Origin of the sequence: Nocardia sp. NPDC051756 (assembly GCF_040681495.1) — a bacterium.
Lineage (GTDB): Bacteria > Actinomycetota > Actinomycetes > Mycobacteriales > Mycobacteriaceae > Nocardia.
In genome coordinates this window covers 283,774-340,667 of the sequence record NZ_JBFAYV010000004.1, presented here as the reverse complement: position 1 = coordinate 340,667, position 56,894 = coordinate 283,774, and the positions used below count along the sequence as shown (strand labels likewise).

52 protein-coding genes, 3 tRNA genes and 1 pseudogene (2 of these 56 only partly in view) are annotated in these 56,894 nt (G+C 67.4%); 24 read left to right on the top strand and 32 right to left on the bottom strand.

Features of this window, described 5'->3' with window-relative positions; all coding sequences use genetic code 11:
• On the top strand, positions 1-1,079 hold the 3' portion of the coding sequence (locus tag AB0M22_RS18585) for a serine hydrolase domain-containing protein (RefSeq protein WP_364727855.1). It extends 157 nt beyond the left edge of the window; 1,079 of the gene's 1,236 nt are visible here — the last part of the coding sequence; its start codon lies beyond the left edge, outside the window; its stop codon occupies positions 1,077-1,079.
• A gap of 3 nt (positions 1,080-1,082) precedes the next feature.
• Here the strand turns inward: AB0M22_RS18585 and AB0M22_RS18580 are convergent, their stop codons facing one another.
• The gene (locus AB0M22_RS18580; protein WP_364727852.1) at positions 1,083-1,478 is read right to left on the bottom strand and encodes a DUF1801 domain-containing protein; all 396 of its coding nucleotides are present in this window, start codon (positions 1,476-1,478) and stop codon (positions 1,083-1,085) included.
• A gap of 68 nt (positions 1,479-1,546) precedes the next feature.
• Here AB0M22_RS18580 and AB0M22_RS18575 point away from each other — a divergent pair, with 68 nt between their 5' ends.
• Positions 1,547-2,191, top strand: a complete 645-nt coding sequence (locus tag AB0M22_RS18575) for a TetR/AcrR family transcriptional regulator (protein ID WP_364727849.1) — start codon at positions 1,547-1,549, stop codon at positions 2,189-2,191.
• Here AB0M22_RS18575 and AB0M22_RS18570 read toward each other — a convergent pair.
• Together AB0M22_RS18570 and AB0M22_RS18565 are read right to left on the bottom strand one after the other, a co-directional pair.
• Positions 2,178-3,614, bottom strand: a complete 1,437-nt coding sequence (locus AB0M22_RS18570; RefSeq protein WP_364727847.1) for an MFS transporter — start codon at positions 3,612-3,614, stop codon at positions 2,178-2,180. The two genes, AB0M22_RS18575 and AB0M22_RS18570, sit on opposite strands and share 14 nt — an antisense overlap.
• A 63-nt stretch (positions 3,615-3,677) precedes the next feature.
• Entirely contained in the window at positions 3,678-4,448 is a 771-nt protein-coding gene (locus tag AB0M22_RS18565; RefSeq protein WP_364727845.1) for a trans-aconitate 2-methyltransferase, read from the bottom strand.
• 292 nt (positions 4,449-4,740) lie between these two features.
• On the opposite strand from AB0M22_RS18565, the gene hspQ reads away from it, so the two are divergent.
• The gene (gene hspQ / locus AB0M22_RS18560; RefSeq protein WP_364727843.1) at positions 4,741-4,968 is read left to right on the top strand and encodes a heat shock protein HspQ; all 228 of its coding nucleotides are present in this window, start codon (positions 4,741-4,743) and stop codon (positions 4,966-4,968) included.
• Positions 4,969-4,972: 4 nt separating this feature from the next.
• On the opposite strand, the gene AB0M22_RS18555 is transcribed toward hspQ, so the two are convergent.
• Positions 4,973-5,407: an ester cyclase gene (locus AB0M22_RS18555; protein ID WP_364727841.1), complete on the bottom strand. Its 435-nt coding sequence runs from the start codon at positions 5,405-5,407 to the stop codon at positions 4,973-4,975.
• Positions 5,408-5,551: 144 nt separating this feature from the next.
• Here AB0M22_RS18555 and AB0M22_RS18550 point away from each other — a divergent pair, with 144 nt between their 5' ends.
• Complete coding sequence (locus AB0M22_RS18550; protein ID WP_364727839.1) at positions 5,552-6,616, top strand: serine hydrolase domain-containing protein; 1,065 nt, start codon at positions 5,552-5,554, stop codon at positions 6,614-6,616.
• 6 nt (positions 6,617-6,622) lie between these two features.
• On the opposite strand, the gene AB0M22_RS18545 is transcribed toward AB0M22_RS18550, so the two are convergent.
• The 5 genes from AB0M22_RS18545 to AB0M22_RS18525 form a co-directional block, all read right to left on the bottom strand.
• Complete coding sequence (locus AB0M22_RS18545; protein WP_364727836.1) at positions 6,623-7,090, bottom strand: flavodoxin family protein; 468 nt, start codon at positions 7,088-7,090, stop codon at positions 6,623-6,625.
• A gap of 96 nt (positions 7,091-7,186) precedes the next feature.
• Positions 7,187-8,092, bottom strand: a complete 906-nt coding sequence (locus AB0M22_RS18540) for an RNA polymerase sigma-70 factor (RefSeq protein ID WP_364727834.1) — start codon at positions 8,090-8,092, stop codon at positions 7,187-7,189.
• Complete coding sequence (locus AB0M22_RS18535) at positions 8,089-9,231, bottom strand: FAD-dependent oxidoreductase (protein WP_364727832.1); 1,143 nt, start codon at positions 9,229-9,231, stop codon at positions 8,089-8,091. The genes AB0M22_RS18540 and AB0M22_RS18535 overlap by 4 nt, the downstream gene beginning before the upstream one ends.
• Positions 9,232-9,394: 163 nt before the next feature.
• Positions 9,395-9,468: transfer RNA gene (locus AB0M22_RS18530), tRNA-Pro, on the bottom strand.
• Between the two features lie 47 nt (positions 9,469-9,515).
• Positions 9,516-9,589 (bottom strand) — tRNA-Gly (locus AB0M22_RS18525).
• A gap of 915 nt (positions 9,590-10,504) precedes the next feature.
• Between AB0M22_RS18525 and AB0M22_RS18520 the strand changes: the two genes are divergently transcribed.
• Complete coding sequence (locus AB0M22_RS18520) at positions 10,505-11,455, top strand: GGDEF domain-containing protein (RefSeq protein ID WP_150403145.1); 951 nt, start codon at positions 10,505-10,507, stop codon at positions 11,453-11,455.
• Positions 11,456-11,468: 13 nt separating this feature from the next.
• Here the strand turns inward: AB0M22_RS18520 and AB0M22_RS18515 are convergent, their stop codons facing one another.
• Both AB0M22_RS18515 and AB0M22_RS18510 read right to left on the bottom strand, forming a co-directional pair.
• Positions 11,469-12,281: a DNA-formamidopyrimidine glycosylase family protein gene (locus AB0M22_RS18515; protein ID WP_364727829.1), complete on the bottom strand. Its 813-nt coding sequence runs from the start codon at positions 12,279-12,281 to the stop codon at positions 11,469-11,471.
• Positions 12,282-12,294: 13 nt separating this feature from the next.
• Complete coding sequence (locus AB0M22_RS18510; protein WP_150403147.1) at positions 12,295-12,768, bottom strand: ribose-5-phosphate isomerase; 474 nt, start codon at positions 12,766-12,768, stop codon at positions 12,295-12,297.
• A 143-nt stretch (positions 12,769-12,911) separates the two neighbouring features.
• Between AB0M22_RS18510 and AB0M22_RS18505 the strand changes: the two genes are divergently transcribed.
• The gene (locus tag AB0M22_RS18505; RefSeq protein ID WP_364727825.1) at positions 12,912-13,976 is read left to right on the top strand and encodes a M48 family metallopeptidase; all 1,065 of its coding nucleotides are present in this window, start codon (positions 12,912-12,914) and stop codon (positions 13,974-13,976) included.
• Between the two features lie 50 nt (positions 13,977-14,026).
• Here AB0M22_RS18505 and AB0M22_RS18500 read toward each other — a convergent pair whose 3' ends face one another.
• Positions 14,027-14,674, bottom strand: a complete 648-nt coding sequence (locus AB0M22_RS18500; protein WP_364727822.1) for a DsbA family protein — start codon at positions 14,672-14,674, stop codon at positions 14,027-14,029.
• A 180-nt stretch (positions 14,675-14,854) separates the two neighbouring features.
• Here AB0M22_RS18500 and AB0M22_RS18495 point away from each other — a divergent pair, with 180 nt between their 5' ends.
• From AB0M22_RS18495 to AB0M22_RS18480, 4 genes are read left to right on the top strand one after another with little or no spacing between them, the layout of a single operon-like run.
• A complete protein-coding gene (locus AB0M22_RS18495) occupies positions 14,855-16,090 on the top strand; it encodes an FAD-dependent oxidoreductase (RefSeq protein ID WP_364727819.1) in 1,236 nt (411 codons plus the stop codon).
• Positions 16,091-16,096: 6 nt separating this feature from the next.
• The gene (locus AB0M22_RS18490; protein ID WP_364727816.1) at positions 16,097-16,498 is read left to right on the top strand and encodes a YciI family protein; all 402 of its coding nucleotides are present in this window, start codon (positions 16,097-16,099) and stop codon (positions 16,496-16,498) included.
• On the top strand, positions 16,495-17,739 hold the full coding sequence (locus tag AB0M22_RS18485) for a DUF6596 domain-containing protein (protein ID WP_364727813.1): 1,245 nt from the start codon (positions 16,495-16,497) through the stop codon (positions 17,737-17,739). Before AB0M22_RS18490 ends, AB0M22_RS18485 begins: the two co-directional genes overlap by 4 nt.
• 48 nt (positions 17,740-17,787) lie before the next feature.
• Positions 17,788-18,273, top strand: coding sequence for an NUDIX domain-containing protein (locus tag AB0M22_RS18480; RefSeq protein ID WP_364727810.1), 486 nt, complete (start codon positions 17,788-17,790; stop codon positions 18,271-18,273).
• Here the strand turns inward: AB0M22_RS18480 and AB0M22_RS18475 are convergent, their stop codons facing one another.
• Positions 18,274-19,113: a phosphoribosylaminoimidazolesuccinocarboxamide synthase gene (locus tag AB0M22_RS18475; protein WP_364727808.1), complete on the bottom strand. Its 840-nt coding sequence runs from the start codon at positions 19,111-19,113 to the stop codon at positions 18,274-18,276. It abuts the gene before it with no gap.
• Positions 19,114-19,243: 130 nt separating this feature from the next.
• Between AB0M22_RS18475 and pepN the strand changes: the two genes are divergently transcribed.
• Complete coding sequence (gene pepN, locus AB0M22_RS18470; RefSeq protein ID WP_364727806.1) at positions 19,244-21,823, top strand: aminopeptidase N; 2,580 nt, start codon at positions 19,244-19,246, stop codon at positions 21,821-21,823.
• Positions 21,824-21,885: 62 nt separating this feature from the next.
• Here the strand turns inward: pepN and AB0M22_RS18465 are convergent, their stop codons facing one another.
• From AB0M22_RS18465 to AB0M22_RS18435, 7 genes are all read right to left on the bottom strand, one after another.
• Complete coding sequence (locus AB0M22_RS18465; protein WP_364727803.1) at positions 21,886-22,680, bottom strand: NAD(P)H-binding protein; 795 nt, start codon at positions 22,678-22,680, stop codon at positions 21,886-21,888.
• 134 nt (positions 22,681-22,814) lie between these two features.
• The gene (locus AB0M22_RS18460; protein WP_150403156.1) at positions 22,815-23,279 is read right to left on the bottom strand and encodes a DUF5130 domain-containing protein; all 465 of its coding nucleotides are present in this window, start codon (positions 23,277-23,279) and stop codon (positions 22,815-22,817) included.
• Positions 23,266-23,547, bottom strand: a complete 282-nt coding sequence (locus tag AB0M22_RS18455) for a hypothetical protein (protein WP_150403157.1) — start codon at positions 23,545-23,547, stop codon at positions 23,266-23,268. The genes AB0M22_RS18460 and AB0M22_RS18455 overlap by 14 nt, the downstream gene beginning before the upstream one ends.
• A gap of 81 nt (positions 23,548-23,628) precedes the next feature.
• The gene (locus tag AB0M22_RS18450; RefSeq protein ID WP_364727799.1) at positions 23,629-24,000 is read right to left on the bottom strand and encodes a hypothetical protein; all 372 of its coding nucleotides are present in this window, start codon (positions 23,998-24,000) and stop codon (positions 23,629-23,631) included.
• A 794-nt stretch (positions 24,001-24,794) separates the two neighbouring features.
• Positions 24,795-27,350: a hypothetical protein gene (locus AB0M22_RS18445; RefSeq protein ID WP_364727796.1), complete on the bottom strand. Its 2,556-nt coding sequence runs from the start codon at positions 27,348-27,350 to the stop codon at positions 24,795-24,797.
• 1,194 nt (positions 27,351-28,544) lie between these two features.
• Positions 28,545-30,146 carry an alpha-amylase family glycosyl hydrolase gene (locus AB0M22_RS18440; RefSeq protein ID WP_364727794.1) on the bottom strand — a complete coding sequence of 534 codons (1,602 nt, stop codon included), beginning with the start codon at positions 30,144-30,146 and terminating at the stop codon, positions 28,545-28,547.
• A 134-nt stretch (positions 30,147-30,280) separates the two neighbouring features.
• Positions 30,281-30,709, bottom strand: coding sequence for a globin (locus AB0M22_RS18435; protein ID WP_364727791.1), 429 nt, complete (start codon positions 30,707-30,709; stop codon positions 30,281-30,283).
• 232 nt (positions 30,710-30,941) lie between these two features.
• Here AB0M22_RS18435 and AB0M22_RS18430 point away from each other — a divergent pair, with 232 nt between their 5' ends.
• Complete coding sequence (locus AB0M22_RS18430; RefSeq protein WP_364727788.1) at positions 30,942-31,646, top strand: HNH endonuclease; 705 nt, start codon at positions 30,942-30,944, stop codon at positions 31,644-31,646.
• Between the two features lie 7 nt (positions 31,647-31,653).
• Here AB0M22_RS18430 and AB0M22_RS18425 read toward each other — a convergent pair whose 3' ends face one another.
• Positions 31,654-32,223, bottom strand: coding sequence for an XRE family transcriptional regulator (locus tag AB0M22_RS18425; protein WP_364727785.1), 570 nt, complete (start codon positions 32,221-32,223; stop codon positions 31,654-31,656).
• A gap of 78 nt (positions 32,224-32,301) precedes the next feature.
• Between AB0M22_RS18425 and AB0M22_RS18420 the strand changes: the two genes are divergently transcribed.
• Together AB0M22_RS18420 and AB0M22_RS18415 are read left to right on the top strand one after the other, a co-directional pair.
• Positions 32,302-33,045, top strand: coding sequence for an AzlC family ABC transporter permease (locus tag AB0M22_RS18420; protein ID WP_364729787.1), 744 nt, complete (start codon positions 32,302-32,304; stop codon positions 33,043-33,045).
• Positions 33,046-33,059: 14 nt separating this feature from the next.
• Complete coding sequence (locus AB0M22_RS18415; RefSeq protein WP_364727783.1) at positions 33,060-33,353, top strand: AzlD domain-containing protein; 294 nt, start codon at positions 33,060-33,062, stop codon at positions 33,351-33,353.
• Between the two features lie 18 nt (positions 33,354-33,371).
• Here the strand turns inward: AB0M22_RS18415 and AB0M22_RS18410 are convergent, their stop codons facing one another.
• The 7 genes from AB0M22_RS18410 to AB0M22_RS18380 form a co-directional block, all read right to left on the bottom strand.
• Positions 33,372-34,037, bottom strand: a complete 666-nt coding sequence (locus AB0M22_RS18410) for a hypothetical protein (RefSeq protein WP_364727780.1) — start codon at positions 34,035-34,037, stop codon at positions 33,372-33,374.
• A 43-nt stretch (positions 34,038-34,080) separates the two neighbouring features.
• Positions 34,081-34,500, bottom strand: a complete 420-nt coding sequence (locus tag AB0M22_RS18405) for a thioesterase family protein (RefSeq protein WP_364729785.1) — start codon at positions 34,498-34,500, stop codon at positions 34,081-34,083.
• A 62-nt stretch (positions 34,501-34,562) separates the two neighbouring features.
• Entirely contained in the window at positions 34,563-39,515 is a 4,953-nt protein-coding gene (locus tag AB0M22_RS18400) for an NAD-glutamate dehydrogenase (protein WP_364727778.1), read from the bottom strand.
• A gap of 461 nt (positions 39,516-39,976) precedes the next feature.
• Positions 39,977-41,653: an energy-dependent translational throttle protein EttA gene (gene ettA / locus AB0M22_RS18395; RefSeq protein WP_364727776.1), complete on the bottom strand. Its 1,677-nt coding sequence runs from the start codon at positions 41,651-41,653 to the stop codon at positions 39,977-39,979.
• Between the two features lie 86 nt (positions 41,654-41,739).
• Positions 41,740-42,231 (bottom strand): single-stranded DNA-binding protein, encoded by a 492-nt coding sequence (locus AB0M22_RS18390; protein WP_364727773.1) that lies wholly within the window; start codon positions 42,229-42,231, stop codon positions 41,740-41,742.
• Positions 42,232-42,429: 198 nt separating this feature from the next.
• Complete coding sequence (locus AB0M22_RS18385; RefSeq protein WP_364727770.1) at positions 42,430-43,395, bottom strand: serine/threonine dehydratase; 966 nt, start codon at positions 43,393-43,395, stop codon at positions 42,430-42,432.
• Between the two features lie 78 nt (positions 43,396-43,473).
• The gene (locus AB0M22_RS18380; RefSeq protein ID WP_364727768.1) at positions 43,474-45,507 is read right to left on the bottom strand and encodes a cytochrome c oxidase assembly protein; all 2,034 of its coding nucleotides are present in this window, start codon (positions 45,505-45,507) and stop codon (positions 43,474-43,476) included.
• Positions 45,508-45,589: 82 nt separating this feature from the next.
• Between AB0M22_RS18380 and AB0M22_RS18375 the strand changes: the two genes are divergently transcribed.
• Both AB0M22_RS18375 and AB0M22_RS18370 read left to right on the top strand, forming a co-directional pair.
• Positions 45,590-45,976, top strand: a complete 387-nt coding sequence (locus tag AB0M22_RS18375; protein WP_364727766.1) for a DUF4345 family protein — start codon at positions 45,590-45,592, stop codon at positions 45,974-45,976.
• Positions 45,977-46,045: 69 nt separating this feature from the next.
• Positions 46,046-46,122 (top strand) — tRNA-Arg (locus AB0M22_RS18370).
• Positions 46,123-46,855: 733 nt separating this feature from the next.
• On the opposite strand, the gene AB0M22_RS18365 is transcribed toward AB0M22_RS18370, so the two are convergent.
• Together AB0M22_RS18365 and AB0M22_RS18360 are read right to left on the bottom strand one after the other, a co-directional pair.
• Positions 46,856-47,227 (bottom strand): peptidase inhibitor family I36 protein, encoded by a 372-nt coding sequence (locus AB0M22_RS18365; RefSeq protein ID WP_364727763.1) that lies wholly within the window; start codon positions 47,225-47,227, stop codon positions 46,856-46,858.
• A 165-nt stretch (positions 47,228-47,392) separates the two neighbouring features.
• On the bottom strand, positions 47,393-48,784 hold the full coding sequence (locus AB0M22_RS18360) for a 5'-methylthioadenosine/S-adenosylhomocysteine nucleosidase (protein ID WP_364729782.1): 1,392 nt from the start codon (positions 48,782-48,784) through the stop codon (positions 47,393-47,395).
• A gap of 174 nt (positions 48,785-48,958) precedes the next feature.
• Here AB0M22_RS18360 and AB0M22_RS18355 point away from each other — a divergent pair, with 174 nt between their 5' ends.
• Complete coding sequence (locus AB0M22_RS18355) at positions 48,959-49,666, top strand: NUDIX domain-containing protein (RefSeq protein ID WP_364727761.1); 708 nt, start codon at positions 48,959-48,961, stop codon at positions 49,664-49,666.
• Between the two features lie 210 nt (positions 49,667-49,876).
• On the opposite strand, the gene AB0M22_RS18350 is transcribed toward AB0M22_RS18355, so the two are convergent.
• A complete protein-coding gene (locus AB0M22_RS18350; RefSeq protein ID WP_364727758.1) occupies positions 49,877-50,614 on the bottom strand; it encodes a helix-turn-helix domain-containing protein in 738 nt (245 codons plus the stop codon).
• A gap of 280 nt (positions 50,615-50,894) precedes the next feature.
• On the opposite strand from AB0M22_RS18350, the gene AB0M22_RS18345 reads away from it, so the two are divergent.
• From AB0M22_RS18345 to AB0M22_RS18325, 5 genes and pseudogenes are all read left to right on the top strand, one after another.
• On the top strand, positions 50,895-51,704 hold the full coding sequence (locus AB0M22_RS18345) for an alpha/beta hydrolase (protein WP_364727756.1): 810 nt from the start codon (positions 50,895-50,897) through the stop codon (positions 51,702-51,704).
• A 400-nt stretch (positions 51,705-52,104) separates the two neighbouring features.
• Positions 52,105-53,001 (top strand): LysR family transcriptional regulator, encoded by an 897-nt coding sequence (locus AB0M22_RS18340; protein ID WP_364727753.1) that lies wholly within the window; start codon positions 52,105-52,107, stop codon positions 52,999-53,001.
• Between the two features lie 170 nt (positions 53,002-53,171).
• Positions 53,172-54,089 (top strand): alpha/beta hydrolase, encoded by a 918-nt coding sequence (locus AB0M22_RS18335; RefSeq protein ID WP_364727751.1) that lies wholly within the window; start codon positions 53,172-53,174, stop codon positions 54,087-54,089.
• A 72-nt stretch (positions 54,090-54,161) separates the two neighbouring features.
• Positions 54,162-54,589, top strand: a pseudogene (locus AB0M22_RS18330) (hypothetical protein); the annotation flags it as partial.
• A 106-nt stretch (positions 54,590-54,695) separates the two neighbouring features.
• Positions 54,696-55,355, top strand: coding sequence for a DUF998 domain-containing protein (locus tag AB0M22_RS18325; protein ID WP_364727748.1), 660 nt, complete (start codon positions 54,696-54,698; stop codon positions 55,353-55,355).
• A gap of 239 nt (positions 55,356-55,594) precedes the next feature.
• On the opposite strand, the gene AB0M22_RS18320 is transcribed toward AB0M22_RS18325, so the two are convergent.
• Positions 55,595-56,005: a hypothetical protein gene (locus tag AB0M22_RS18320; RefSeq protein ID WP_364727745.1), complete on the bottom strand. Its 411-nt coding sequence runs from the start codon at positions 56,003-56,005 to the stop codon at positions 55,595-55,597.
• Between the two features lie 125 nt (positions 56,006-56,130).
• Here AB0M22_RS18320 and AB0M22_RS18315 point away from each other — a divergent pair, with 125 nt between their 5' ends.
• Both AB0M22_RS18315 and AB0M22_RS18310 read left to right on the top strand, forming a co-directional pair.
• The gene (locus AB0M22_RS18315) at positions 56,131-56,259 is read left to right on the top strand and encodes a hypothetical protein (protein ID WP_364727742.1); all 129 of its coding nucleotides are present in this window, start codon (positions 56,131-56,133) and stop codon (positions 56,257-56,259) included.
• Positions 56,260-56,280: 21 nt separating this feature from the next.
• Positions 56,281-56,894: the 5' portion of a MarR family transcriptional regulator gene (locus AB0M22_RS18310; protein ID WP_364727739.1), read on the top strand. The gene runs 58 nt beyond the window's last position; 614 of the gene's 672 nt are visible here — the first part of the coding sequence; its start codon is at positions 56,281-56,283; its stop codon lies off the right edge, out of view.

Here is a 56,894-nt window from a genome sequence, read left to right as displayed (position 1 = left end):
ACATCTGGGCCGGCTGGGCGGACAGCGACCGGCGCTGGCATGCCGACACGATGGCGCTGTCGTACTCGACCGGCAAGGGTGTCGCGGCCACGGTCATCAATCGGCTGGCCGAACGCGGCGTGCTCGACTACGACGCACCGGTGGCGACCTACTGGCCGGAGTTCGCGGTGAACGGCAAGGAGGCCATCACCATTCGCGACGTGCTGAGCCATCGCGCCGGATTGCAGCGCACCCGCGGGCTGGTCGAGGACCCGGCGGACCTCCTCGACCACGACGCCATGGCCGCCGCCATCGCCGCCTCCGCGCCGGATCCGTTGCGGCTGCGCGCGTCCGGCTATCACGGACTCACCTTCGGCACCATCGTCGCGGAGATCGCTCAGCGGGCCACCGGGCGGCCGTTCCCCGAACTGATCCGCACCGAACTGGCGGAACCGCTGGGCGACAACGACTTCTACTTCGGCGTCCCACAGCAGCAGCGGCATCGGCTGGCCAAGCTGTCGCCGCGACTCGGTATCGCGCGGGTGCCGTTCGACCGGATGATCGCCCCGTTCGCCTCGATGCGCGCGGTGCATTCGGCGCGCAGCGCGGTGTACGACGGCTGGGCGGACATGACGCTCGGCGAGCAGCCCTACGACACGATGATGCCCGGCTGGAGCGGGGTTTTCACGGCCCGCGCGCTGGCCAAGATGTACGGCGCGATCGCCAACGACGGCATGGTCGGCCACCGGCGGCTGCTGCGGCCGGAGACCACCCGGCTGATCGCGCAGATGCCGCCGAACGGGCGGTTCGACTATGTACTCGGCGCCGCACCGCATTTCGCGCTCGGCTATCACCGCGGCATCGTCGGCACCAAGCTGACCCGGCAGGCGTTGGGGCACTTCGGGATCGGCGGCTCGGGCGGCATCGCCATGCCCGGGCTCGGCCTGTCGGTCGCGTTCGTCACCAATCACCTCGGCAACCATGCGATGTCGCTCGGTGACGCGCGGCTGCCGGTGCTCGCCGCACTCTCGCAGCGGGCCGCCCGCGGGCTGGAAGACACCGGTGAACTGCCGGACAGTCTCGACGTCGCGGTCGGTTGAGCGTCAGCCGTCGCGTTTGAGTTTGCGCCAGCCACCCGCCCGATTGTTCGCGATGATCTGCTCGAACATCGCGAGCAGCGGTGCGGCAGGCAGCTTTTCGCCTTCGCGGACGGCGACGGTGCGCGCGGTCTTGTTGTCGTGCCCCGCGGTGATGATGCCGTCGGGGTCCGGCACGATCGCTCCGTCGTAGAGGAAGACGTTGACGTGCGTCTTCGCCGCGAGCAGGGCGCAGATATTACCGTCGAGCACGAAGTACGGCTGCACCGTGCGCTTGATGGTCTCGACGACCGCCGGGTCGGCGGCGTGCACCAGCTCGCGCACCTCCCGGCAGATCGCTTGCTGCCAGGCGGGCAAGGCGTCGATGTAGGTGTCGACGCGCGGGTCGGCCTCGTAGGACATGGGCCGATCCAAACACAAACTCGGCGCTCCGATGACCGTTTCTCGCCAGCATGAGTACGATCGACCGTATGGAAAGCGGCCCCGACGCTGCGGTCCTCGCCCGCAGCGAGCCCGCCGAGATCACCGACAAGCGCCTGCTCCGCGGGGCGAAGACGCGGCACACGGTGCTGCGCTACGCGGTGGACATCGCCTCGCTGGACGGGCTGGACGGGCTGAGCTTCGGCCGGCTGGCGACCGACTCCGGGCTGAGCAAAGCGGGCATCCAGACGCTGTTCAAAACCAAGGAGGCGCTGCAACTGGCCGCCATCGACTACGCGCGCGACATGTTCGCCGACGCGGTGGTCGAGCCGACCCGGTCCGAACCGCACGGCGTCGCCCGGTTCCGGGCGCTGGTGGCGAGCTGGCTGGCCTACGCCGAGACCCCGCTGTTCGCGGGCGGCTGCTTCTGGGTCGCGAACGTGCCGGAGCAGGACAGCAGGCCGGGACCTTTGCGGGACGCGCTGATGCGGGACCGGCAGGCGTGGATGCGCATCCTCGAGCGCGAGTTGCGGCACGCGGTCACCGAGGGCGAGATCGCCGAGGTCGACCCGGAACTCACCGCCTTCCAGATCGACGCCGTGCTCTGGGCGACCAACACCGCGCTGCGCATCGGCGACGACAACGCCATGCCGAGGGCATGGCGCGTCGTCGACAGCTTCCTTACTTCGCCCTGACCCCGGCCGGCAGCCGGAAGATCAGCACGGTTACCCCGATCGCGAGTACGCAGGTCGCGATCGAGGCCATCGCGAAGGCGTGCCCGGCCGCCGCCGCCCCGCCGTCCACATCGGGCCGGAACGCGGCGAAGAAAACCGCGCCGATCACCGCGACGCCGAGTGCGCCGCCGACCTGTTGCGCGGTCGACAGCGCGCCCGAGGCCGTGCCGACGGAGTCCGGACTGATCCCGGACAGCACCGTGCCGAGCAGCGGCGTGATGAGCAGTCCGCCGCCGAGGCTCTGGCACATCAGCGTCGGAATGATCAGTGCCGGAGTGAGTTCGGGGCCGTAGAGCAGTACGAGGGCGGTGATCAGATAGCCGGTCGCCACCACGATCGCGCCGACTTCCAGTACGCGCCTACCGTATTTCGGCATCAGCCGGCCGGCGATCATGCTGAACACGAAGAAGGTGGTCGCGGCGGGCGCGTACACCAGGCCCGAGCCGAGCGCCGACAGACCGAGACCCTCCTGCATCGAAATCGACAGTGCCAGATAGTAAGACGTCAGGAATGCGTACACGCACAGGACCAGCACGATGCCCACCGCGAACGAGCGCTGCGTGAACAACGCCAGCCGCACGAGCGGGTCACCACCCGCGCGATCGACCCCTCGTTCGATCGCGACGAACAGCCGGAACGCGGCGGCGCTGGCCACGAAGCAGGCCCAGGTCCACCACGGCCAACCCGCCTCGCGGCCCTGAATCAGCGGGAAGGTGAGCAGGACCAGCGCGGCGCTCAACGCGAATACGCCTGGCACGTCGAGCTTCCTGGCTCCGTCCGCGCGCGATTCCGGCACGTACCGGATGGCCAGCAGGATCGTCACCACGCCGATCGGCACGTTCACCCAGAACACGCCGCGCCACTGCGAGCCGAACAGATCGGCGCCGATCAGCAGCCCGCCGATGAGCTGACCACCGATGGTGCCCAGGCCGATCACCACGCCGAGCACCCCGAACACCCGGTGCCGGGCGCCCTCCGGCACCAGCACCGCGATCATCGTGAAGACCTGCGGAACCATCAGCGCCGCACCGAGTCCCTGCACGACCCGCGCCGCGATCAACATGCCGGGATCCGGCGCGGCGGCGCAGACGATCGAGGACAGCGTGAACACGACCGCGCCGAGGAGGAAGATCCGTTTGCGCCCGTACATGTCCGCGAAACGGCCGCCGGTGATCATCAGCACCGCGTAGCTCAGCTGGTACCCGGCGAGGATCCACTGGAGTTGCCCTTCGGAGGCGCCGAGGTCCGCGCGGATCGCCGGACCGGCCACCACCACGATGTACGAGTCGAGGATCGCCATGAACATGCCGATCATGACGACCGACACCGAGGTCCACGGCACGACGGCCGCGCTCGTGCCGACCGGTTGTCTCACATCCGTCATGATGGAGACAATACGGTCGACCGTATGCTTATCGCAACCGGTCTGGGCGCGGCCGAATACGGCTCAGGCCGCGGGCTTGTGCGCGACCGCGAAGATCCGGCGGAACGGGAACCAGGTGGTGCCGTCGGATCGGGCGGGGTAGGCCACGCGCAGGCGAGGTGCGAGTTCGGTGCGGAATTCGCGCCAGTCTTCCTCGTCCAATGCGGCACGGATCGGGCGCAACGCGGTGCCGGTCACCCACTCCAGCACCGGGTCCGGACCCGAAAGACGTTGCAGATAAGTGGTTTCCCACACGTCGACCTCGGTGTCGTCGACCGCGAGGACCGTGGCGTAATCGGCCGGTCCGGATACGGCGTCGGCGCTGCGCAACGCGATCTCGCCGAGTTTGCCCTGCCAGCGCGCCTCGGTGGCGAGCGCGCGGATCTCCCGGTGCGACGGGGCATCGAAGTTGCCCGGTACCTGCATGGCGAACCAGGCCCCGGCCGGCAGCGCGGTCAGCCATTCCGCGAGCAGCATCAGATGATCCGGAACCCATTGCAGGACAGCGTTACTGACGACAACATCGGTCTCGGCGTCCGGTTCCCAGTCGGTGACGTCGAGTACGCGGGCGTCGATCCCCCGCTCCCGCGCCTCCGCGACCATCTCCGGCGAGGAGTCCAGCGCGTCCACCTGCGCGTCCGGCCAGCGCTCGGCCAGCACACCGGTGAGATTGCCCGGGCCGCAGCCCAAATCGACTACCCGGCGGGGCTTTTCGGCGTCGATCCGGGCGACCAGCTCGAAGAACGGGCGTGCCCGGTGGTCGGCGAAGTCGAGATACTTCTTCGGATCCCACATACGAAACCCTTCTCGTAAACAGTACGAGCGTACTTAGTACGATTGTACTGTATAGCATCGTCGCCTCGTAGATGCCCCGCACGCAGGTGCGACAAACCCGCCTACACTGAAGAAACCGACCAGTTTGATATGCTCGATCAGGGGGTAGTCGGCAATGGATGGTTGCCGGCCCGTTAGCCGGCCGACCGGCGTAGCGGCAGCTACCGACAGTCCGGTCGGTCCACTACCCGTTCATCAATGTTGTTGCACGCAAGCCAGATACAGTGACCTGTATCGGAAAGGTGCGTGAATCATGACGGAACCCAAATTCGCGATCGGCGACCGAATCCGCCACGTGTCCATGGGACATCACGGCGTAGTAGTCGCAGTCGACCGGGAACACTCCACGGCCCACGACGCCAACGATCTCAGCCTCAACCCGGAGATCCGCGGCAACCCTTGGTACAAGGTGACGCTGGAAGACGAGCACGGCACGGCGGTCGACAGCTATTTGTCCGAATCCCAGATCGACGCCGAATAGGCCGTCACACCTGGATGAGCCCTAACTGCTGCCGCAGGGCGAAAGTGTCGACGAGACCCCAGATCTCCGTGATCCGATCGCCGGCGAAACGGAGGAAGAACACCTCGTCGTACCTGACCGGCTTGCCGGTCGGCGCGAGCCCCTGGAACTCCCCGTTGTGCGTTCCGGTGACCACCGATCGGCAAACAACCTTGTCCCCCTTGGCGATCAACTCCTCGACCGTCACCCGAACATCGGGGAACGCCCGCAGCAGCATCGCCCACACCCGCTCCAGCGCCTCCGCCCCCGTCCCGGTGACCGGCACCGAGGTATGCAGCAATGCTGCCGGGTCGACAACCTGTCGAATCATCCGCGAAATCACCTCCAGCTCACCACTGTTCACAGCATCATGAAACCGCCCGAAGATCGCGGTGTTGTTCATTTCCTGATCCGATGACATCGGCTCCTCCTCACCTCGGCTGCCCATAAGACCGCCGCCGGGCGCGAAATGTGACACGAAGTCCGAATCTACTTGCGGCCGTTAACGCTGCGAACGCTGGAAAATGAGTGGTTCCGGGGATTCGAACGGGGTTACGTTACGGCGATGGCAGAGATCCACGGCCAGTGTGCTGGTCGGTTCGGGGCGGTGGCGGAGGCGTTGGCGGGGTCGCTGGATGGCGATGATGTCGGGGCTTCCGCGGCGGTGTTCGTCGATGGCGAAGCCGTGGTCGATATCTGGGGTGGGTATGCCGACGCGGGGCGCACGATTGCGTGGGAGCGGGACACCATCGTCAATGTCTGGTCGACGACCAAGACGATGGTGGCGCTGTGTGCGTTGATTTTGGCCGATCGGGGCGAGCTCGACCTCGATGCGCCGGTCGCCGCCTATTGGCCGGAGTTCGCGGCTGCGGGGAAACAGGGTGTGCTGGTACGGCATCTGCTCGGTCATACGGCGGGACTACCGGACTGGGATGAGCCGATCACGGTCGAGGATCTGTATGCGTGGCCGACGGCCACGGCTCGGCTGGCCGCGCAGACGCCGCGGTGGGAACCCGGAAGTGCCGGCGGATATCACTCGATCACCTTCGGTCATCTGATCGGCGAGGTCATCGCGCGGGTGACCGGACGCAGCGTCGGCACGTTCTTCGCCGAGGAAGTGGCCGGGCCGCTGGGCGCGGACTTCCATATCGGGCTATCCGCCGAACACGACCGGCGCGTAGCCGAACTGATCGCCGCGCCCCAGGGCGACAAGCCGGCGGGCTTCACGGTCGGGGTGTCCGATGCCAATACGACGGCTTGGCGACGGGCCGAGATTCCGGCCGTCAACGGCCACGGCAATGCTCGCTCGGTCGGCTTGGTGCAGTCCGTGCTGGCGTGCGGCGGCACCGTCGGCGGAGTTCGGCTGTTGTCGCGGGCAGGGTGCGAACGTGTCTTCGAGGAACAGTTCCGCGGGCTCGACAATGTCCTCGGCAGTCCGATCCGCTGGGGCATGGGCTACCGCGTGGAGAACCGCACCTGCTCGTGGGGCGGGTGGGGCGGTTCACTGGTGCTCGTCGACTTCGATCATCGAATGACGGTGTCGTACACCATGAATCAAGTGCTGTGGGATGCCGGTTACGACCGGTCCCTCAGTGTCCTGATGGCGGCCTACGAATCGCTTACCGCCTGAGTCGATTCAGGCCACGACCTGGGTGCGCAGGCGTTCGGCGAAGGCGCGGGCGGCCGCGAGGTCGGCGCCGTTGGGACGGTCTTTGCGGATGCCGCCGACGAGTTTGAACGGCGCGTAGGTGTCGAAGGCGCGGCAGGAGAAGGTGCCGGTTACCTCGAAACCCTTCTGCCCCAGCAGCTCTGCCATCGGCCGGGAGAAGCGCTGGAATCGAGCTTCGGGGAAACCACTGGTGGCGAAGATAAATGCCTTGCCGCGCTGTTCCTGCGGCAGGGCTTCGACGAACTCACGAAGCTGAGCGTGGAAGGAGCCCAGGAAGATTCCCGAGCCGAAGCCGACGAGGTCGTAGCCGGCGAGGTCGGTCGCATCGATCCGATCGGGGCTGACGACGCGGGCGTCCAGGACATTGCCCATGAGGTCGGCGATCCGCTTCGTGTTGCCATGGGACACCGAGGTGCACACGATGATGGCCTGCATGACGAGGCTCCTTCACGTTCGATTGATCCGGTCGTCCGCTGAGACACCGCCCGATCCACGACCGTGACATGCGGGCGGCTGTGGCCTCCGTCACCGTCAGCCGTCGCGCGGCCGGGCGAGCGGGCGCAGCACATCGGCGGAGCGCAGCTTGTCGGGATTGCGGACGGCATACAGGCCGGTGATGCGGTCGCCGTCGATCTCGATCATCAGGATGGTATCGAGTTGCCCGTCGGCGCCCGACCGGAACAGCAGCGCGGGCAGTGCGTTGAAGCTGCCGAACTCGACGGCCATGTCCGCCATGCTGTTTCGGGCCAAACCGATGAGGAACTTGGCGACCGGCTCGGCGCCGGTGACCGGGCGGCCCGCGACGATGACGCGGCCGCCGCCGTCGGAGATCTGGACGACGTCGGGGGCGAGCACGTCCATCAGGGTCTGCACCTCGCCGGTGCGCGCCGCGAGCAGGAAGCGGGTGATGATCGCCTGGTTGGTCTCAGCGTCGGGCTGAAAGCGTTTGCGGCGCGCCTGCACGTGTTCGCGGGCCCGATGCGCGATCTGGCGGACCGTGGCGTCGGTCTTGCCGATCATCCCGGCGATCTCGACGAGGCTGTGGCCGAACACTTCCGACAGCAGGAACACCGCCCGCTCGGTCGGGCCGAGGGTTTCCAGCACGAGCAGCATGGCCATCGACACCGATTCGGCCAGCAGCACATCGTGACTCGCGTCGTGTTCGGTGCGGATCGGTTCGGGCAGCCAGTTGCCCACGTACTCCTCGCGGCGGCGGCGCACAGTCCGTAATTGGTTGAGCGCCTGCCGGGTAACGATCTGCACGAGATAGGCGCGCGGGTGTTCGACCGCGTCCTGGTCGGCGTCGAGCCAGCGAAGGAAGCTGTCCTGCAACACATCTTCGGCGTCGGCCGCGCTGCCGAGGATCTCGTAGGCGATGGTGAACAGCAGCGGCCGGAACTGGTCGAACGTATCCGTTTCGGGGAGTTCGTCTTTCATCGGATCCCGGCCGGGATCGACTCGGACGCAGTCGGACCCGGCAGCCACCGGTAGGCGCGCGGGAAACGCATCGAGGTGAGGGTGAAGCGGCAGACCCGTTCCTTGACCAACGCCGCCACCCGCCCGGACAGCACGAAACCGCGGGCACTGTCGTCGCGATGTGTGGCCTGGATGAACCCGTCGCGGCGGCCGAGGCGGATCGCCTGGCCTGCCATGCCGAGCGACAACGGTTCGGGTTGCTCGCCACGGATCAATGCGAGGACCGTGTCGGCGCCGTGCGCACCCATCGGTATCGCGGCCTGACAGCTCATTCGCAAGTGCTCCCCCACATGTCCAGGTGGTGTGGCGGCATCCCCCACACCAACGATCCGTCCATGATCAACACACACCAACGTATCGTCGGTGCGCAACCGACCGTCGGCAGACACGGGTAGATCACTGCGCAGCGCCAGGTCGGGCACGCCGAACGAACCGGCCCAGATCGTGCAGTCACTGGGCAGGAACCCTGCGTCGGTCGCGACTCCGTCCGGGCGCACCCCAGTCACTCGCAGCCCGGTACGCAACCGGACGCCGGCCTTCGCGAGCTTGCCTTCGATCCTCGCCCGGCTCGACTCGGGCAGCCACCCGGCGACCGACTGCGAAACCAGCTCGACCGTCAAAGACGGGTACCGGTAAGCGATTTCGGCGGAGGTTTCGATCCCGGTCAGACCGCCACCGATCACCACGACCCGCGCGCCCGCCGGCAGTCGCGGCAGTCGCCCGCGCAACGCGTCGGCACCGGCGAGATCGGCGACGCTGTGCGCGTACTCGGCTCCGGACAGGCCGCTGGCGGCCGTACTGCCCACCGCGTACACCAGATAGTCGAATTCGAGCGCGCCACCGTCATCGAGCCGCACCGACCGTTCCGCGATCTTCTCCACGGTCGCCACCCGCAGCCGTACATCGCGGTGCAGCAGCCCCCTTCGCTCCTGCACCGCGTTCGCCACGCCGGCCGCGTGCTCGTGCAACCGGATGCGCTCCACGAACTCCGCCCGCGGATCGACCACCGTCACGCGCACGTCCGACTGCCCAACGGCGGCAAGCCGATTCGCCGCCATCACACCGGCGTAGCCCGCGCCGACCACCACCACCTGCGCCACCACAACCACCTCCGCTCAGTCCCGAACCGACATCTCGAAGACACCGGCCGAGCGGAGACCGTGACAGCGCAGGATTGTGGCAACCGTCACAAACGAGAACCGGCGCTGGTCACGCGCTCTCGACAGAGAGGCTGACCAGCGCCGGAACGCTCGAAATCGTTTGTCGGGGTGACAGGATTTGAACCTGCGACCCTCCGCTCCCAAAGCGGATGCGCTACCAAGCTGCGCTACACCCCGTTGTCCCTCGCGGCGGGTGTCGGCCGCCGCCGAGGCTGAATTCCGTGTGGAGCCGGTGACGGGAATCGAACCCGCACCATCAGCTTGGAAGGCTGAGGTTCTACCATTGAACTACACCGGCAGGCAAACGACATCGATGGGATCGCCACGATGTCGCGTGCGTCCCGACTGTACCGAACCCTGCTTCGCAAATGCCAATCAGCCCCCCGCGCAGCGAGATAGCGCAGGCGTGTGTCCGGGTGGTCGGTGCGACGCCCTATCGTGAGTCTCGCACGCCACTCGCCCCGGTCAGGGCGGGGCGCGCGGGTGCAGAACTTAATGAAATTAAGAGGGATCTCTTCCTTGAAACTCGGGCGTGTCGGATCAGAAGCGGGGAGCATATGGGACGCGTGACGACTCCTGTCGGGGGGAGCCGTGGCCCACGGGATGGCCACCAGTCACGCCCGACCGGTCGCGGAGAGGATGCCGCCCATGGGGACATCACGACTCGCCGAAATCGCACTAGCAGTAAATTGCGCCGTGCCACCGACCGCCGGGTGTGCTGTGGGCAGGAAAATCCGGCTCCACATCCCCACTGGGCAGAAGACCCGCAGACCTTCGGCTACTCGCACCGCTACTTCGGCGCCGCGACCAGGCAGGCAGCCCATCCGGCCGCCCGCTCGGCCACATCGCGCCGAGGTGCCGCGAGCGGCCGCGGGGACCCGCATGGCGCGGCGCTACAGCGTGTCGCCAGCGTGTCTCGGCGCGACTTCTCAGCGAACGAAATCCGGGTGTAACGCCGACGCGACTTCTGCGATCTCATATCCGATCGCCATTCGCGAGGCATCGAGAACACGTTGCAAAACAGCGTTTTTTGATGCCGGGTGGCTTGCTAGGATCCTTTTTGCCGGACGGGGGTATCTGGAAAGGGGGCGGTGAGCGTGCGCCGAGCGAGGTGGACACAACCGCGTAGCAGTGCGAATGATCGGGGTGACGTCGGCACCTGTGTCAGCACAGGGCCTCTGGGTACCGACGCCACCTGCGCAGGGTGAGTTCGATGTCGATCGATATCGAGCCCCCTGTCGCCGCGATGGCCCGCGCCTGGGCCCGTGCGGTGTGCGCCGAGCCGGGTTCCGGCGCGGCGCCGCAACAGCTGGAACCGGTACTTATCGAGATCGTCGAGCAGTTGCTCACGCTCGCCAGGTCCGAGCCGTTCCCGGTGCCGCAGGCCCGGATGCTCGGTGCCCGGCTGTCCGAAGCGCCGTTCGACCGGATCCGGATGCTCGCGCAGGCCTCCAGGTGGCTGCTCGGCTTCCCGTCCGGTGCGCCGGGTTCGCTGGTCGCCACCCGCTGGCCGTTCGTCGCCAGCCAGGCCATCGACAGCTATGCCCAGGCGTTGCAGGAACGTGCGCTGGCGCAGCAGGAGCAGAACCTCTCGGCGAAGGTCTCGCTGCGCGTGCAAGAGATCGCAGCGCTCCAACATCGGCTCCGGCACGAGGCGACCCACGACGCGCTCACCGATCTGGCCAACCGCACCCTGTTGCAGGACCGGGTGCGGCTGATGTCGACCGACCCGAACCGCGGGGTCGGACTGCTGCTGATCGACCTGGATCGGTTCAAGCAGATCAACGATGGCTACGGGCACGCGATCGGCGACGAGGTGCTGGTCGAGCTGGCCAACCGGCTGCGCGAGGTGTGCGCGCCGGAAACGGTGATCTGCCGGTACGGCGGCGACGAATTCGTGCTCGCGGTGAACCCGCCGCACAACACGCTCGGCGATCTCGCCAGCAAGATCGTGTCCGCGCTGCGCGACCCGGTCTGGTCGACGGCGGGACCGGTGCCGGTCTCGGCGAGTGTCGGCACCGCGTTCTGTCCGCCCGGAAGTCCGTGCGACTTCAGCGATCTGCTGCGCCGGGCCGACCGCGCGATGTACTCGGCGAAGACGGCAGGCGGACGACGGTTCGCGCTGGCCGACGAGCCGGCCATCGACGAAGCCGTGGCGGGTTGAGGAGCTGGCGAAGCTAGACCGCCTGACAGGTAGGGCACCAGAAGAGGTTTCGGGCCTCCATGACCGCGTGCGCGACCGGCGTGCCGCACACGCGGCACGGCGCGCCCTGGCGGCGATAGACGTAGGTGCGCGGGCGGTCGGGTGCGTAGGACGGCTCACCGTGGTCGTCCTCGGGGCGGACCACGACCATCTTGCCGACCCGCACGCCGACCTTCATCAACGCGACCAGATCGACCCACATCGCGGCCCACTCCTCGGCGGACAGCGCGGTGCCCGGCCGGTGCGGCGAAATGTGGTGCCGGAACAGCAGTTCCGCCCGGTAGACGTTGCCGACCCCGGCGAGCACCGCCTGATCCATCAGCAGCGCGCCGATCGGCCTGCGCGAGCGGTGCATTCGCTGCCACGCCCGATCGGGGTCGGCGCCGCGGCGCAGCGGATCCGGGCCGAGCCGGTCGGTGAGCGCGGAAACCTCTGGGGCGAGCAGGACTTCACACGCGGTCGGCCCGCGCAGATCGGTGCCGAAGCCGGGCTGCCCGTCCTTCGCGCCGAGCATCCGCATCCGCACCTGCCCGACCGGCTCCCCCATCGGCAGCTCGGATTCGGTGAACTTGCCGTACAGGCCGAGGTGCACGTGCACGATCAGGCCCGAATCGTAGTGGTGCAGCAGGTGTTTGCCCCACGCCTCGGCGCGGGTCAGCAGCTGACCGTCGACCAGGGCCGCGCCCGCCGCGAACTTGCCCTGCGGGCTGGACACGCGCACCACACTGCCCGCGAGGCGCTTGTGATGCAGCCTCGCGAGCCGGTGCAGCGTATGACCTTCGGGCACAGTCGGTGACCGCTCAGTACGCGGGAACCGCCGGGGCCTCGCCGGACTTCTCGTACTCGGCCAGGATGTCGATGCGCCGCTGGTGGCGGTCCTCGCCCGACCATTCGGTGGTGACGAACGCGTCGACGATGGCCAGCGCCTCCTCGGTGGAGTGCATGCGGCCGCCGATGCCGGCCAGCTGAGCGTTGTTGTGCTGACGGGCCAGCTGGGCGGTCTCCACGCTCCAGGTCAGCGCGCAGCGGGCGCCGGGCACCTTGTTCGCGGCGATCTGCTCGCCGTTGCCGCTGCCGCCGAAGACCAGCCCGAGGCTGCCCGGGTCGGCGACGGTGCGGCGGGCCGCCTCGATGCAGAAGGCCGGGTAGTCGTCGAGCGCGTCGTACTCCAGCGCGCCGCAGTCGACCACCTCGTGGCCCGCCTTCTCCAGATGATCCTTGACGTGATTCTTGAGTTCGAAACCGGCATGGTCGGCACCGAGGTATACGCGCATGGCAGGCATTCTGTCAGGCGCGTTTCCGGGCCGTTACGAAGGGGTTCGCCGCCTGATTAACACCGGCGCCTGCTACCGCGAATCGAGAGATACCGCGCGACAGGCGCGGCCGCCATCCCGAGCAACTGAATAGAGTTCATTTCATGCAGCCGCACGAACCCCAGCCCCATCAGACGGGCCCGCACGTCGACCCGTATGCCCCGGCCGGGTGGGCGCAGGCGCAGGACGCGCCCTACGGCTCGCCGCCGCCCTACCCGGTTCCGCCGCAATACGGCCCCTATCCCGGCGCGCCGGTCCCGCCGAGCACGCCCCCGCAGCAACCGCCGCGCGGGCTGTCGCCGTTCGGCATGCCTGCCCGGCACAGCTGGGAGATCCCGATGCTCATCGTGGTCGTCGCGCTGACCGTGCTCGCGTACGCGGTCGCGGTGCTGCTGCTGGCGACCGGCAACTTCGACCAGTACGTATTGTTGCTGGTGTTCGCCCCGATACTGATCTGGCTCGGTCGTGGCGTGCTGTATTCGACCCAGCGGGTCAACGGCGTCAAGATGTCGCCGACGCAGTTCCCTGAGGGGCATCGGCTGGTGGTCGAGGCGGCCGCGCGATTCGGCCTGGCGAAGGTGCCGGACGCGTACGTGGTGCTCGGCAACGGCCAGATCAACGCGTTCGCCAGCGGGCACGGCTTCCGCCGGTTCGTCGCGGTGTACAGCGACCTGTTCGAGATCGGCGGCGCCGCACGGGAACCCGACGCGCTGGCGTTCATCATCGGCCACGAGGTCGGGCACATCGCGGCGGGTCACGCCTCGTATTGGCGGCAGGTGGGCATGTTCCTGGTCCCGTTCCTGCCGATCATCGGCAACTCGCTGATCCGCGCGCAGGAGTACACCGCGGACAACCACGGCTACTGCAACCGGCACGTGGGCGCGCCCGCGGCGATGGGCACGCTGGCCGCAGGCAAGTACATGAACACCCTGGTCGGCTTCGACGAGATGGCCGACCGGGCGGCGATCGAGAAGGGGTTCTTCGTCTGGGTGGTCAACGCCATGTCCTCGCACCCGGTGCTGACCTGGCGGATGTGGGCCCTGCGCGATCGCAGCAGGCACGGCAAGCTGTGGTTGCGGCCGAGCCCGCCGGTAGGTGCGGTGCCACCGCCGGGTGGCTACCCGAGCACTGCCCAGACGCCGGCGCTGCCGCCGAAACCTGTTTCCTAGCAAGCACGGTCCGAGTGCCGCGGGGCGAACCCCGCGGCACTCGCCCAGGTTCAGTCGAACTCGGGGTCTTCGGTGCGGGTGCGCTTGAGCTCGAAGAAGTGCGGGTAGTCCGCCAGCGTCACCGCGGCGTCCCACAGCTTCCCGGCCTGCTCGCCGCGCGGGATCCGGGACAGCACCGGACCGAAGAACGCGGTCCCGTTGATGTGGATGGTCGGCGTGCCGACGTCCGGGCCGACCTTGTCCATGCCCGCGTGATGGCTCTTGCGCAGCGCCTCGTCGTAGTCGGTGCTCTCGGCGGCCTTGGCCAGCTCGGCGGGCAGGCCGACCTCGGCCAGCGAATCGGCGATCACCGCGGTGAGCGACTCGATGCGCGAGTCGCGCTGGTACTCCTCGCGGCGGTTGTGGATGCGGGTGCCCATCGCGGTGTAGAGCGGCAGCAGCACCTTGTCGCCGTGCTCCTGCGCGGCCGCGATGGCGACCCGGACCGGGCCCCAGCCGCTGGACAGCAGTTCCTTGTACTGATCGGGCAGACCCTCTTTGTCCTCGTTCAGCACCGACAGGCTCATCACGTGGAAGCGCGCCTCGATGTCGCGTACCTGCTCGACCTCGAGGATCCAGCGGGACGTGATCCAACACCACGGGCACAGCGGGTCGAACCAGAAGTCCGCAACATCTTTCGTGGAGCTCTTCTCACTCACGACAGGTCCTCTCGAATCGCATAGTCGACTGACGGTGCTCAGCTCCGCCGTTATACGGAACCAACCACGGCGGCCGTCGATTCGTTCCCGCCCGGTCGCCGCGTTTTCGGGAGATGCCGCCGCCGATCCCAGTAGGGTCTAGCGGCAGGAGTCCAGGTTCCCTCTCGACAAGGAGTCCGCATGGGTTCGGATGATCGTTTTGTCATCGTCGGCGGCGGACTGGCCGCGGCGAAACTGGCGGAAGCGTTGCGCGCCAACGACTTCGACGGCTCGGTGACGCTGATCGGCGCGGAGGAGCAACTACCCTACGAGCGACCACCGCTGTCCAAGGAACATCTGGCCGGCAAGAAACAGCTCGCCGAATTCACCACGCACCCCCGCCAGTGGTACCGCGACCACAACGTCGACGTGCGAGTCGGCACGACCGTCGAGAGCCTCGATACCGCCGCGAAGACCGTGTCGCTGCCGGACGGTTCGACGGTCGGCTACGACAAGCTGGCCCTCGCCACCGGCTCGACCCCGCGCACCCTGTCGATCCCCGGCGCGGACGCCCCCAACGTGTACACGCTGCGCACCATCGAGGACTCCGACACCCTGATCGAGTTCTTTGCCAGCGCGGCTCAGTCCGTGGTGATCATCGGGGCGGGCTGGATCGGCCTGGAGGTCGCCTCCGCCGCCCGCGCCGCCGGACTCGCGGTGACCGTCGTGGAGACCGCCGAAGGTCCACTGCTCGCATCTCTCGGGCCGGAAATGGGCGAGGTGTTCGCCGACCTGCACCGGTCCAACGGCGTCGACCTGCGCTTCGGCGCCGAGGTCACCGAGATCACCACCAAGGAAGGCATCGGGACCAGGCTCGCCACCGGGGTGAAGCTCGACGACGACAGCGTCATCGAGGCCCAGGCGGTGCTGGTCGCGGTCGGCGCCAAACCGAACATCGAGCTGGCCGCGGAGGCCGGGCTCGACGTGGACGGCGGCGTGCTGGTCGACGAACACCTGGCCACCAGCAACCCGGACATCGTCGCGGTCGGCGACATCGCCGAGCAGCAGCATCCGGTGCTGGGTCGCCGAATTCGGGTGGAGCACTGGGCGAACGCGCTCAACCAGCCGGCCGTCGCGGCCGCGACCATGCTCGGCAAGGACGCCAGTTACGACCGGCTCCCCTACTTCTTCACCGACCAGTACGACCTGGGCATGGAGTACACCGGCTACGCGGCGCCCGGCGACTACGAACGCGTGGTCACCCGCGGCGACGTGGCGAAACGCGAGTTCGTCGCGTTCTGGCTGGACGCGGACAACCGGATCCTGGCCGGCATGAACGTGAACGTCTGGGACGTCACCGACCGGATCAAGGAACTGATCCTGGCGGGCGAACCGGCCGACCCGGAGGCACTGGCCGACACCTCGAAACCGTTGTGACTCCCGATGAAATACATGCTGTTGAAGACCTACCGCACCCCCGCCTACTGCGACACACCGATCAGCGAATGGTCCCCGCAGGAGATCCAGGCGCACATAGACTTTCAGCGCGCCCTCGGCGAGCAGTTGGCCAAATCGGGTGAGCTGGTAGACGCGCAGGGGCTCACCGGCCCGACCGAGGCGCGCATCGTCAGCTCCGACGGCCGCTCCGCGCCGCTGGTGACCGACGGACCGTTCCCGGAGACGAAAGAGTTCCTGGCCGGGTATTGGATCGTGGATGTGGACAGCCCGGAACGGGCCTACGAGATCGCCGCGAGCGCCTCGGCGGCACCGGGTCCGGGTGGTAAACCGATCGGCGAATACATCGAGGTCCGGCCGGTGATGAGTCACCCGGCCAGCGACCAGTGACCAACCGGCGAGTGGTGCCCGACGACACACCGCTCCCGGCGCGGCCCGAGGACCTGTTGCGCGAGTTGGCGCCACAGGTCCTCGGTGCGTTGGTCCGCCGGTTCGGCGACTTCGACACCGCCGAGGACGCGCTCCAGGAGGCGATGCTCGCGGCGGCGACCCAGTGGCCGGTCGAGGGCCTGCCGGACAATCCGCGCGGCTGGCTGATCCAGGTGGCGCAGCGCCGGATGGCCGACGCGGTGCGCGCCGAGGTGGCCCGGCGGCGCAGGGAGACAACAGCATTCGATCGCGACGTGCCGGACGCGCTGCCGGTCGACCACGACGACACCCTGGCCATGTTCTTCCTCTGCTGCCACCCCGCGCTGTCCTCGGCCAGCGCCATCGCGCTCACCTTGCGGGCGGTGGGCGGGCTCGGCACGGCGGAGATCGCGCGCGCGTTCTTCCTGCCGGAATCGACCATGGCGCAACGGATCACGCGGGCGAAGAAGAAGCTGGCCACGTTGGACCGGCCGTTCGCGCGGCCCGGTGACGACGAATGGCGCGCCCGGCTCGGGACCGTGCTGCACGTGCTGTACCTGATCTTCAACGAGGGCAGTACGAGCACGTCCGGTCCGGCGTTGCAGCGCGCCGACCTGTCCGGCGAGGCGATTCGGCTCACCCGCGCGGTGCATCGCATGCTGCCCGACGACACCGAGGTCACCGGGCTGCTCGCGCTCATGCTGCTCACCGATTCCCGGCGGACGGCCCGCACGGGTGAGCGCGGCGAACTGATTCCGCTCGCCGAGCAGAACCGGGCGCTGTGGGATCGCCCGCTGATCACCGAGGGCATCACCTTGACGACAAGCACTCTGGCACAAGGACTTACCGGCCCGTACCAACTCCAGGCCGCCATCGCCGTCCTGCATGCCCAGGCCCGGAGCACCGACGAGACCGAGTGGCCGAAGATCCTCGCGCTCTACGACCTGCTCGACAAGTTGTCGGACAACCCGATCGTCACGCTCAACCGCGCCGTCGCGATCGCGATGGTGCACGGCCCCGAGGCCGGCCTCGAACTCGTCGCGACCCTGGACGAACAACTGGCAGGCAACCATCGCCTGGACGCCGTCCGCGGCCACTTGCACGAAATGGCAGGCGATTTCGACGCCGCCATCACCGACTACACCACCGCCGCAGGCCGCACCCCCAGCGCGCCCGAGAACCACTACCTCACCCTGCGCGCCGCCCAGCTCCGCCATCGGTGACCGGACCGGGTGCCACGCGCCGGCCGGTTCGTGGGGCAGACTGCGGAGGTGACGGATAAGACCAGCGCGGGGGTTCTGTTGTATCGGCGGGGCGCGGACGCGCACGTCGAGGTGTTGCTCGGGCACATGGGCGGGCCGTACTTCGCGCGGAAGGACAACGGCGCGTGGTCCATTCCGAAGGGCGAGTACGAGCCGGAGCTGGAGGACGCGCAGGCGGCGGCCAGCCGCGAGTTCCACGAGGAGCTCGGCTTGTTCGTGCCGGCCGGTGACTGGATTCCGCTCGGCGACGTGCGCTACAGCAGCGGCAAGGGCAAGAAGACCCTGACCGTCTGGGCCGTCGAGGGCGATCTCGATCCGGCCGAGGTGGTGCCCGGCACGTTCGAGATGGAATGGCCGCCGCGCTCGGGCACGCTGGCCAGCTTCCCGGAGATCGATCGGGCCGACTGGTTCGACCTGGACACCGCGCACGAGAAACTCGGCACGGGCCAGCGTCCCTATCTGGCTCGGCTGAGCGACTACCTCAGCCGAGCCTGACTACTGCTGCGGCACACCGGTCCAGGTGCGGCCGGTGACGAGTTCGTAGGCCTCCATGTACTTCTGCCGGGTGGCCGCGACGACGTCGGCGGGGATCTCCGGGCCGGGGTACTCCTTGTTCCACCCGGTGGAGGTGGACCAGTCGCGGACGAACTGCTTGTCGAACGAGCGCTGCGCGCGGCCGGGCTCCCATTCGGCGGCCGGCCAGAAGCGCGAGGAGTCGGAGGTCAGTACCTCGTCGCCGAGGGTGAGCGTGTCGCCGTCCCAGCCGAATTCGACCTTGGTGTCGGCGACGATCACGCCGCGCTCGGTGGCGTGCGCCGCGCCGCGCGAGTAGATGTGCAGGGTCAGGTCGCGCAGCCGCTCGGCGACCTCGCGACCCTCCTGGTTCACCACGTCCGCGAAGGTGATCGACTCGTCGTGCCCCTCGGACGCCTTGGTGGTCGGCGTGAAGATCGGCTCGGGCAGCCGGTCGCCCTCGCGCAGGCCGGGCGGCAGCGCGACGCCGGACACCGAGCCCTCCCGCTGGTACTCCGTCAGGCCGGAGCCGACCAGGTAGCCGCGGGCGATGCATTCGACCTGCACCATCTTCAGCGGCTTGACCCGGATCGCCCGGCCGGCGAACTCGGCGGGCACGTCGGTGGCGGAGACTACATGGTTGGGCACATCGGTGAAGTAGTCGAACCACCAGTTGGACAGCTGGGTGAGCAGCGCGCCCTTGTCCGGGATCGGCGTCGGCAGCACCACGTCGTAGACCGAGACCCGATCCGACGCGACCAGCAGCAGGGTGTCGCCGTCCTCGTAGAGGTCGCGCACCTTGCCGGCGTGCACATGCTTCACTCCGCAGCTCCGATCCTGGATAGGGTTCATAGGGCAGTCTTCAATGAGAAAAAACTCCCACGCGGGCAACCTTACCCAGGTGGCATCGTGGGGAACGCCCGAGCTAGTTCTTCGAACCCGAAGGAGCCTTATGTCCGCACCGAACCTGACTCGCGACCAGGCGATCGAACGCGCGTCGACTGTGTCGGTCGATAACTACCGCATCGACCTGGACCTGACCGACGGTGCGGGCAAACCGGGCGAGCAGACCTTCTTCTCCCGCAGCACGGTCACCTTCTCCGCGACCGCGGGCGCGAGCACCTTCATCGACCTGGTGGCCCGCGGCGTGCGTTCGGCGGTGCTCAACGGCACCGCGCTCGACGTCGCCGGCTACGACGAGTCCACCGGGATCGCGCTGCCCGACCTGGCCGCGACCAACGAGCTGGTCATCGAGGCCGACTGCGATTACTCCAACACCGGCGAGGGCCTGCACCGCTTCGTCGATCCGACCGACGACTCGGTCTACCTGTACTCGCAGTTCGAGACCGCCGATGCCAAGCGGATGTTCGCCTGCTTCGATCAGCCGGATCTGAAGGCCACGTTCGACATCAGCGTCACCGCCGCGCCGGAGTGGAAGGTCATCTCCAACGGCGCCGTCGTGGAAACCCTTGCGGCAGAACCGGGTAAGCACGTCTTCCGCACCACGCCGAAGATCAGCACCTACCTGGTCGCGCTCATCGCGGGCCCGTACGCGCAGTGGACCGACGTCTACAGCGACGAGCACGGCAACATCCCGCTCGGCATCTACTGCCGCGCCTCGCTGGCCGAGCACATGGACGCCGAGCGCCTGTTAACCGAGACCAAGCAGGGATTCGCCTTCTACCACAACAACTTCGGCGTGCCGTACGCGTTCGGCAAGTACGACCAGCTGTTCGTGCCGGAGTTCAACGCGGGCGCGATGGAGAACGCAGGCGCGGTGACCTTCCTGGAGGACTACGTCTTCCGGTCCAAGGTGACCCGCGCGTCCTACGAGCGGCGCGCCGAGACCGTGCTGCACGAGATGGCGCACATGTGGTTCGGCGACCTGGTCACCATGAAGTGGTGGGACGACCTGTGGCTGAACGAGTCGTTCGCCACCTTCGCCTCCGTGCTGTGCCAGGCCGAGGCGACCGAATACACCAGTGCCTGGACCACTTTCGCGAACGCGGAGAAGTCCTGGGCCTACCAGCAGGACCAGCTGCCGTCCACGCACCCGATCGCGGCCGACATCCCCGATCTGGCGGCGGTCGAGGTGAACTTCGACGGCATCACCTACGCCAAGGGCGCGAGCGTGCTAAAGCAGCTCGTCGCCTACGTCGGCCTGGAGCCGTTCCTGGCCGGTCTGCGCGCCTACTTCGCCGATCACGCCTACGGCAACGCCACCTTCGACGATCTGCTCGCGGCCCTCGAAAAGTCTTCCGGCCGTGACCTTTCCGACTGGGGCGCACAGTGGCTGAAGACCACCGGCCTGAACACGCTGCGGCCGGACTTCACCGTCGACGGCGACGGCAAGTTCACCTCGTTCGCCGTCGTGCAGGGCGGCGCGGAACCCGGCGCCGGTGAGCGGCGCGTGCATCGCCTGGCCGTCGGCGTCTACGACGACCAGGACGGAAAGCTGGTGCGCACCAAGCGCGTCGAGCTCGACGTGCAGGCCGCCGAGCGCACCGAGGTGCCCGAACTGGTCGGCGTCGCGAGCGGGCAGTTCGTGCTGATCAACGACGACGACCTGACCTACTGCTCGGTGCGCCTGGACGCCGGTTCGCTGGACGTGCTGGTCAACCGGATCGCCGATATCGCCGAGCCGCTGCCGCGCACGCTGGCCTGGTCGGCGGCCTGGGAGATGACCAGGCAGGCCGAGTTCCGGGCCCGCGACTTCCTCGCGCTGGTCCAGCGCGGCGTCGGCGCGGAGTCGGAAATCGGTGTGGTGCAACGACTGCTGATGCAGGCGAACCTCTCGCTGCGCAGCTACGCCGACCCGGCGTGGGCGGCCGAGACCGGCTGGGTCGAGTACGCGAACCGGCTGCTGGAGCTGGCCCGCGCGGCCGAGGCGGGCTCGGATCATCAGCTGGCCTTCGTCAACGCGCTCACCACCGCCAAGCTGTCCGCCTGGCACACCGAGGTGCTGCGCGAGCTGATCGACGGCGATCCGGGCAAGGTCGGCCTGGCCGGGCTGGCGGTCGACGCCGACCTGCGCTGGCGCATCGTGATCGCGCTGGCCGCGGCCGGTGAGATCGATGCGGACGGCCTCGACACCCCGTTCATCGATCAGGAGCTGGCGAAGGATCCGACCGCGGCGGGCCGGCGGCATGCCGCGACCGCGGCGACCGCCCGGCCGCAGGCCGCGGTGAAGGAACAGGCGTGGGCGAAGGTGGTTTCGGACGATTCCGCGTCCAACATCACCACCCGCGCAATCGTCGCCGGGTTCGCGCCTGCGGGGCAGAGCGAGCTGCTCGCGCCCTACGTCGACCGCTACTTCGCGGAGGTGGCCGGCGTGTGGGAGCGGCGCTCCAGCGAGGTCGCGCAGACCGTGGTGGTCGGCCTCTACCCGGGATGGGCGATCAGCGAAGACGCCGTGGCGACCGCCGACAAGTTCCTCGCCGGGGACCATCCGCCGGCCCTGCGCCGCCTGGTGGTCGAGGGCAAGGCGGGCGTCGAACGGGCCTTGCGCGCACGGACTTTCGACGGGCAGTAGCTGAACCATGATCGACGGGACATGACGGCGTCCGCGCTGTCATGTCCCGTTGTTCGTGAAGGTCATTGGAAGAGTGCGGTATTGGCCGCTGCCCACTGGGCGAAGGTGGTGGCGGGAGCGCCGGTGAGGTCGGCGACGGTGGTGCCCGGCGTGGGGTGCCAGCCGACCATCGAGCCGGTGGCCTGCACGTACCACTCGGGGGTCGGCATGCTGCGCGCGAAGACCTGGATCGCTGCTTCGGGCGAGACCTGCCGGACGGTCAGCGGGCGACCGAGAGCCGCACCGATCTGCTGGATTCGATCGGCTCGGGTCAGGGCTTGCGGGCCGGTGAGTTCGTAGGTCTGCCCGCTGTGGCCTTCGGAGAGCAGGACTTTCGCGGCCACCCGGGCGATGTCGTCCATGGCGACCGGGACGCTCTCCACCTCCGGGTACGGGTCCAGGATCTCGTCGGACGCGCGGATCTGCTCGGCCCAGACGGTGGCGTTCTCGATGAAGTCGACGCCGAACAGGTGCGTCCACGCCAGCCCCGAGTTCTCCACCGCCACGGCGATCGGCGTCCAGTGCGCCTCGCCGGACAGATCGACGATGTGCCGGATGCCCGCCTGCTTCGCCAGCGCGACGACCTCGTCGACGGTCTCCAGCATCGGTGCCAGATACATCCGCTGCACGCCCTCGAACGCGGCGGGCAGCGAAGACACCCGGCCCAGATAGCCCTCGGCGATCTCGACGCCGGCGGGCAGCGCGGCCCGGTCCGGATGATTGGTCAGTGCGCGGACGTCGTCGGCGCCCGCCGCGAGCAAGTGGTCGACGACCATGCGGCCGATGTTTCCGGTGGCTCCGGTCACAAGAATCTTCACCGCACCACGGTGCGCGAGCCGGGCGGCGGTGGCAACCCAATTGTGCTGTGCCGCAAATGCCACCGGCGCGCTCACCCGAGGTGGGTGAGCACGCCGGAAGCATTGCTCGGACTCCGCCGCAGGGACGGAAGGGGTCAGCGACCGATCGCGGCGGCCATCACGCGGACCGCGGACACCAGCCCGTCGATCAGCTGGCCCTGCCGGAACGAGCTGGACGCGGCGGTGACGCCGAGCTGGCAGACCCGGTCGTTCGCGCGGTCGGCGACCTCGCGGCCGGAGCGCACCTCGATCGCCTTGTCGTTGGGCGAGACGGCGATGAGCACCGAACGCGTCGCCTCGGGGGTGTTCGGGAAGATCGCGTCGGCGCCGGCGGCCGGATCTTCGCCGAGATCGCCGATGTAGACGTTGAACCGCACCTTGGTCGCGCGGGTCGCCTCGGTGAGCACGTTGTCCATGGCCAGCCGCTCGTCATCGCTGAACGGGGCCTCCTTGAACACGTCACCCGCCTCGTGCACGCCGGAGACGCGTCCGCTGGTGGTGACCACGTACCCGTGCGGCAGGTCGGCCTCGACCACCGCGGGCCACTTAGAACTTGCCACTTGCCCGGCCTCCGATCAGCTCCGCCTTGGTGGCCTCGATCGCCGCGTGGTGCCCATGCGACGACCCGGCCGAATCGTGATGACCGGTCGAGGTCACCTCGTCGGTCGCACTCCACAGCACCGGCGCCGCCGTCCACTGCTGACCGAGGTCGTAGTGGGCGGGCTTCTCACCGGCGAGTGGCTTACCGAGATATGACAATCCGGCAATCGCGAGGTATATCACCAGCGGGATGCCGAGGAAGACCAGCACTGTCTCGAGAATGCTCACGGTCCAACGGTAGACGATGCTGTGTAGTAGTTCCTCCTCTGGTGGCCGCCAATCCGTCGTGTCGGGCCATCGTCCGACGAATCACCTGCGCGGATGGCGGAAGCGGACGCCGAAGTAGATCTCCTCGGGCCCGAAGTACCGCCACAGCGCGCGGACCGACGACCACCCCGCGCGACCGGCGAACACCGCCGCGCCGGCGGCCAACGTGCGGTGCGGCGCGTCCTCGGGGAGGCCGGACCCGGCGAGGTGGGCACAGGTCGCGGCGGTCATGATGCTGCCGGCGAGCAACCAGGCGTCGACCTTGATCGCGCGCAGGATCGTTCGAGGGGTCCGCACGTCGGCGATCGGCTGCGGCTCGGGGGGCAGCACGACCGTGGCGTCCGGGTTCACCTGGTCTTCGACGTCGTCCACACGCTCGGCTCCGCCCGCGGGCGGTCGGTGCGAATTCAGCATCTTGGTTCGTACTCCTTGTCGAGGAGTCCGCGTTCGAGGACTGCGCAGGGCAGCCGAACGATGGACTCAGGAACTGCAGGGAATGTGACCGGCGCACACGTGTGCATGTTTTATCGAATTACCCGGCGAGCCCGAGCCGCAGGTTGTCGGAGTCGCCGCCTTCCCACACCGGGGAGACGATCACGAGCATAACTAAAACCGACCGGGTTTCAACGTTCCTTTTTAACCGTCCTGCTCAGATCGATTCATCGCTTAGCGAACACGAGTCGCCGGCCCTAACCAAGTGTCCATTCGGTCCGATGAACGAATGTTTGGAATTCCTAATACGAATTCCAACTGGCCCCTACGGTCCAGATCCGGGGCTCTGGCCAGGATCATTGGAATCCACCAAAACCCGCGCCTACCTGCATATTTGGAAATTGGATCCGAATCGGGCACGACCAAATAACCCCTATTAGGCCACTTGTCGGGGTTGTCCCGGCCACGGGCGCATGGTTGACTGATGAACGAGTTGAGCGCCCGGATCTACGCAGCATCGACTCACTCCGGACTCACACGCAGGGAATGTGACCGAGAATTGGCTGGACCGCCGTCCGCAGGCGGAGGTCCACTCCAGCGATTCGACCTGAATCCAATACCAGACTGCGCGGTCCGTAAATGTTTGGACTAATTCAGCGTCGCCGATAGGCAATGAATTGGACTCGAATACGGCAGTACCGCGGACACGCGAAAACACTCGAATGAAAGTATTTCGATCGGATAATTCCCGTGGGCGAGGTATTGCCCGGCGTCGCCTAGGCGACGCCGGGCCGCGGACGCCTGCTCCAGCGGGACGCGGGCGCCGTCGCCAGCCTGGCCATCAACTGCTGCGCGGCGGTCGCGGAACTTCCGGGGAGCGCGGCCTGCACCGTCGTCAGCCGAGTGTCGCGGGGATACGCCGGCTCGTGCACCGGATCCCACTCGGTCACCGGCGACGAGAACTCGGCGCCACCCCGGACTACGGCCGCAGTGAACAACTGTTGCCCGGTCAGCGACACCGGTACCGCGCACTCTTGCGCCCGCTCGATCGCCTTGATCACCATCGCCACCACCTCGCGCGTTTCCGGACACCGGCGATGGCGGCCGCTGCGCCGCTCCCCCGCCCGATAGATCCGCACGAGACGCCCCGCCCCGTCGTGCTCGACCATCTCCACCTTGCTGGTCAGCCCGTAGCCGCTGTGTGCGGGGACGGCGGTCACCCGCCACGCCGCCGCGTACAACGCGGGTGGCAACGCACTGGTGGCCGGGGTGCCCGCGGGCCCCAGATAGATCAGCTCACCCTGCTCGCCGTAGAAGCCCAGCACGCCGGACTCGGTGAACACGATGTCGCCCGGGCACAGATCCAGATGCCGCAAGGCGACCGCCATGATCGGCAACTCGAACCGGATGCGTTCCGGCAGTGGCAGATCGACGGCCTTGAACGCCTCGCGAATCAGCCAGGCCTGCGCGCCCATGTGCGGAAACGCCAGCCCGTCGATCGCCCGCAGCGCCGCCAGACCCGGTTCCGCCGCCTGCCCGGCGGCCTCGACCTGCTCGCTCACCGCATGCACCAACTGCTCGTACCGGGCGACGACCGCTTCGGTCGAGGCGGGCAGCTCACCTGCGGCCACGGTCAACGCCGGAAGGTGCCCACCATCGGCCTCCCCGTACCGGGCAACGATCGCTTCGGTCGAAATAGGCAACTCACCTGCGGCCACCGTCGACGCCGGACCGTGCCCACCGTCGGCCTCCCCGTACCGGCCAACGATCGCTTCGGTCGAAATAGGCAACTCACCTGTCGCCACGGTCGAACCCGGACGGTGCCTACGGTCGGCCTGCCCGCACCGGGCAAGGGTCGCTTCGGTCCAAGTAGGCAACTCACCTGCGGCCACCGTCGACGCCGGACCGTGCCCACCGTCGGCCGGCCCGTCCCGGGCGACGATCGCCTCGGTCGAAATAGGCAGCTCACCTGCGGCCACCGTCAACGCCGGACCGTGCCCACCGTCGGCCTGCCGCTGGCCAACATCGGCGTAGCGTGGCACGGCGTCGGCGGCAACGGGCGCGATACTCACCGAGCTCATCGGTGCCGGGCGGCCGCTCAGCACGACCCAATCGACGTTCGGCCACACGCCACCCCAGCCCAGCGGCCGGCTCGTGAGCGGCACCGACTCCCAGTTGATGCGGTGTGCCGTGGCGACTTGGTCATGCCGGATGCCATGCAGGTTCGCCCCGTCGACCGCGGGCGCGAGCAGCAGCGCCCAGCCGCCGCCGGCGTACAGGCCTTTGCGGCCGTCGACCAGGGTGAGGATGTCACCGGGTGCGGCCTGCTCGAGCGGCACGGGCACGCCGGACTCCTCGCCCGCGCGCGTGTGCAAGGCGATGCCCAGGGTGCCGTAGGCCTTGCGCACCAGGCCCATCGCGTTGCATTCGTCTTGCGGCCAAGCGTTTTCGAGCTCGGCCCGGACGATCCGCAACGCCAGCCGTCCCGGGGTGACGCGGACGCCGGAGTCGCGCAGCTCGCTGCCCACCCACCGTCGATCGGCACCGTCGTGCGACGGAGCGCCGGTCGGCGCGTGCCTGCTCGGCTGCCATGGTTCGGCCGCGCGCGACCCGTACCAGGTCGACGGCAACGGCGTGACGAAGCGCGGCTCACCGGCGCCGTCCACGGCCGCGACGATCTTTCTCGGCGCGACCAATCGCACCAGGCCACGCCACCGGCCTGCCCAGCCACCCGATTGCGCGGACAGCGGCAGGCCAACGCCCGGCAGGCCGCGAACACTCGGCAGGTCGGCGTGCGGCAGGCCGCGAACACTCGGCACGTCGGTGTGCGGTAGGTCCCGAACACTCGGCACGTCGGCGTGCGGCAGGTCGCCGTCGCCCGGCACGTCGATGCTCGGCAGACGACTACCGCCCGGCAGATCGGTCCCCGCGGACCGCTCCAGTCCGGCGGCGCCGCGCTCCTCGATCAGGGGCTGCTGCACTTTGCGCGGACCAGGCTTACCCGCCTCCGGGTGCTTGCGCCTGATCTGCGCGCAGCGGTCGACCGCGAACCGCACCTGGTCCGCGGGGAGGTCGCAGCTTTCCAAATACCGTTGCAGCAGATCCGGTTTCGGGAAGCTCAGGTACCCCGAGCCGCCAGCGTAGTTGTACACGGTCTGCTTGCCGGGGCGACCGGCGCAACGTGTCACCACGACCGCCGTGGACAGCCCCGAGGCGCGCCGGGCCGCGGCGGTCATCGCGAGGAACTCGGCGCGCAGCTCGGCGTAGGCGGCCGTGTCGAGGTCCAGCGTGAGTCCGAGCGCGGCGCCGAGCGACGCCCACTCGGCGCTCAATGCGTCGAAAAGTGGTCAGTGACACCCGGATTCACAGATAGCGCGCCGTCGACTTCCGCATCGCGCCAGGCGCGCGGGCGGTGCGGGCATTCCGGCACGACAAGACCGGTCACGTCAACTCCTCAACCTATGGAACGGAGGAATCCGCGGGCCGCGATGCTGCGCGCCGGTCATGCCGACCGGTGCCGCTGGGTCCGGATCCACCACGAGATGAGTTCCTGCCCGACAAACATCGCGTGCCTCGCGAACCCCAAAGCTTTGTAGGTGCAGCTCAATTCGGGACCGCCGCAACGCTCGCGCGCAATCAGCCGGCAATGCCGAGCGCGGCTCCCCACTGCACCGGGGGCAGCACCAAGTTTGCCACTCCGTCACAGTTACGGCCACCCTTCGCGAGCAAAAATCACAAATGTGTAACTATGCCTGGCGCGCTCAGCGCGCTGACCACCAAAAATCCCGTCCACCAGCGACTTAGGCGCAAGTGCAAGGCCCCTGAACGCAGGCTCGAATCAACCGAAACGGTCCGAATGGACGGATCTGTTGCGGGTCGACGCGAACATCGGCGCGGCGAACCGCATCCGCGGCGATGCGCATCGTGCAATCGGTCCGGAACCGGCCGGCAGCAGCCTATGCGGTGCGCACCGATTCGGGGCGAAAGATCAACCGCCGCAACAACTCAGCGATCCACGATCGCGCCGAGCAGGATTCGCGGGTAGCCGTCCATCGATCGTCACGAGCACTCCTCCAGTCCGGCAAGGAGTTCGGCGGGCCACGATGCACCGGTCGAGCGAGGCGATCTTCGTGCGTCACGGACTCCACGCAGTGGTTCACGGATGCCACCGCGCGAGCCCTGACGGCGTGCGGGCGACGACGCCTCCATTATTCAGCCGAAGGCGTCGCCGATTCTTCCACGGCCGGACCGTCCATATCCAGTCCTATTGACCCACAGCCGCTTTCACTGAGCGCGATTCGCGTCCAACTGAGGGGTACGGCAGTCCAAAACACGTCACGAGCTGCCCATACGCCGAACGCTGTGCTACCGCAACGAAGTTCGTTGGACTCCACGTACCCGCGTTTTGGAATCCAACAAACCCATTGCGGCGCAATACTATTGAAATTGCAAATGCATTCTCACGCGACAAATGCAAACTCAATCGGGCGAATACCGCGGCGTCCTCGATTCCGGACCGATGCGATCTAGACCAACCAGGCGGCCGTATTCGGCGGGAGCTGGCCCCCGTCCAGCGGCGCGCTGGCCAGCAGCACGTCCCCCGGCGGCAGCTGGGTGGGCGCCTGCGACGCGTTCAGCACGCAGACCAGTCCACCCTCCCGGCGGAAGGCCAGACAGCCGGGCGGGCTCCCGTACCACTCGATCCGGTCCCCGCTGAATTCCGGTCGCAGGCCGCGCAATTCGATGGCCATCCGGTAGAGCGAGAGGGTCGAGCCGAGTTCCTCGAGTTGCGCCTCGACGGTGTAGCCCGCCCAGTCGGCCGGCATCGGCAGCCAGGGCTGTCCGGTGGTGAAGCCGAACGGCGGCGTGGCGCCCTCCCAGGGCAACGGCACCCGGCAGCCGTCCCGGCCGCGCTCGGTGTGCCCGGAACGCTCCCAGGTGGGGTCCTGGAGGACCGCGTCGGGCAGGTCGTCCACGTTGGGCAGGCCCAATTCGGCGCCGTTGTAAATGAAGACCGAGCCGGGCAGGGCGAGCTCGAGCATCATCATCGCCCGGGCCCTGGCCGCGCCGACCGTGCCGCCGCCGTAGCGGGTGACTTCGCGCTCGATGTCGTGGTTGGACAGCGTCCAGGTGGGTGAGGCGGCAACCGGCGCGACCGCGGCGAGCGAGTTGTCGATCGCCGCGCGCACGTCGTCGGCGTCGAAGTCGGTCTTGGCCAGCCGGAAATTGAAGGCCAGGTGCAGCTCGTCGGGGCGCAGGTACTCGCCGAAGCGCACGTTGTCGTCGACCCACACCTCGCCGATCGACACCGCGTCCGGGTAGTCGTCGAGCACCTTGCGGATGCGGCGGTGGATCTCGTGCACGCCGGGATTGTTGAACCGCGGATCGTCGTCGTCGTTGGCGAGCAGCGCGGTCTTGACCACCGCCATGTCCGGTAGGCCGGCCGGTTTGGCCATGCCGTGCGCGACGTCGAGGCGGAAGCCGTCCACGCCGCGATCGAGCCAGAACCGCAGGGTCTTCTCGAAATCGGCGGCGACCTCGGGGTTTTCCCAGTTCAGGTCGGGTTGTTCGGGGGCGAAGATGTGCAGGTACCACTGACCCGGCGTGCCGTCGGGCTCGGTGACCCGGGTCCAGGCCGGGCCGCCGAAGATGCTCGGCCAGTTGTTCGGTGGCGTGTCGCCATGGGGGCCGCGGCCATCGCGGAAGAGGTAGCGGGCGCGTTCCGGGCTGCCCGGTCCGGCCTCGAGTGCGGCGAGGAACCAGGGATGTTCGCTGCTGGTGTGGTTCGGCACCAAATCCATGGTGATCTTGATGTGCCGGTAGTGCGCCTCGGCGATCAGCTCGTCCATCGCGGCGAGTCCGCCGAAGAGCGGGTCGATGTCGCGGGGATCGGCGACGTCGTAGCCACCGTCGGCCATCGGCGAGGTCATCACCGGACACACCCACAGTGCGTCGATGCCGAGCAGCTCGAGATAGCCGAGCTTCTCGCGGACGCCCCCGAGATCACCGACTCCGTCGCCGTCGGAATCCGCGAAGGATCTGGGATAAACCTGGTAGAACACGGCCGACCGCCACCATGGTTGCGTGGTGCGATCCACCGGCACCGCTACGGCGGGTGTATCAGTCACAGACGTAATAGTGCCAAAGTTTTGCGGCAAAAACCCTTAGGCGGAGCACCGATCTCAACTTTGGGCAAATCGCCAGCGTCCGCCGGGACGCGCCGAAAACCCTCGGCCCGTCTCGGTTCTCGACCGAAACGCCCTCACCAGGGCGCGTTCATCAGCGAATTCGCCGCCATCTCCAGGTAGTCCAGCAGAGCCTTGCGATGTTCGTCGTCGAGCAGCTCCGGCTCGATCTCCGCTACGGCGATTCGCATGCATCGCAACCACGCGTCGCGCTCGATCGGACCGATGACGAACGGGTTGTGCCGCATCCGCAGCCGCGGGTGGCCGCGCTCCTCACCGTAGGTGCGCGGGCCGCCCCAGTACTGCTCTAGGAACATGCGCAGCCTGCGCTCGGCCGGGCCCAGATCTTCCTCGGGGTAGAGCGGGCGCAGCACCTCGTCGGTCGCCACCTCGCGATAGAACGCCGCGACAATCCGCCGGAACGTTTCCGCGCCGCCGACCGCGTCATAGAACGACGCCGGCGTCTGTTCCGCCGATGCCGCTGCTGTCTGCTCGCCCGAAGTCATAGACCCTCTCGATTCGCTGGATGCGCCGTTGTCCATTGTGCCCGTGCCCGGCATCGACAGCCCACACGGCGGTTTTCCGGGGCGGCAAATCGCGGACCGGCGGCTCTTCAGCCACAGTTAACCGGACATTGTTGAAAATCACCGTGCAATAGCCGTCGTTCCATGGTCAACTGGGTGGCAATCTCTGCCGAGCTAACAGCATGATCCTGCCAATCATGAAATTGAGGTCCAGATGAAGCAGCGGCACAGCGCCAGATCGCACGAGGCGCGCACACACCGACAACTCCAGCCCGCCGACGTCCACAATCGTGGCTCGGGGGCTACTCCGCTGCATATCTTGTCCGATCATTATCCGGGCGCGCATCACGGTCATCCCGACCATGCGCACCGCTCAGCATCGCCGCCCAGTGAGACTCCGAGCTGGTTGAAGCGCCGGGTGCTGCTCCTGAATGCCACCTACGAGCCGCTTACCGCCCTGTCCGCGCGCCGCGCGATCGTCCTGCTCATCTGCGACAAAGCCGACACCGTCCACGGTGACGCCGAAGGCCCGGTAGTCCACTCCGCCGAAGCCGCCGTCGCCATTCCCTCGGTGATCCGCCTGCGCACCTACGTGCACGTTCCCTATCGGGCCCGCGTCCCGATGACCCGCGCCGCCCTCATGCACCGTGACCGCTATCGCTGCGGCTACTGCGGTGGCAAGGCGGAAACCATCGACCACGTCATCCCGCGCAGCCGCGGCGGCGAACACTCCTGGGAGAACTGCGTCGCCAGCTGCGCGCCGTGCAACCACCGCAAGGCGGACAAGATGCTGAGCGAATTGGGCTGGACCCTGCGCTCGCCGCTGGTCTCGCCGAAGGGTCCGCACTGGCGGCTGCTGTCCACGACGGCCGACCTGGACCCGGTGTGGTTGCAGTACCTCGGTGAAGGGGCCGCCTGACACCAGGTCAGGTGTATTCGATCACAAAGGTCGCCCACGTCCCCGGCGCCAGCGCCTCGAAGACGTGCGGCAGATCGCCCGGGTAGGAGATGTAGTCGCCCGGGCCCAGTTCGACGGGTTCGTCGATCAGGCCGACCTTCGCGCGCCCGCTCGCCAGCAGGACGTGCTCGAAGACGCCGGGGATGTGCGGCTCGGACAGCCGGGCCTGGCCCGGTTCGGCGGTGATCCGGAACAGGTCGCGGCGCGAGTTCGGCGGGCTGGCGGCCAGCAGGGTCGCGCGGTAGTCGGATTCCGCCGCGGCGACGACCGGGCCGTCCCCCGCGCGGATCAGCCGAACCGACGGGCGCGGCGGGTCTAGCAGGCCGGAGAACGGCATGTCCAGGGCGACGCACAGGGCCCAGAGAGTTTCCAGGCTCGGGTTGCCGGTGCCCGATTCCAGTTGGGAGAGGGTCGATTTCGCGATGCCCGCGCGGTGCGCAACCTCGGTGAGCGAGAGACCGGCGCGCGTGCGTTCCCGGCGCAAGGCAGCCGCGATCACCGCCTGAGGCGTGCCCGTCGGCGAGTCCTGCTGTGCCACTTGTCCTCCCCCGCGTTCGGTGAGCCGATCAACGGAACTCCGTTGACGGATGCGGTTTCGGTGTTCACTATAAGATACATGCGTTCGATATGGCGAACACTCGGACGGGACACGTTCTCGGGAATCGTGGCGGTGTGCCTGGCGGTGATGGTGATCGGGGTGTCCTACGGGGCGACCGCGGTGACCACCGGGCTTCCCCCGTGGCTCCCCATCGTGCTCGGCATCGCAGTGCTCGCCGCGGGTTCGGAGTTCTTGTTCATCGGGATCATCGCGGCAGGCGGCAGTCCGATCGCGGCACTGCTGGCCGGACTGGTGGTGAATGCCCGGCACCTGCCGTACGGGCTGTCGGTACCGGATGCGGTCGGGACCGGGTGGCGGCGACTCCTCGGTGTGCACCTGATGAACGACGAGTCGGTGGCAATGGCGCTGGCCCAGTCTTCTGCCGAACGCAAACGAGCCGCGTACTGGGCGAGCGGTTTCGGCATTCTGCTCGCCTGGCCCGGCGGCGCCGCACTCGGCGCGTTGATCGGAACCTTCGTGCCGGACACCTCAGCATTCGGTCTGGACGCGGTGTTCCCGGCGGTGCTGCTCGCGCTGATCATTCCGGCGTTGCGGGACCTGGCCACGCTGCGCGCAGCGCTGGCCGGTGCCGCCGTGGCGGTGGCGAGCGCACCGTTCCTACCCGCGGGAATGCCTGTGCTGGTTGCACTTTCAGGATTGCTCTGCGTGGGACGGGACAAACAGGCATCCGGCACGGAACCACCTGCGCCAGTGGAAGTTACGAGCCCGGATCAAATCACGCGTGAATCAGGTACCGAATGATATTGGCTGCAAGCATGATCGCCCTCACGTTGGGAACCTACGCGTTCCGCTGGTCCGGTCCGGCGCTACGCGACCGAATCCGCTTCCCCGCCCGCGCAATTCGCCTCCTCGAAGTCGGTGCCACCGTCCTGCTCGCCGCGTTGGTCGCGGTGACCACACTGCCGACCGCCTCCGGCGAATTCGGATTCGCCCTTCCCGCTGGGGTTCTCGTCGCCGGTGTGCTGGCCTGGCGTAAACAACCTATCCTCGTGGTCATCCTGGCCGCCGCGGCAACCACCGCCCTGTTGCGTCTGCTCGGCCTGCACTAGCCCGAATCCGCGACAGCGTCAGCTCGGGGAGAGGGAGATGCCGCCGCCCAGTCTGCGGGCGACCGAACCGTAGCGGGCGTCGATGCGCAGCCAGGTTTTGGTGGCGCGGACGCGGACGATCTCGGTGGCGAGGATGCGGCGGGAGTCGGCCTTGTCCCCGGAGTGCGGGATGAAATCCATTGCGGTGAGGGCGAAGACGACGCGCATCGGAACCTGCACCTGGGTGTCGGCGCCGGAAACCGTGAGCACCGTCTGGTCGAGCAGGGACACGGGCGGGCCGTGGCTGCTGCCGTGTTCCTTGGCCAATTGCGCGCCCTGCTCGGCGAGTTCGACCAGGGTGCGGGCGGGCACGTCGTCGATGTGCGCGAAACCGTCCACCGGCGGCAGCGCGCCCCGCCACGCCGAATCCATCGAATATCCGAGATCGATGGGCAGACCGGAGCCGAGCCCGGCCAGCACCATGTCGGCGCCGACGGTGACGTCGTCGACGCCGAGCTCACCGACGATGGTGCGGACCGCGAGCGTCTCGAAACCCGTTGCCACCCAGGCGGAGACGTACTGCTCCCCGCGGCGGCGGAGACGTACCACCGCCGCGGGGTCCAGCCGCACCGCCCGAGTCAGGAACGTCGCGAGGTTCTCTCGCTCCGCCGGATCGGACACGTGCACTACGCGTTGTTCTGCCATCACGGCTGTGCTGCCGTTCTCGACCAACTGCTATCGATGTGGATCAGTCCAGCCACTCGGCGAGATAGTCGCGTTCGGCATCGGTGAGCCGGCGCAACCGCTGCGCACTCATGTCGAACGCGGCGATCTGGGTGGAGGCGATCACCGCGGCAGGCGAGTCCGGTGCCGCACCCGCGGCCCGCACCTCGTAGCCGATGGTGAAATCGACCGCCCGCAGCTGCTGGATCCACATCGCGATGTCGAGCGGTGTGTCCTCGTGCCGGAGCTGACCGCGGTAACGCACCCGCAGATCGGCCAGCACGCAGCCGGTCCCGAGCGCGGCGGTCGGCCGGCCCGGCTCCAGCAACCACGGGATGCGCGCCTCTTCCAGCAGGGTCACCATGCGGGCATGGTTCACATGCTGAAAAGCATCCATGTCCGACCATCTGACCTCTACCTGGGTGTGAAAACGCTTGGGCAGCACAACTTTGCTGCCCGAGGCGTCTTCGACACTCGGCGCCTTCCCGTTACCGTTCAACGAGCTCGTCAACGTGGTACCTCCGATTGGGCGCCCACCCCGCTCACCATGCTTCGCACTTGGCGCGCGGCCACCGACAGCGTGGCGAGATCGTGGGTGCCGGATTCGAACAACTCCGACAGCGCGGCTCGGGCACGCCCGAGCCGGGACTGGTTCTTCGACTCCCAGTATGCAATCTTCTCGTCCGCGCTTTCCTCCGGGTCACCGGCGGAGAGCACGTCGAGGGTCAGCGAGCGCAGCGAGGAGTACATGTCGTCGCGCAGCGCGAGCCGGGCCAGCGAGTGCCAGCGATCGCCCCGTTCGAGGTGGCTGACCGCCTGGAGCAGCCAGTCGATCTTGAGGTGCTCGTTGAGCGCGTAGTACAGCGCGCCCACCTCGTCGCCGTCGCGATCGGTGATGTCGGCGATGTCCACGATGTCGAGCAGCGGGAACAGGTTGAGCAGCCCGAACACCTCGGTGGCCAGGTCGGTCGGCGCACCGCGGGCGATGAGCTCGGCCGACTGATCGGTGAGCGTCGCGACGTGATGTCCGCGCAGCCAGCCCGGCACCTTCGGCGCCAGCGCCTGCACGTCCTGGCAGTACCGGTTGATCTCCGCGCCGACCGCGATCGGCTGCGGCCGGTTGCTCAGGAACCAGCGTGAGGCCCGGTCCAGGGTCCGCTTGGTTTCCAGTTCCAGCAGGTCGCGCACCGCGGTGGCGGCGTCGGCCGCGCGGATCCGCGCCCACATCTCCGGCAGGCCGAAGATCTCGGTGGCCGCCGCGAACGCGCGCACCGAATCGGTGGCCGTCGCGCCGGTCTCCTCGCTCAACCGGTGTGCGTAGGTGATGCCGCCGTAGTCGACCATCTCGTTCACGATCATCGTGGTGAGAATCTCCCGGCGCAGCCGGTGCTTCTTGATCGCGGCGCCGAACCGGTCGCGCAGCGGCGTCGGGAAGTAGTCGGGCAGCCGGGTGACGAAGAACGGGCTGTCCGGCAGATCCCCGTCGAGCAGGTCGGCCTTGAGCGAAAGCTTCACGTGCGCCATGAGATTGGCCAGTTCCGGGGAACTCAGGCCCGCGCCCTCATCGAGCATGCGCTGCAACTGCGCGTCCGAGGGCAACGCCTCCAGCTCACGGTCGAGGCCGCGGCGCGCTTCCAGATCATCGATGAGCCGCATGTGCACGTTCAGCATCTGCGGCGCGTCGGTGCGGGACATGCCCATCAGGAAGTTCTGCGCCACATTGTCTTCCAGCACCATCTGCGCGACCTCATCGGTCATCGAGGCGAGCAGCGGGTTGCGGTCCGGCTCGGCCAGCTGGCCCGCGCTGACCACGCCGTCGAGCAGCACCTTGATGTTGACCTCGTGGTCGGAGCAGTCCACGCCGGCCGAGTTGTCCAGGGCGTCGGTGTTCATCTTGCCGCCGCTGCGGCAGAACTCGATGCGGCCGAGCGCCGTCGCGCCCAGGTTGCCGCCCTCGCCGATCACGTTGACCCGCAACTGGTTTCCGTTGACCCGGACCGGGTCGTTGGACTTGTCGCCGACCTCGCCGTTCACCTCGGTGCTGGCCTTGATGTAGGTGCCGATGCCGCCGTTCCACAGCAGTTGCGCGGGCGCGAGCAGGATCGCCCGCACCAGCTCCGGCGGGGACAGCGATTCGACGCCGTCGGCCAGGCCCAACGCCTTTCGGGCCTCGGGGCTGATCGGGACCGACTTGACCGTGCGGTCGTAGACGCCGCCGCCCTTGCTGATCAGCGAAGCGTCGTAGTCCGCCCAGGACGAGCGGGGCAGCGCGAACATCCGCTGCCGCTCGGCGTAGGAGGCCGCGGTGTCCGGGTTCGGATCCAGGAAGATGTGCCGGTGGTCGAACGCCGCGAGCAGGCGGATGTGCTCGGAGAGCAGCATGCCGTTGCCGAAGACGTCACCGCTCATGTCCCCGATGCCGACGACGGTGAAATCCTGGGTCTGGGTGTCGATGTCCATTTCCTGGAAGTGGCGCTTGACGCTCTCCCAGGCACCCTTGGCGGTGATGCCCATCGCCTTGTGGTCGTAGCCGGCCGAGCCGCCCGAGGCGAACGCGTCGCCGAGCCAGAAGCCGTAGCGCTTGGCCACGTCGTTGGCGATATCGGAGAACGTCGCGGTGCCCTTGTCCGCGGCGACCACCAGGTAGGTGTCGTCGCCGTCGCGGCGCACCACCCGGGCGGGCGGCAGCACCTTGCCGGTCGCGCGATCTACGTTGTCGGTGATATCGAGCAGGCCGGAGATGAAGGTGCGGTAGCAGCTGACGCCTTCGGCGCCGAGCGCCTGCCGATCCGCGACGGGATCGCCGGTGGCGGCCGGTGGCTGCTTCACCACGAAGCCGCCCTTGGCGCCGACCGGGACGATCACCGCGTTCTTCACGGCCTGGGCCTTGACCAGGCCGAGCACCTCGGTGCGGAAGTCCTCCAGACGGTCGGACCAGCGCAACCCACCACGGGCCACCGAACCGAACCGCAGGTGCACGCCCTCGACCCGCGGCGAGTACACGAAGATCTCGAATTGCGGCCGCGGCTTGGGCAATTCGCTGATCTCACGCGGCTCGACCTTCACCGACACGTAGTCACGCGACATGCCCTCGGCGTCGGTGATGTAGTAGTTGGTGCGCAGCGTCGCCCGGATCAGGTTGAGGATGGCGCGCAGGATGCGGTCGGCATCCAGGCTGACCACGTCGTCGATGCGGCCACGAACCTGGACCTCGAGCTCGGCGGCGTGATCGGCCGAGACGGTGTCCGGGTCGAAGCGGGCACCGAACAGGTCGACGAACAACCGCGCCACATCCGGATAGGTGAGCAGCACCCGGGAGATGTTGGCCTGGCTGTACGGGAAACCGGCCTGCTGCAAGTACTTCGCGTAGGTGCGCAGGATGGAGACCGCGCGCCACGGCAGCCGCGCGCGCAGCACCAGTTCGTTGAGACCGTCGGCTTCCGCGCGGCCGTACCAGGCCGCCTCGAAGGCCTCGGTGAACCGCTCGCGCAGGCCGCGAACCTCGGCCTCCAGCACCGCCGCCCGCTTGGACGACTCCAGCAGTTCCGCGTCCAGGTCCCGGTCGAGCGCGCTGCGCAGCAACTCGGGACGAGCCAGCAGACCGAAGTCGTAGATCCAGCGTTCGCCGCCGGTGCTCGGGTCGCCGCCGGGCTGCGGCTCCAGCTCGAGCTGGTACGGACGCTCGTCGACCACCTCGACGCCGAGGCTCTGCAACACCGGCAGCACCTGGCTCAGCGAGATGCCGGGGCCGGCGACGTAGAGCGAGAACCGCCAAGAACCGGGGTCGGAGGCCACATTCCGGTACAGGTACTGATCGATGCCGCCGTCGCGCAGGTGCTCCAGGCGGACGATGTCGGCGAGCGCGCGGCCTGCCTCGAAGTCCTCCTTGTACGCGTCCGGGAACGCCGCGGAGTAACGCTGCACCACCGCGGGGTCGAGCATGGTCGAGGTGCTGACCTCATCGTTCAGCAGGTCTTCCCAGGTCCGGCTGGCCTCGCCGAGCAGGCCCTGGATGCGCAGCCGGTTGGCCTCGGAGGTGTCCGCCGCCGGCGCCGCGTAGCGCGGGGCGCCGTGCTCGGCCTCAGGCATGCGGACGGTGAAATACACACTGGCCAAGTCGCTTTCGCCGACCCTGGCCGAGTAGTCGATGGACACACCGCCGAGCTCGCGGACCAGGATGTCCTGCATCTCCAGGCGCACGCGGGTGGTGTAGCGGTCGCGCGGCAGGTAGACCATGCACGCGACGAAGCGGCCGTAGCCGTCCGCGCGCAGGAACAGCCGGACCTGCCTGCGCAGGCCGATGTTCAGCACCGCGAGGGCGGTCCGGCGCATCGTCTCGGAATCGGAAGAGAACAGCTCGGTGCGCGGGAAGGACTGGATGACCTCGAGCATCGCCTGCCCGGAGAACGACTCCAGGTCGAATCCGCACTCCTCGATCACCGAGCGCACCCGGCGCTCGATCACCGGGATGTCCAGCACGTTCTCGTGCACCGCGGTCACGGTGAAGACACCGATGAACAGGTGCTCGCCGAGAATCGTTCCGGTGTCGTCGAAGTCGGCGACGCCGATGAAGTACGGGTACACCGAGCGGTGCACGGTGGCGGGCACCAGGCCCTGGGTGAGCATCAGCAGCGGCCGGTCGGCGGCGTTGATCGGCACCCGGAAATCGGTGCCGACGTCGGGCCGGAGCACGCCGAGGCAGGTGCCGGGCATCGGGTTGGACGACGATTCCTGCCCCTGCTCGGCGCTCAGCTGGTAGCGCGCGTAGCCGAGCACGGTGAAGTTACCGCTGGCCAGCCAGCGCAGCAGGTTCGCGGTGTCGACCAGGTCGGTGTCCGGGAACGGCGCGGTGCCCGACTTGGCGGCCAGCTCCAGATCGTCGGCCAGCCTGCTCTGCACGTCCTTGATCGACTCGGTGTCGCCGATGACCTGGCGCACGTCGGCGACCACGTTCGGCATCCCGGATTCGATCTTGGCCAGCAGCGCCCGGCTGGTGGCCGGGTGCAGTTGCAGGTGCATCCAGGACTCGCGCAACGCGGTCGCGCCGTTGGCGCCGTCCACCTCGTGCGGGCCCGCGTGTTGCAATAGGCCGTCCGCATCGCGTTCGACCTCGAAGATCGGGTGGATCACTTCGCTGACGCTGACGCCGAGCCGGCTCAGCGACGAGGTGATCGACTCGACAAGTAGTGGCATGTCATCGGTGACGAGCTGTACCGCCGCACCGAGGCCGGAGCCGTCGTCCGGGTGGTACACCCGGACCAAGGCCCGGTCCGCCGGGCGGTGCATGGCCAACTCCATGTGCCGCCGGAAAATTTGAGTGATGCCGGTGATCGCGCAGTCCACATCGCCAGCGTCGACGTGGCGGAAATACGCCTCCTCGAGAGTCGCAAGTTCGCCACGCAGTGCCTGCGGCAAACTCGCGGCCCACGCCGCACTGGACAATTCGGACGAGACCGTCATTTTTTCGCCAACTCCTCGGATTCGGTTCCGTAACAAAGCGACGCCGGTCCGAGAGTAGCTGTGCGTGGAAGACGAGGGGGTGAAATCCCTTCCAATCCTGGGGTGTTCACCATCACGGCCGTGTTCGCCACGCGATTGCCCAGCTCGGATGAATGATCTCGGCACAGCATCGTTCGGACGCGCGAACGTCAGGTGTGCGCGACAGGGTCTTTCTGCGGCGGCAGCGGGGCCGAAGCACCTCGGTTCAGCTCGGCTACCAGGTCGACGGTGGGGACCGCCGATTGCTCGAACTGTGCCTGCGCATTCACGTGTCCCACACTAGCCAGATGCGAGACGTCCGTGGGGCGCAGGTGCAGGGGCATTGTGCCGGATACAAGACATAACGGGCGTCCGGTATTCGGCGCGAACCGGGATCGAGTCGTGCGGTCGGGCGCGACGGCACGACTCGATCCCCGATCGGGTCAGTCGCGAGTCAGCCTGCGGTGCGTAACCCGGTGCGGGCGGGCGGCTTCCAGACCGAGGCGCTCGATCTTGTTGGCCTCGTAGGCCTCGAAGTTGCCCTCGAACCAGAACCACTTGGCGTCGTTGTCGGAGTCGCCCTCCCACGCCAGGATGTGCGTGCAGGTGCGGTCCAGGAACCAGCGATCGTGGGAGATGACCACGGCGCAGCCGGGGAACTGTTCGAGCGCGTTCTCCAGCGAACCGAGGGTCTCCACGTCGAGGTCATTGGTCGGCTCGTCGAGCAGGATCAGGTTGCCGCCCTGCTTGAGCGTGAGCGCCAGGTTCAGCCGGTTGCGCTCACCACCGGAGAGCACGCCGGCCGGCTTCTGCTGATCCGGGCCCTTGAAGCCGAACGCGCTGACGTAGGCGCGCGACGGCATTTCCTGGTTGCCGACCTGAATGAAGTCCAGCCCCTCGGACACGACCTGCCAGACGTTCTTCTTCGGGTCGATGCCGGCCCGGTTCTGGTCGACGTAGCTCAGCTTGACCGTCTCGCCGACCTTGACCTCGCCGCTGTCCGGCGACTCCAGTCCGACGATCGTCTTGAACAGCGTGGTCTTACCGACACCGTTCGGGCCGATGACGCCGACGATGCCGTTGCGCGGCAACGTGAACGAGAGATCCTTGATCAGCTGACGATCGCCGAAGCCCTTGTCCAGGTGCGAGACCTCGACCACCACGCTGCCCAGGCGCGGACCCGCGGGAATCTGGATCTCCTCGAAATCCAACTTCCTGTGCTTGTCGGCCTCGGCCGCCATCTCCTCGTACCGACCGAGGCGGGCCTTGTTCTTGGCCTGGCGGGCCTTGGCACCCGAGCGCACCCAGGCGAGTTCGTCCTTGAGCCGCTTCTGCAGCTTCTGGTCCTTCTTGCCCTGGACCTCGAGCCGCTGGGCCTTCTTCTCCAGGTAGGTGGAGTAGTTGCCCTCGTAGGGGTAGGCGCGGCCGCGGTCGAGTTCAAGGATCCACTGGGCCACGTTGTCCAGGAAGTACCGGTCGTGGGTGACGGCGAGCACGGCACCCGCGTACGCGGCCAAGTGCTGTTCGAGCCAGAGCACGCTCTCGGCGTCGAGGTGGTTGGTCGGTTCGTCGAGCAGCAGCAGGTCGGGCTTGCTCAGCAGCAGCTTGCACAGCGCGACGCGGCGGCGCTCACCACCGGAGAGGTTGGTGACCGGCTCGTCCGGCGGCGGGCAGCGCAGGGCGTCCATCGCCTGCTCCAACTGGGAGTCGACGTCCCACGCGTCGGCGTGATCCAGGTACTCCTGGAGCTTGCCCATCTCGTCCATGAGCTCGTCGGAGTAGTCGGTGGCCATCAGCTCGGCGATCTCGTTGAAGCGGTCCAGCTTCACCTTGACCTCGCCGAGGCCCTCCTCGACATTGCCGCGGACCGTCTTCTCCTCGTTCAGCGCGGGCTCCTGCATGAGGATGCCGACCGTCGCGCCGGTGGCGAGGAACGCTTCGCCGTTGTTCGGCTGGTCCAGTCCCGCCATGATCTTCAGGACGCTGGATTTACCCGCGCCGTTCGGGCCGACGACACCGATCTTGGCGCCGGGAAGGAAGTTCAGGAAGACATCGTCGAGCACGACTTTGTCACCGTGCGCCTTGCGAACCTTCTTCATCGTGTAAATGAACTCAGCCATAAGGAGGAAGCCTATCGGTGTCGGAAACGGTGAGTAGAACCGGCGGATACCCCTCGCGGCGCGCGGCCGTGAGTCCGCCGCACAGGTCAGGCGTCGGCGTGCTCGGGGTGGGTCGTTCGGGGTGGCGCCGTGGAGGCGGCTGCGACATTCTCCCCCAGCCCGTCGCCTGCCGGCACCTGAACTTCAGCGCCGAAGCGGTCCCCAGTATTCCGCATCTGCGACCACCTGGTCACCTGCGCCGTGCACCGGCCGAGATCCGGGCCGACGGCGCTGGCCCGCATCTCCAGGTCACGCCGCTCGATCCCGTCCCGGCCGCGGTATTCGTGTGAGCGCAGCTGACCGTACGCGATGACCGGATCGCCGCGCCGCAGCGAGGCCTCGACGCCGGCCACCAGCTTGCGCCAGCAGTTGACGGTGAGGAACAGGGTGCCGCTCTCCACCCACTCCCCTGTGCTGTGGTCGAGCCGGCGCGCATTGCTCGCCATCCGGAAACTCAGCAGCTGCTCGCCGTTCGACAGTTCCCGCTTGATCGGATTGTTGACGATATTTCCGATCACGGTCGCGTGCGCCTCGTACATGATTACGCCCCTTCGCATTCGGCCCGCGGCGGATGCCCGGGGACTTCCGCTCGTCCGGGAGGACCTCTCCAGCCTCACCGATGCGCGGGGCGATCGGGCGCCTCGATCCGCGAATGTGGACAACTTTCTGGAATGTGGATATCCGGCGCTTCTTTCCTTGCGACCGGCGAGTTTCGCGGAGGGCGTGCGCGAAAGTGGTTACAGCACCGAGAGATCGGTGTTGGCGCCGCAGAGGACGATCACCGGGCGCTCGTCGGGCGCGGGGACGTAGACGCCGCTCTGCACCGCGGCCAGCGCGGCCGCACCGGCGAACTCCACCACGATGCGGAACTCGCGCCACAGATAGTCCCTGGCGGTCGCGATCGCGTCGTCGGTGACCAGCAGCGAACGCACCTGATAGCGGCGCGCGATGTCCATCGCGATGTTCCCGATCCTGGTGGCGCCCAGGGATTCCGCCGCGATGCTCGACACCGCGACCTCGACCGGCCGGTTCGCCGACAACGCCGCGTGCAGCGTGGGAATGCCCTCCGGCTCGACCCCGATCACCTGCTGGCGGCGGCCGATCGCCGCCGCGATCCCCGCGACCAGCCCGCCGCCGCCGACCGCGGCCAGCACCGGCGGCCGCCCGCGCACCTGCTCCTCGATCTCCAGCCCGACCACGCCCGCGCCCGCGACGATGGCGGGCAGGTCGTAGGCGTGCAGCTGCACCGCGTTTCGCTCCCTGGCGAGCTCGTTCGCGTAGCCGAGCGCCTCCGCGTAAGTCGTTCCGTGCCAGAGCACCTCGGCGCCGTGCGACCACATGGCCGCGACCTTGGTGTGCGGCGCCGACTCGGGAACCACCACGGTGCAGGACTTTCCGAGATGCGCGGCCGCCAGCGCGGCGGCGATCCCCGCGTTGCCGCCGGAGGCGATGACCACCTCGGTGCCCGCGGGCGACTCGAGCAGCGCGTTGAAGCTCCCCCGGACCTTGAATGTGCCGCCGTACTGGAGGTATTCGAGTTTCATCGTGACCGGCACCGGACCGTTCGGCCCGGCGACGGAGGTGTGGAAGACCGGCGTCTTGCGGATCCGCCCGGCCAGGCGCCTACGCGCGGCCCGTACGTCGGATCGGTAGATCCGATCGATCGGTCTGTGTTCGGAGAAAACTACGGACCGCTCGTTCACAACCACACCTTGACCAACTCGACTCCACCATGACCTGAGACTTCATGCCCAAAGGCATTGCGCCGACCGAACGCTCACCTACTTGTGTACCCCTCGGTCGCGTTTTGCCAGCTCCGCGAACATCGCGTTGTGCGCGGAGAGGGCGGCGTCGTGGTCGCGGTCGGCGGCCCGATCCGTGCGCTGGGCCAGCCGCCGATCGCTGCGCGACCATTGGATGAGCAGGGCCAGCATCACGACGACCAGCGGCACCTCACCGCTCGCCCAGGCCAGGCTACCGCCGGTGCGCTGATCGCCGAGCAGGTCGCCGTTCCAGTCCAGGCCGAGGCTGCGGTAGAACCAGCCGCCGAGCACCGTGTTCATGCTCATCAGCGCGATGCCGAAGAAGGCGTGGAACGGCAGCGAGCCGAACACCATGCCGAGCCTGGTCAGCGGTTCCACCTGGCGCGGTTTGGGATCGATGCCGATGACCACCCAGTAGAACAGGTAGCCGCTGAGCAGGAAGTGCACGTTCATCATCAGGTGCGCCGCGTGCGAATCCGCGTAGGTGTCGAAGATCCCGCCGAGGTACAGCGCGTAGAACCCGCCGACGAAGATGACCGACGCCACGATCGGATGAGTCAGGAAGCGCGACACCGGATTGTGCACGGCGGCGAGGATCCACTCGCGCGGTCCCGGCGCACCCGCACGTCCGGCCGGCGGCAGCGCGCGCAACGCCAGCGTCACCGCGCCGCCGAGCGCGAACAGGATCGGCGCCAGCATGGACAACGCCATGTGCGCGCCCATGTGCACGCTGAACATGGCAGGCGCGTACCGGCCGACGCCGGAGGAGGTGGCGATCAACAGCACCAGGCAGCCGGACAGCCAGGCGATGGTCCGCCCGATCGGCCACGCGTCGCCGCGCGCCCGAAGCCTGCGCACGCCCAGCAGATACACCACGGCGAGCACGATCGCCAAGGTGCCGAAGATCAGATCGAAACGCCAGTCGAACAGCAGCCGTGCGACATTCGGCGGTCCCGCCAGGTTGTAACCGAGTTCGACCTCGGCCGCCGTCGGGATGCTGGTCGGCGGTGGCGGCGGGGTGCGGCCGAGCCCGACCGCGAGACCCATGGTCGCCGCGAAGACCAGCACCTCGACCCCGGCGAACCGGACCAGCGCGCCCCGATCCCGCGGGTTCGCCGCAAGCGCGGGCAGCGCGGCGCGCCGCTGCGCGAAACCGATCAGGCCGAGGACCACCAGCGCGGCGGCCTTGGCCAGGACCAGCCGGCCGTAGGTCGTGGTGAACAGGTCGTCCCACGGCACCCGGATCCAGGAATTGATCACACCGCTGACCCCGATGGTGACGAACGCGATGCTCGCGGTGAGCGAGAATCGCCGCGCGGCGAGGTCGGTGTGCGCGCCGCCGCGGCGTGCGTGCGCCAGTAGCGCGAACAGGCCGCCGACCCATACCGCGGCCGAAACCAGGTGCAGGATCAGGCTGTTGGTGGCCAGGTCGTGCGCGCCGCCGGAGGACGAGTGCCCGGTCAGCGCCAGCGGCATCATGGTCACGATGGACGCGGCGAACAGCACCGGGGTCCAGCCCCAGCGCAGCGCGACCCGGGCGCCGACCGCGACGATCAGCGCGAACAGCACCGTGGTGCGCCAGGCGCCGGCCAGCTCGATCTGATCGATGGCGCGCCAGAGCGCCTCCGGGCGCAGCGTGTCGCGAACCGGCTGTCCGGTGGTGTCGGACACCGTCAGCGGAATGAGCAGTGCCGCACAGCAAGCCCAGATCAGCGCGAAATTGGAGGCTCGGCGCACCGCGCGATACCCGTCGACGTCGAGCAACCCATTCGCCTGTGGTGGCACCAGGAACGCGGCGAACAGCAGCGAACCGACCGTCAGCGCCGCCGACAGATCCGCGAGCGCGCGCACCGCGGGCAGGCCGTAGGTGGTCAGCGCGCCGGGATCCGGAATGCCGAGCAGGCTCAGCGCCTGCGCCGCGGACAGCCCGACCACCAGCGCCGCGACCACCGCCGCGATCGCGCCGGTGAGCGCGATCACTACCGCGTATGTCGCCGCCGAGCGAGTGACCTCCAGATCAGATGAAGCGGACGGGTCCTGCGCTGACGACATACGACTGAGCGTAGTTCGATTGTTATCGCGTGGCCGCGCCGGGTTTGGGCCGATAGGGTGGTCGGCAGATCACGGAGGTGCAATGTCGATCGTTTCGATCGTGTTGATTGCCTTGGTGGCGTTGTTCTTCGCTGCCATGGGTGTTTATGGGCTGCTGCGGCCCAGCCAACTCGCCGACCCGCTCGGGTTGCTCGCCGACCGCGCGGACGCCCGCGCCGAGGTGCGCGCCGTCTACGGCGGCTTCGGCATCGCGATCGCGGTGATCCTCGGGTTGGCCGCCGCCGACGTCGGCGACCTGAGATTCGGGGCCTGTGTGACGGTCGCCGCAGCGCTCGGCGGCATGGCCGCCGGCCGCGTCTGGTCGGGTTTCGTCGAAAGCCCGTCCGCGTTCTTCCCCGTTTGGTTCTACCTGGTGCTCGAGGTGATCATGGCCGCAATGCTCGTACTCGCGGTCACGGTAGACCCCTAGCCATCTGGTCGGTCGCTATAATTGGCGCGCTGGACAGCACGACCAATGTCGGCCATGGTGGAACCCACTGCCTCCGTAGCTCAGTTGGATAGAGCAAGGGCCTTCTAATCCCTAGGTCGCAGGTTCGATTCCTGCCGGGGGCGCCACACCCCCTGTGGCCTGCACGAACAGTGCGCCACAGGGGGGTTACCCACCCAGATCCGGGCTCAAACTCATCCTCGGTTCACGAACTCGCTCGCCGCTTGTTCGCGAAATACACCGCCGGTTCCCGCGAAGTCAGCTTCGACTACCACGAAGATGCTGGTCGGTACTGTTCCCATCTGCATGGTGCCCCGCCGAGGAGACGGGACTCCGACCTCAAAGAATCCTGTCTGCACTCAACAGCTTTCATCTATGAATACGACACCCCCGGAACGCTGGAACTTCTGCTTCGGCGCCGCACTGACGGCGGCTTTCGATGCCAAATCAGTGTCCTGTCGGAGTGTACGAAGATCGCCGGCTAGCGACGAGGCCGGCGAATCGTTGGCCAAGGAGTACGCAACAGTGCCGCCAACGATCTCATCGCCGCGGCCGGTGACGCGGTCCTCGCGCTGGAGAACGACGGCCGCATCGTCTAAGAGATGGGCCGGCAGTGGTCTGAAACCGGGTGGAAGAACACGGGGGAACAGAGATCCGCGCCGACCAATCCCCCGGACCGACCCGAACGAGGCCAAGCAGCGACCTGCGTGATCGGGCTGGTGACCGCGAGGGAGCTGACCGTTCCTGGGAGAGCTGCTGAGTCGGGATCTGAGCGTCGTTCTCGTCTTCACGGCCGGGACGCCGTGTTTACCTAGTATGGTCGTTCGGACAATCGGCGTCCCCGAAGCACCGCAGTCAGATCTAGGCGCCGCCGAAAGAATGGGCGCCGAATCCGAGATCCGGTATCCCCGTTCCGCCCTCATCCACCACGATCGATTGTCCCTTGCAACCAAGCTCCGCATAGATCCTCTGCGGATAATACTGCGAGTCGTTGATGACCGATCGGTACGCAGTTCCTTCCCAGCTGATACACCGGGGGCCGACCCCGGACAACAGCGCGATATCGACAGACTTCCGTCCACCGAAATCGCGATCAGAAAAGAAGCAAACCCAGCCCACCTTCCCGCAGGGATCCCCTGTTGCTTGCGCATGATCGTTCGATCCAGCCACTATCCCCGCGCCAGTGAGCAGCACAACTGAAGCACTTGCAAGCAAACCTCGGTACCACGACATAACATTCTCCTCAGTTCAGCTCGGTCCGCGCTCGCAACGTCCCGTCGACGGAAAGCCGAAAGCGCTTCCAAGATTGAGGAACTCCGACATCGGCCGATAGTTCCAGGTATTTCGCTGTAGGCGTAACCGCGACGACTCGCGGAACATCACCTACGATTTCGAGCCCTAGTTGACGTAGCTGGCGTATCCCATGAGGTCGGTGACGTACCAGCGCCCGAACCCGTATCCCAGCTCGAAGTACAGCGAACCGTTGTACTCGGCCCGGCCCTCGGTCCCTTCGGCCCGGACCACGAACGCCTTCCCGTCGAGCGCCTTGACGACGGGAATACTGTGTTGTCCCAGCAGGCGACCATTTCGGACCTTGTCCTCGCAAGTGCCATAGGACTCATCCGTCTCGCGAGCAAATCCTCCGACGAACTCGCAGGCCCGTTCTGCGTCGTCGGCGACAACTGCCGCGGTGAAGGCGTTGACCACTTCGGTGATACCGGCCGCGCCTTGATCGGTGCCCACGGTTTCCGGCGCTGGGAGACCTGCATCGCGGGTTATGGCGAAAACCCCGGCACCGCCGACCACCACCATTCCCGCAGCGGCCGCGGCGAGCCCGCCTCGACTGATCCGGATCCCGCCGAGGCTGAATCCGCGGTATCCGCGCCGTGAATTGTCGGAGTTGTCGTCGCGTGCAACGGCTTTGCTTCCTCGGCCGAGGCGCATATCGCCCCCGGTCGAGATGCCGCCTTCGGTGTGCGTGAACTCGTTGGAGTGGACCTGAGAGGGGGGTTGCTGTCCTTGACCTGGCCCTTGAGGCGGTTCGTTGGTGGTCACGGCTTTCTCCTGTGTTTCGTGGATTGCGGCCGCGAGCCCGACCGCGAACGAAGCGGCATTGGCTGCAGCGACGGGTTGCCAGCCGGCGTTGTCGGCGTCGTGTTTGGCACCGTCCGCACGGTCGCTGATGCCACGCACGGCGATGGTGGGTGTCGAGTCGTGCAGCTGTCCGGCCAACGCGACGCCGGCGCTTTCCATCTCGATCGCGACGGCGTCGTTGTAGTGGGAGTGCAGGCGATCGTGCTCGGGCCCGGCCGAAGCGTTGAGCACGATCTCACCGGCGGCGACGGGTTCGAAGTGCACCGCGACCTCGGTATGGGTGGCACCGGGCCACGCTTTGTTGCGATTGACGTATTTGGCGAGCTGGACAAGTCGGTGCGAGGTGTCCCATGCCCTCGGGCGGGCCAGGAACGTATCCTGGTCGACCCGGCCACCGTGATACGCGTACACGCGAGTGGCCACGACGACATCACCTAACGCAATCCACTCCCGCAGCCCACCGGCGATACCGACGAATACCACTGCCGACGGCCGGAACTCGGCAATCGCGCGCTCGGTGATCGCCGCGGCGTTCACTGTGCCCATTCCGATCACCGCGAGTGCCACCGGGTAGTCGGGTCGGCCTGCGAGATGACCCACCTCGAACACGGTGCCCGCAGGATGATGACGGGTTTGCAGGCCAGCGAGATGAGCTCGTACCGCCTCCCCCTCGAGGTCGAGCGCGGTCAAGAACACGATCACGGGGTTCCCCCTCCGTTCGGCTGAGGTTCTCAAGGTAGCGCCGTCGGACCCTTTTCGTCAATATGACATTTTTAAATCGTGCACGATATTTCAAGAAGCAAACGATCCGAAGCGGGTTGCGCCGGAGGGCGGCTCTTGTCAGAACGACAATAAAGATAGGCTGGATTGATGGATGACGAGTGGAGCATTCCGGCGGTAGCGGTCGCGGTGGATCTCGTTGTGCTCACGATCAGGTCGGCACAACTTCAGGTCATGCTCGTCGAGCGAGGTATCGAGCCGTTCCGCGGCAAGCTGGCGTTGCCGGGCGGCTTCCTCGCATCAGAGGACGAAGACCTCGATACCGCTGCGATGCGCGAGCTGACGGAGGAGACCGGATTGCCGGCGGAGAGCTTGTTTCTGGAGCAGTTGCATACCTACGGTGCACCGCGGCGCGACCCGCGCCGACGGGTCATCAGCGTGGGCTACCTCGCGATCCTCCCCGACCTACCGGAACCCGTCGCCGGTGGTGACGCCAGTGCGGCGAGCTGGGTGCCCGTGCACCAGGTCTTGCGCCGCCGCCCCGCTCTCGCGTTCGATCACGCGCGCATCCTCGCCGACGCCGTCGAGCGAGCCCGGCGCCGACTGGAGTACACGACGATCGCGACAGCCTTCTGCCCAGCCCAGTTCACCGTGTCGGACCTGCGCAGCGTGTACGAGATCGTCTGGGGTCAGTCCATCGACATCCGCAACTTCCATCGCAAGGTCACCAGTGTCGAGGACTTCCTGATTCCGACCGGTGAACGGACCACCAAGAACGGCGGGCGACCCGCAGCGCTCTACCGCCGCGGCAAGACCGAGACTTTGCACCCCGCGATCCTGCGCGACAGCACCAGATGAGTCCAACACCCTCTGTGGCCTGCACCAACAGTGCGCGACAGGGGGATTACCTACCCCAGATCCTGGCTCAAACCCATGTTCCCGCGTGACGGTCGGAGGCGCCGACAACCTCACCAGCCGTTTCATGCGGGTGTCGACGTCGGTGATCCGAGCACGAGGTTCGATCTCAGGCACTGGGTCGCCGTTCGGTTCACCGGCTAGCCGTCCCCTTCAGCTCAGATTGCAACCTGATTGCTCGGCCCTCCGGGTGGCCAGGCGCTGCCGCCACTGGTCCATGGCGTGCTGGAAGGCCTCGCTCACGAGGAGGAGGAGTTCAGCGGAGGTTTCGAAGCGGGCGCCCGCCGGGGTTGTGGCACCGAGGATCTCGGCCGCTCGCTGCGATTCGGCCGCAAGGTCTTTGCTCATCTGCAGACCTGCGAGCAGGTTCCGGACCCAAATCTCATCGTCGATGACGTAGCGTTCGCGCCGCCCACCGGGCACCCGTTCTCGCCGCAGCATCGCCTGCCCTTCGAGGTAGCCGATGGCATGGGAGATGGACGCGGGACTGACGCACAGCCGCTGGACCAGCTCCGCGGCGGTCAGCGCGCCGGAGTCGGTGATGTGCAGGCATGCCATCACCCGGGCCTCCATTCGGGGCAACCCCTGCTGAATCAGCAGCGCGGTAAAGGATTCGGTGAGGCGCTGGACCGCTTGGGGGTCGCGCCCATATCCGCTGTCGGGGATCGGCGCCCGAGGTCGCGAGTTTTTATTTCGACGCGCACGCCGGCGGGTGTCCTGGTGTGCCCGGTCCGCCTGGTAATCCTCCGGTCCGCCATTGCGGGTGACCTCGCGCATGATGGTCGAGGCCGGACGCTCTAGCCGTCGACCGATTTCCGCGTATCCGAGTCCTTCGGCCAGTCCCGCGGCGATGCGCTGACGGTCCTGATCGGTGAGCCTGCCTCCGGGCATCAGGGCTGGTTCCTTCTCTCCGTCAGGCGCGGAACCAGTGCCCGCACTCGCCGCCAAGTATGCGTTCAACTGCACCTCATTGCAATGCCAGGCAAAATTGCCCCATTGCGTTTACTGTCATACTCATTGCAAAATTGGCCTCTGTAGTCGCTTGACATTGATATATGCTGCCGACATACATTGACTAAATACTGAACGCAACGTACTGTTCTGATAGTTCAGAGATTCCCGAATATCTAGGAATCTCGCAGAATCAATGTCGCGCGCAAGGAGATTCATCATGGGCAAAACGACTGCCTCCAACCCGGCTACCTCGTCCTGGACCGGCATGGTGTCGGTGGACGACACCGAGCTGGCAGTGACGAACACCGGCGGCACCGGGCGTCCGGTCATCTACCTCAACGGTTCCTATGGCGTGCAGAAGCACTGGCAGCACGTCATCGCCGAACTCGGTAGCGACTACCGCCACATCACCTTCGACGAGCGCGCTCGCGGGAAGTCGCGGCGGTCCGCGGACTACTCCTTCGCAGCGTGTCTGCGCGATATCGATGCGGTCGTCGAGGCGACCGGCGCACAGCGGCCGCTGATCGTGGGCTGGTCCTACGGCGCGCTGCTCGCGGCGCACTATGCCGACCAGAATCCGGATCGCATCCTGGGGGTGGTGTGTGTGGACGGTGCTATGCCGTACGGGCTGACCGGTGCAGAAGGCCGTGAGCAGATCCGGAAACTGTTCCGCCGCATGCGATTCCTTATGCCGGTGGCACGCCCGCTGGGCCTGGCCGCGCGGATGTCCGCCGATCAGCACGCCGATATCAATATCGAAGCCAATGAACTTCACGCCGCCCTCGCGCCGGTCCTCGAGCGCATTACCGTCCCGATGCGCTATGTCCTGGCGACCGGCGCGAACCTCGGCGGCAGCACGGAGGTCATGGAGGCGGTGCGCGCGTCACTGAATCCGGTGCTCGTCAGCAACTCGAACTTGAAAATCAGCGAGCAGGTCGCGAGCAATCATTCCCACATCTTGCGCAAGGACTTCCACGCCGTGGCCGACGCGGTGCGTGAAACGGCGGCGGTTCGGGCCGGACGGTAATCGAGGACGACAGTGCCGGAATCGAAGTTCTGAGTTCCTGCCAATCGCCACGTAGTGCGGGATGCGTCCGCGGCGAACTGTCCTCGGCACAGTAGCTCGTAGGTGATCCGGCCGAGCAGCAGCGCTCGGCTGTCCATGAGCTGTCCGCGCCGGTATTTCAGGTAATCCCTGTCGGTGAACCGGCTCGTCCACGACGGGTTTCCGGCGATTCCATCCACGGACATATCCAGCAGCACAACGACTTTGCTCACCTCGAGGAACTCCGTTCGGTCGAGAGCCGCGTCTCCGGACGCGGATGCGCGCGGCGTGATAGTTCCAGCCTCGAAGGCAATCCGGCGGGCGGCAAGTTCGGAATCGAACGTGCTGCGTTGAGCGCCATTTCACGATAGGAACAAGACACATGCTCGAACGCCTGGAGCTGGAGGCTTTTCTCACACTCGCCGAGGAACTACATTTCGGTAGGACCGCCGAACGCCTGCATGTAACAACGAGCCGCATCAGCCAGACGATTCGCAAGCTCGAACGGCGCATCGGCGCACCACTTTTCGACCGCAACAGCCGCACGGTGGCACTTACGCCGCTCGGCAAGCAGCTGCGCGACGAATTGCGCCCCGCCTACGACCAGATTTCCGCAAGCATTACTGCGGCGAGCCGGGGCAACAGCGTCAAGCGGACTATTACAGTGGGTTTCTCGGGTGCCTGGTGTGGAAACCTGATAGTGAGGGCGACCGATCTGTTCCGTATTCGCTATCCGGACACCGTCGTCGATGTCGAAGAGATCCAGCTGGTCGATCCGCTCGGCCGAATGCGTTCGGGCGCTGTCGATCTCCAGCTCACCGAATTTCCCATTGCCGAACCCGACATCACGACGGGAGCGATCATGTTCACCGAACCGCGCGCACTGATGGTTCCCGCCGGACATCCGTTCGCGGCCCGCGAGTCGGTATCCATGGAGGATCTCGCGGACGCGACGCTGATCACCCTCGCCGACGAGCTGATTCCGCGCTACTGGATGGATTACTACTTTCCCCGCCGGACCCCGTCCGGGCGGCCCATACCGCAGGGACCGGCAACGAATTTCTGGCCCGAGGTCCTCGTACACGTCAGCCAAGGTGTCGGTGTCAGCACCGTCGCACTGCACGCCGAACGATTCCACTCGCGCCCCGGCATCGAATTCGTACCCTTCCACGACGCACCGACAATCGACTACGGCCTGATGTGGCCGAGCGCAGGACAGAACCCGCTTGTCCAGAGTTTCGTCGAAACCATTGCCGAGGCGGCTCTTTCGGATCGTTGAGTCCGGCTACACCCGGCGTTGCCGAATAACCGCTTGTTGGGCCGCTGAGCAATTGGCGAGGATCATGGTGCGGCGGCAAAGGCCCGCGCGGCACGAACTCCACGCCCGATACCCGGGGAAATTCCTCACCGGCGCCGACGGATTCGTGGCCTGAACTCGAAAGGTAAACCATGCGATTCCGCATCATGCCGTTGGCCACCATGGCAAGCGTGGCGATTTCCGCTCTGCTGGTCAGCGGCTGTGCCAGCGACGACACCACCAGCGGTGGCGTGTCCACCTCGGAAACCCGGTCTACCGCGGCCGATCAAGTCTCTGCCGACGGTAAAGGCCGCTACGCCGAAATCAACGGCGGTCGGCTCTATTACGAGACGCGCGGCAGCGGGCAACCGTTGATTCTGCTGCACGGCGGACTCGTCACCGCCGAAAACTCCTTCGGCGGGCTAATTCCCGAACTATCCAAAACCCGCCAGGTCATTTCGGTGGAACTGCAGGCCCACGGCCACACGCCCGATCGCGACCGGCCGCTGACCTACGAGTCACTGGCCGATGACATCGCCGGGCTCATCACCCACCTCAAACTCGGCAAGGCCGATCTGCTGGGTTATTCACTCGGCGGCGGCGTGGCCATGCAGGTGGCCGCCCGCACACCGAATCTGGTCAACCGCCTGGCAATCATTTCGGCGCCTTACCGTTCCGACGGCTGGCTGCCTGAAACCCGCGCCGGCATGGCCGCCATGGACCCTGTTGCCCTGCGCGAATCTCCCATGTACCCGCTCTACACCAGCATCGCGCCGGATCCGGGCGGTTGGACTTCTCTGGTCACCAAGACCAGGCAGCTGCTCACCCAGAATTATGACTGGACCGCGCAGCTGGCGAATATTCAGGCACCCACCCTCATCCTGACCGCCGAATCCGACGCCCTGTATCGCGATCACGCCATCGAGATGGCCGCCCGGCTCAACAGTACAAAGCCTGCCGCCAGTCGACTCGAAATAGTTCCGGGCACAACACATTACGACATCATGTACCGGCCCGACCTGCTCCTTCCCCAGCTCGGTCCGTTCCTCGAGCCGACGCCCGTCCGATAGCACACACGCAACGGCCTGGCCCGGCGTCATCAGACCGAACGCCCTACCAGGTGGCGTCCGGTGTGGCGCGTCTTTCCCATCGCCGTCGAAATCCGTGACCGCGCCGCCACTCTGACTCCGCGCCTGGACCTGGCCCACGCGGTATATCAGCCGGTGGCCCTGCCCTTCGAGAACACGGCGCCTTCCGGACGCCCTACGAGCACGAGCAGGCCGCCTGGGCGCGGATGACGAGCACCATCGGCGTGGGTGTCAGCATCGGCGCTCTGGTCGGCGGAATCGCCGGAGCGACCGTCGCCGCCGCGACCATCGTGGGCATGGTCGGACCGTTTGTCCCGGCCGCTGCGGTCGGCTGCCTCGGCTGCCTCGGCTGCCTCGCCGCCATCGCTGCGGTCGGCACCGTCGCCGGACAACTGCTGATCTCCGCGCCCATCGCGGTCGCTGCCGCCGCACAATATTTCGCCACGATCAACGCCCCGATGCCGCCCTACACCACCCGGTAACAAGCTCAACCCAAAAAATCAGGGCCGTTCAACTTCTACAACCGACGCGGACAACACTTCCGCCTCACCAATGACTTTCAAACACGAATGAAGGAAGGCACTGCTCATGACCCCCGCACGCACCAACTCCTCCGCCCCCACCGTGGCCCGGTTCCTGAGCAACCCGCGCACCCTGCTCGCCTGCGGCGCCGCCGCGGGCCCGCTCTTCCTCGCCGTCGGACTCGTCCTCGGCCTGGCCGACGACAGCTTCTCCTTCGGCCGCAACGCGCTGAGCCAGCTCAGCCTGGGCGAGAGCGGCTGGATCCATCGTGGGGTGTTTCTCGTCACCGGTGCTCTGATGTGCGCGGGCGCGGCCGGCATCCGGCAGGTCCTGCGCGGCACCACCGCCGGCACCTGGTCGCCCCGCCTGGTCGCGGTGCTCGGCACCTCGTTCGCGCTCAACTCCGTCTTCAGCGCCGATCCCGGCGCCGGCTACCCGGTCGGCACCCCGTCCGGACCGCCGCCAACGATGAGCGCACACGGCGTGGTCCACCTGCTCGGCGCGGGCACCGGATTCCTCGCCCTGTGCGCCGCCTTCGTGATCCTCGCCCGCCACTTCGCCACCACCGGCCAGCGCGGCTGGGCCCTCGCCTGTCGGATCGTCCCGGCCGGCGTGCTGGCCGGCTTCGCCGCCTCGTCCGCCTCCGTCGTCGCCTTCAGCGCGGGTGCTGCACTGGGCCTCGGCGGCCTCACCGCCGTCGCGGTCCACCTACGCCGCACGACCTGAACCACCGCCCGCATCACCCGTACCGCCGAACCACCTGCCCCACCCCAGGATCCATCCGCGCCTAGCCCGCCGAACCGAAGGAGAAGCCCACGCCCCCGGGCACCGCAGATCTCGGGCCACGAGGACCTGTGGGCCCGAGACAGACGAACCGCCCCCGCCCGGCAACCACCAACCGACCTGCATGAAGATGCTGGTCGATACTGTTCCCAGCCGGATCAGGGCTCGAACTCATCCTCGATTCACGAACTCGCTCGCCGCTTGTTCGCGAAATACACCGCCGGTTCCCGCGTGATCAGCCCGTACCCGCTGTCCGGAATCGCCGCGAACGGAGCCGGCAGGTACAGCACCGGCAGCACCTCACCGATCAACGGCCGCTGCTCCCGCGCGATCCGATAACCGATCTCGACCGCCTCGGGCACCTCACCGTCGGAAACCGCATCGCCGTCGCGCCGGACGCATCGACACGGTTCGAGTCGCACCGTCCGAATCGCCGTCCGCGCCCAGCGGAACAGCACGCACGTACTCGTTCCCGGGCGCGCGTACTCCACCAAACCGACGCCGTCGTCCCAGAAGACGAACTGCTCGTCCTCCATCGAGCTGTGAAATCCGGCCTCCACACTCCACTGACCGAGGATCTCGTCACCACGCATCGAGCGATTGAACCACCGCGCTCCGGCAGAATCGGCAGAGTTGTCGGATCCGGGCCACGTCGTTCGTAGCTAGGGTGAACGACCGCCCACTAGGGTGCGGTCACGATCACGGGAGAGGCCGACCGATGCCGCACGCACAAGCCAAGATCCACCGCATGTTCGAGCTCGTCGAGCCGATCGCCACCGTCACCTTCTCCGCGGCGGTGAACGACGCGTTCCTGGCGCTCGGCATGCGCAACTATTGGGACGGATAGTTCGCGGGCCGGGCCGCACCGTTGGGTCAGGCGCCGGCCGCGGTGGTGCACGCGGTCTTCTACAACTTCGCCGACGGTGAGGTGGCCCGCCATATCCCCTGGGTCTGGCAGAAGATCACGCCGCAGGAGGCGATCGCCGTGCGCGAGCGCGCCAGCGCCGCCGCATTGCGGCAGCGGATCGGGGACCTCGCCGAATCGCCCACGCTGGTGCGGGTCACCGAGCTCGCCACTCGAGCAGCGGTCAGCGCGCCGACCGAGGGGCGAGCGCTGTACGCCGGGCTCCGGGCGCTCGAACTGCCCGAGGAGCCGGCGGCCGGACTCTGGCACGCGGCCACGCTGCTGCGGGAGCACCGCGGCGACGGCCACAACGCCGCCCTGCTCGCCCACGGCATCAGCGGCACCGAGGCCCACGTCCTCATGGCCCTCGACCTCGGGATGAAGGCAGAGCAGTTCGGCCGGATCCACCACCTGCCCAAGGCACAACTGGCCGCGGTCGTCGACGGGCTGCGCGAGCGCGGGCTCGTGGACGCCGCCGGCGGGTTCACCGACGCCGGCCGAGACATCAAGCAGCGGATCGAAGCTCGCACCGACGAGTTGGCGGCACCGATCTACGACGTGCTCAGCGCGGACGAACT

What these genes read in the sequence shown, in the direction of transcription:
- AB0M22_RS18580 (WP_364727852.1), bottom strand. Translation starts at nt 1,478, where the DNA reads ATGTCCTACGAGGCCGACCCGCGCGTCGACACCTACATCGACGCCTTG.
- AB0M22_RS18575 (WP_364727849.1), top strand. Translation starts at nt 1,547, where the DNA reads ATGGAAAGCGGCCCCGACGCTGCGGTCCTCGCCCGCAGCGAGCCCGCC.
- AB0M22_RS18570 (WP_364727847.1), bottom strand. Translation starts at nt 3,614, where the DNA reads ATGACGGATGTGAGACAACCGGTCGGCACGAGCGCGGCCGTCGTGCCG.
- AB0M22_RS18565 (WP_364727845.1), bottom strand. Translation starts at nt 4,448, where the DNA reads ATGTGGGATCCGAAGAAGTATCTCGACTTCGCCGACCACCGGGCACGC.
- hspQ (WP_364727843.1), top strand. Translation starts at nt 4,741, where the DNA reads ATGACGGAACCCAAATTCGCGATCGGCGACCGAATCCGCCACGTGTCC.
- AB0M22_RS18555 (WP_364727841.1), bottom strand. Translation starts at nt 5,407, where the DNA reads ATGTCATCGGATCAGGAAATGAACAACACCGCGATCTTCGGGCGGTTT.
- AB0M22_RS18550 (WP_364727839.1), top strand. Translation starts at nt 5,552, where the DNA reads ATGGCAGAGATCCACGGCCAGTGTGCTGGTCGGTTCGGGGCGGTGGCG.
- AB0M22_RS18545 (WP_364727836.1), bottom strand. Translation starts at nt 7,090, where the DNA reads ATGCAGGCCATCATCGTGTGCACCTCGGTGTCCCATGGCAACACGAAG.
- AB0M22_RS18540 (WP_364727834.1), bottom strand. Translation starts at nt 8,092, where the DNA reads ATGAAAGACGAACTCCCCGAAACGGATACGTTCGACCAGTTCCGGCCG.
- AB0M22_RS18520 (WP_150403145.1), top strand. Translation starts at nt 10,505, where the DNA reads ATGTCGATCGATATCGAGCCCCCTGTCGCCGCGATGGCCCGCGCCTGG.
- AB0M22_RS18510 (WP_150403147.1), bottom strand. Translation starts at nt 12,768, where the DNA reads ATGCGCGTATACCTCGGTGCCGACCATGCCGGTTTCGAACTCAAGAAT.
- AB0M22_RS18505 (WP_364727825.1), top strand. Translation starts at nt 12,912, where the DNA reads ATGCAGCCGCACGAACCCCAGCCCCATCAGACGGGCCCGCACGTCGAC.
- AB0M22_RS18495 (WP_364727819.1), top strand. Translation starts at nt 14,855, where the DNA reads ATGGGTTCGGATGATCGTTTTGTCATCGTCGGCGGCGGACTGGCCGCG.
- AB0M22_RS18490 (WP_364727816.1), top strand. Translation starts at nt 16,097, where the DNA reads ATGAAATACATGCTGTTGAAGACCTACCGCACCCCCGCCTACTGCGAC.
- pepN (WP_364727806.1), top strand. Translation starts at nt 19,244, where the DNA reads ATGTCCGCACCGAACCTGACTCGCGACCAGGCGATCGAACGCGCGTCG.
- AB0M22_RS18450 (WP_364727799.1), bottom strand. Translation starts at nt 24,000, where the DNA reads ATGCTGAATTCGCACCGACCGCCCGCGGGCGGAGCCGAGCGTGTGGAC.
- AB0M22_RS18435 (WP_364727791.1), bottom strand. Translation starts at nt 30,709, where the DNA reads ATGACTTCGGGCGAGCAGACAGCAGCGGCATCGGCGGAACAGACGCCG.
- AB0M22_RS18430 (WP_364727788.1), top strand. Translation starts at nt 30,942, where the DNA reads ATGAAGCAGCGGCACAGCGCCAGATCGCACGAGGCGCGCACACACCGA.
- AB0M22_RS18420 (WP_364729787.1), top strand. Translation starts at nt 32,302, where the DNA reads ATGCGTTCGATATGGCGAACACTCGGACGGGACACGTTCTCGGGAATC.
- AB0M22_RS18415 (WP_364727783.1), top strand. Translation starts at nt 33,060, where the DNA reads ATGATCGCCCTCACGTTGGGAACCTACGCGTTCCGCTGGTCCGGTCCG.
- AB0M22_RS18410 (WP_364727780.1), bottom strand. Translation starts at nt 34,037, where the DNA reads ATGGCAGAACAACGCGTAGTGCACGTGTCCGATCCGGCGGAGCGAGAG.
- AB0M22_RS18400 (WP_364727778.1), bottom strand. Translation starts at nt 39,515, where the DNA reads ATGACGGTCTCGTCCGAATTGTCCAGTGCGGCGTGGGCCGCGAGTTTG.
- ettA (WP_364727776.1), bottom strand. Translation starts at nt 41,653, where the DNA reads ATGGCTGAGTTCATTTACACGATGAAGAAGGTTCGCAAGGCGCACGGT.
- AB0M22_RS18390 (WP_364727773.1), bottom strand. Translation starts at nt 42,231, where the DNA reads ATGTACGAGGCGCACGCGACCGTGATCGGAAATATCGTCAACAATCCG.
- AB0M22_RS18380 (WP_364727768.1), bottom strand. Translation starts at nt 45,507, where the DNA reads ATGTCGTCAGCGCAGGACCCGTCCGCTTCATCTGATCTGGAGGTCACT.
- AB0M22_RS18375 (WP_364727766.1), top strand. Translation starts at nt 45,590, where the DNA reads ATGTCGATCGTTTCGATCGTGTTGATTGCCTTGGTGGCGTTGTTCTTC.
- AB0M22_RS18365 (WP_364727763.1), bottom strand. Translation starts at nt 47,227, where the DNA reads ATGTCGTGGTACCGAGGTTTGCTTGCAAGTGCTTCAGTTGTGCTGCTC.
- AB0M22_RS18355 (WP_364727761.1), top strand. Translation starts at nt 48,959, where the DNA reads ATGGATGACGAGTGGAGCATTCCGGCGGTAGCGGTCGCGGTGGATCTC.
- AB0M22_RS18350 (WP_364727758.1), bottom strand. Translation starts at nt 50,614, where the DNA reads ATGCCCGGAGGCAGGCTCACCGATCAGGACCGTCAGCGCATCGCCGCG.
- AB0M22_RS18345 (WP_364727756.1), top strand. Translation starts at nt 50,895, where the DNA reads ATGGGCAAAACGACTGCCTCCAACCCGGCTACCTCGTCCTGGACCGGC.
- AB0M22_RS18340 (WP_364727753.1), top strand. Translation starts at nt 52,105, where the DNA reads ATGCTCGAACGCCTGGAGCTGGAGGCTTTTCTCACACTCGCCGAGGAA.
- AB0M22_RS18335 (WP_364727751.1), top strand. Translation starts at nt 53,172, where the DNA reads ATGCGATTCCGCATCATGCCGTTGGCCACCATGGCAAGCGTGGCGATT.
- AB0M22_RS18325 (WP_364727748.1), top strand. Translation starts at nt 54,696, where the DNA reads ATGACCCCCGCACGCACCAACTCCTCCGCCCCCACCGTGGCCCGGTTC.
- AB0M22_RS18320 (WP_364727745.1), bottom strand. Translation starts at nt 56,005, where the DNA reads ATGCGTGGTGACGAGATCCTCGGTCAGTGGAGTGTGGAGGCCGGATTT.
- AB0M22_RS18315 (WP_364727742.1), top strand. Translation starts at nt 56,131, where the DNA reads ATGCCGCACGCACAAGCCAAGATCCACCGCATGTTCGAGCTCGTCGAG.